53 protein-coding genes, 1 tRNA gene and 1 pseudogene (1 of these 55 cut by a window edge) are annotated in these 56,140 nt (G+C 61.9%); 36 read left to right on the top strand and 19 right to left on the bottom strand.

Annotated features, from left to right (window positions below):
• Together FME68_RS11980 and FME68_RS11975 are read left to right on the top strand one after the other, a co-directional pair.
• A protein-coding gene (locus FME68_RS11980; RefSeq protein WP_158397682.1) for a sirohydrochlorin chelatase crosses the window boundary here: on the top strand, positions 1 to 628 show its 3' portion. The gene continues 65 nt to the left of window position 1, outside the view; 628 of the gene's 693 nt are visible here — the last part of the coding sequence; its start codon lies beyond the left edge, outside the window; the stop codon is at positions 626 to 628.
• Positions 621 to 1,616, top strand: a complete 996-nt coding sequence (locus tag FME68_RS11975) for a sulfite exporter TauE/SafE family protein (RefSeq protein ID WP_158397681.1) — start codon at positions 621 to 623, stop codon at positions 1,614 to 1,616. The genes FME68_RS11980 and FME68_RS11975 overlap by 8 nt, the downstream gene beginning before the upstream one ends.
• A gap of 9 nt (positions 1,617 to 1,625) precedes the next feature.
• Here the strand turns inward: FME68_RS11975 and cobA are convergent, their stop codons facing one another.
• Positions 1,626 to 2,354, bottom strand: a complete 729-nt coding sequence (gene cobA, locus FME68_RS11970; protein ID WP_052750512.1) for a uroporphyrinogen-III C-methyltransferase — start codon at positions 2,352 to 2,354, stop codon at positions 1,626 to 1,628.
• A 29-nt stretch (positions 2,355 to 2,383) separates the two neighbouring features.
• Between cobA and FME68_RS11965 the strand changes: the two genes are divergently transcribed.
• Both FME68_RS11965 and manA read left to right on the top strand, forming a co-directional pair.
• Positions 2,384 to 3,337: an exopolyphosphatase gene (locus FME68_RS11965; protein ID WP_230308997.1), complete on the top strand. Its 954-nt coding sequence runs from the start codon at positions 2,384 to 2,386 to the stop codon at positions 3,335 to 3,337.
• Between the two features lie 15 nt (positions 3,338 to 3,352).
• Positions 3,353 to 4,600, top strand: a complete 1,248-nt coding sequence (manA, locus tag FME68_RS11960) for a mannose-6-phosphate isomerase, class I (protein WP_158397679.1) — start codon at positions 3,353 to 3,355, stop codon at positions 4,598 to 4,600.
• 18 nt (positions 4,601 to 4,618) lie between these two features.
• Here the strand turns inward: manA and FME68_RS11955 are convergent, their stop codons facing one another.
• Positions 4,619 to 5,587, bottom strand: a complete 969-nt coding sequence (locus tag FME68_RS11955; RefSeq protein ID WP_158397678.1) for a DNA-directed RNA polymerase II — start codon at positions 5,585 to 5,587, stop codon at positions 4,619 to 4,621.
• A gap of 330 nt (positions 5,588 to 5,917) precedes the next feature.
• On the opposite strand from FME68_RS11955, the pseudogene FME68_RS11950 reads away from it, so the two are divergent.
• From FME68_RS11950 to hpf, 7 genes and pseudogenes are all read left to right on the top strand, one after another.
• Positions 5,918 to 6,270: pseudogene (locus tag FME68_RS11950) on the top strand (DUF4259 domain-containing protein).
• A 9-nt stretch (positions 6,271 to 6,279) separates the two neighbouring features.
• Positions 6,280 to 6,900 (top strand): dTMP kinase, encoded by a 621-nt coding sequence (locus FME68_RS11945; RefSeq protein WP_070512220.1) that lies wholly within the window; start codon positions 6,280 to 6,282, stop codon positions 6,898 to 6,900.
• Position 6,901: 1 nt separating this feature from the next.
• Positions 6,902 to 7,588 carry an MtrAB system response regulator MtrA gene (gene mtrA / locus FME68_RS11940; protein WP_046647444.1) on the top strand — a complete coding sequence of 229 codons (687 nt, stop codon included), beginning with the start codon at positions 6,902 to 6,904 and terminating at the stop codon, positions 7,586 to 7,588.
• A 69-nt stretch (positions 7,589 to 7,657) separates the two neighbouring features.
• Positions 7,658 to 9,331 carry an MtrAB system histidine kinase MtrB gene (gene mtrB / locus FME68_RS11935; protein WP_268865445.1) on the top strand — a complete coding sequence of 558 codons (1,674 nt, stop codon included), beginning with the start codon at positions 7,658 to 7,660 and terminating at the stop codon, positions 9,329 to 9,331.
• On the top strand, positions 9,328 to 11,037 hold the full coding sequence (gene lpqB, locus FME68_RS11930; RefSeq protein WP_046647445.1) for an MtrAB system accessory lipoprotein LpqB: 1,710 nt from the start codon (positions 9,328 to 9,330) through the stop codon (positions 11,035 to 11,037). The genes mtrB and lpqB overlap by 4 nt, the downstream gene beginning before the upstream one ends.
• A gap of 34 nt (positions 11,038 to 11,071) precedes the next feature.
• Positions 11,072 to 11,752, top strand: coding sequence for a ComF family protein (locus FME68_RS11925; RefSeq protein ID WP_230308996.1), 681 nt, complete (start codon positions 11,072 to 11,074; stop codon positions 11,750 to 11,752).
• Between the two features lie 172 nt (positions 11,753 to 11,924).
• Positions 11,925 to 12,563: a ribosome hibernation-promoting factor, HPF/YfiA family gene (gene hpf, locus FME68_RS11920; protein ID WP_046647448.1), complete on the top strand. Its 639-nt coding sequence runs from the start codon at positions 11,925 to 11,927 to the stop codon at positions 12,561 to 12,563.
• Positions 12,564 to 12,688: 125 nt separating this feature from the next.
• On the opposite strand, the gene FME68_RS11915 is transcribed toward hpf, so the two are convergent.
• The gene (locus tag FME68_RS11915; RefSeq protein WP_158397677.1) at positions 12,689 to 12,994 is read right to left on the bottom strand and encodes a hypothetical protein; all 306 of its coding nucleotides are present in this window, start codon (positions 12,992 to 12,994) and stop codon (positions 12,689 to 12,691) included.
• Between the two features lie 314 nt (positions 12,995 to 13,308).
• Here FME68_RS11915 and secA point away from each other — a divergent pair, with 314 nt between their 5' ends.
• Positions 13,309 to 15,873 carry a preprotein translocase subunit SecA gene (secA, locus tag FME68_RS11910; RefSeq protein ID WP_070545199.1) on the top strand — a complete coding sequence of 855 codons (2,565 nt, stop codon included), beginning with the start codon at positions 13,309 to 13,311 and terminating at the stop codon, positions 15,871 to 15,873.
• A 161-nt stretch (positions 15,874 to 16,034) separates the two neighbouring features.
• On the top strand, positions 16,035 to 16,394 hold the full coding sequence (locus FME68_RS11905) for a hypothetical protein (RefSeq protein ID WP_070512202.1): 360 nt from the start codon (positions 16,035 to 16,037) through the stop codon (positions 16,392 to 16,394).
• A 42-nt stretch (positions 16,395 to 16,436) separates the two neighbouring features.
• Here the strand turns inward: FME68_RS11905 and FME68_RS11900 are convergent, their stop codons facing one another.
• Positions 16,437 to 16,874 carry a hypothetical protein gene (locus FME68_RS11900; RefSeq protein WP_046647452.1) on the bottom strand — a complete coding sequence of 146 codons (438 nt, stop codon included), beginning with the start codon at positions 16,872 to 16,874 and terminating at the stop codon, positions 16,437 to 16,439.
• Between the two features lie 217 nt (positions 16,875 to 17,091).
• Between FME68_RS11900 and FME68_RS11895 the strand changes: the two genes are divergently transcribed.
• From FME68_RS11895 to FME68_RS11880, 4 genes are all read left to right on the top strand, one after another.
• Positions 17,092 to 17,502: an HAD-IA family hydrolase gene (locus tag FME68_RS11895; protein ID WP_010189184.1), complete on the top strand. Its 411-nt coding sequence runs from the start codon at positions 17,092 to 17,094 to the stop codon at positions 17,500 to 17,502.
• A gap of 12 nt (positions 17,503 to 17,514) precedes the next feature.
• A complete protein-coding gene (locus tag FME68_RS11890) occupies positions 17,515 to 18,021 on the top strand; it encodes a DUF6912 family protein (RefSeq protein ID WP_175974375.1) in 507 nt (168 codons plus the stop codon).
• Positions 18,022 to 18,105: 84 nt separating this feature from the next.
• Positions 18,106 to 18,447: a hypothetical protein gene (locus FME68_RS11885; protein ID WP_046647455.1), complete on the top strand. Its 342-nt coding sequence runs from the start codon at positions 18,106 to 18,108 to the stop codon at positions 18,445 to 18,447.
• Between the two features lie 53 nt (positions 18,448 to 18,500).
• Positions 18,501 to 19,106, top strand: coding sequence for a hypothetical protein (locus tag FME68_RS11880; protein ID WP_046647456.1), 606 nt, complete (start codon positions 18,501 to 18,503; stop codon positions 19,104 to 19,106).
• A gap of 49 nt (positions 19,107 to 19,155) precedes the next feature.
• Here FME68_RS11880 and rsgA read toward each other — a convergent pair whose 3' ends face one another.
• Together rsgA and aroA are read right to left on the bottom strand one after the other, a co-directional pair.
• Positions 19,156 to 20,178, bottom strand: a complete 1,023-nt coding sequence (gene rsgA, locus FME68_RS11875; protein ID WP_046647457.1) for a ribosome small subunit-dependent GTPase A — start codon at positions 20,176 to 20,178, stop codon at positions 19,156 to 19,158.
• Complete coding sequence (aroA, locus tag FME68_RS11870; protein WP_158397676.1) at positions 20,171 to 21,475, bottom strand: 3-phosphoshikimate 1-carboxyvinyltransferase; 1,305 nt, start codon at positions 21,473 to 21,475, stop codon at positions 20,171 to 20,173. Before aroA ends, rsgA begins: the two co-directional genes overlap by 8 nt.
• Between aroA and FME68_RS11865 the strand changes: the two genes are divergently transcribed.
• Complete coding sequence (locus tag FME68_RS11865; protein WP_158397675.1) at positions 21,474 to 22,136, top strand: SOS response-associated peptidase; 663 nt, start codon at positions 21,474 to 21,476, stop codon at positions 22,134 to 22,136. The two genes, aroA and FME68_RS11865, sit on opposite strands and share 2 nt — an antisense overlap.
• A 23-nt stretch (positions 22,137 to 22,159) precedes the next feature.
• Here FME68_RS11865 and ybaK read toward each other — a convergent pair whose 3' ends face one another.
• Positions 22,160 to 22,663: a Cys-tRNA(Pro) deacylase gene (gene ybaK / locus FME68_RS11860; protein WP_158397674.1), complete on the bottom strand. Its 504-nt coding sequence runs from the start codon at positions 22,661 to 22,663 to the stop codon at positions 22,160 to 22,162.
• Between the two features lie 37 nt (positions 22,664 to 22,700).
• On the opposite strand from ybaK, the gene FME68_RS11855 reads away from it, so the two are divergent.
• Together FME68_RS11855 and rsrA are read left to right on the top strand one after the other, a co-directional pair.
• Entirely contained in the window at positions 22,701 to 23,306 is a 606-nt protein-coding gene (locus FME68_RS11855) for a sigma-70 family RNA polymerase sigma factor (RefSeq protein WP_049156090.1), read from the top strand.
• Positions 23,306 to 23,578, top strand: a complete 273-nt coding sequence (rsrA, locus tag FME68_RS11850) for a mycothiol system anti-sigma-R factor (RefSeq protein ID WP_080975102.1) — start codon at positions 23,306 to 23,308, stop codon at positions 23,576 to 23,578. The genes FME68_RS11855 and rsrA overlap by 1 nt, the downstream gene beginning before the upstream one ends.
• Positions 23,579 to 23,650: 72 nt before the next feature.
• Here the strand turns inward: rsrA and FME68_RS13525 are convergent, their stop codons facing one another.
• Together FME68_RS13525 and FME68_RS11845 are read right to left on the bottom strand one after the other, a co-directional pair.
• Positions 23,651 to 23,725, bottom strand: a complete 75-nt coding sequence (locus tag FME68_RS13525) for a 50S ribosomal protein bL37 (RefSeq protein WP_012714902.1) — start codon at positions 23,723 to 23,725, stop codon at positions 23,651 to 23,653.
• 95 nt (positions 23,726 to 23,820) lie between these two features.
• The gene (locus FME68_RS11845) at positions 23,821 to 24,078 is read right to left on the bottom strand and encodes a WhiB family transcriptional regulator (RefSeq protein ID WP_042529827.1); all 258 of its coding nucleotides are present in this window, start codon (positions 24,076 to 24,078) and stop codon (positions 23,821 to 23,823) included.
• A 563-nt stretch (positions 24,079 to 24,641) separates the two neighbouring features.
• Between FME68_RS11845 and FME68_RS11840 the strand changes: the two genes are divergently transcribed.
• Positions 24,642 to 25,100 carry a hypothetical protein gene (locus FME68_RS11840; protein WP_049156093.1) on the top strand — a complete coding sequence of 153 codons (459 nt, stop codon included), beginning with the start codon at positions 24,642 to 24,644 and terminating at the stop codon, positions 25,098 to 25,100.
• Here the strand turns inward: FME68_RS11840 and FME68_RS11835 are convergent.
• Together FME68_RS11835 and FME68_RS11830 are read right to left on the bottom strand one after the other, a co-directional pair.
• Positions 25,097 to 26,383, bottom strand: coding sequence for an Rv3212 family protein (locus FME68_RS11835; RefSeq protein ID WP_158397673.1), 1,287 nt, complete (start codon positions 26,381 to 26,383; stop codon positions 25,097 to 25,099). The genes FME68_RS11840 and FME68_RS11835 overlap by 4 nt on opposite strands.
• The gene (locus FME68_RS11830) at positions 26,380 to 27,759 is read right to left on the bottom strand and encodes a DEAD/DEAH box helicase (RefSeq protein ID WP_328287846.1); all 1,380 of its coding nucleotides are present in this window, start codon (positions 27,757 to 27,759) and stop codon (positions 26,380 to 26,382) included. The genes FME68_RS11835 and FME68_RS11830 overlap by 4 nt, the downstream gene beginning before the upstream one ends.
• 103 nt (positions 27,760 to 27,862) lie before the next feature.
• Here FME68_RS11830 and FME68_RS11825 point away from each other — a divergent pair, with 103 nt between their 5' ends.
• The 8 genes from FME68_RS11825 to FME68_RS11790 are packed head-to-tail and all read left to right on the top strand — an operon-like array spanning position 27,863 to position 40,158.
• On the top strand, positions 27,863 to 28,084 hold the full coding sequence (locus FME68_RS11825; RefSeq protein ID WP_046647465.1) for a DUF3107 domain-containing protein: 222 nt from the start codon (positions 27,863 to 27,865) through the stop codon (positions 28,082 to 28,084).
• A gap of 32 nt (positions 28,085 to 28,116) precedes the next feature.
• Positions 28,117 to 29,058, top strand: a complete 942-nt coding sequence (locus tag FME68_RS11820; protein ID WP_158397672.1) for a DUF3152 domain-containing protein — start codon at positions 28,117 to 28,119, stop codon at positions 29,056 to 29,058.
• Between the two features lie 29 nt (positions 29,059 to 29,087).
• Complete coding sequence (locus FME68_RS11815; RefSeq protein WP_158397671.1) at positions 29,088 to 29,861, top strand: hypothetical protein; 774 nt, start codon at positions 29,088 to 29,090, stop codon at positions 29,859 to 29,861.
• Between the two features lie 3 nt (positions 29,862 to 29,864).
• Complete coding sequence (locus tag FME68_RS11810) at positions 29,865 to 33,041, top strand: PD-(D/E)XK nuclease family protein (protein WP_328287845.1); 3,177 nt, start codon at positions 29,865 to 29,867, stop codon at positions 33,039 to 33,041.
• Positions 33,034 to 36,246 carry an ATP-dependent helicase gene (locus FME68_RS11805; protein WP_158397670.1) on the top strand — a complete coding sequence of 1,071 codons (3,213 nt, stop codon included), beginning with the start codon at positions 33,034 to 33,036 and terminating at the stop codon, positions 36,244 to 36,246. The genes FME68_RS11810 and FME68_RS11805 overlap by 8 nt, the downstream gene beginning before the upstream one ends.
• 42 nt (positions 36,247 to 36,288) lie before the next feature.
• A complete protein-coding gene (locus FME68_RS11800) occupies positions 36,289 to 37,401 on the top strand; it encodes a potassium channel family protein (RefSeq protein ID WP_049156104.1) in 1,113 nt (370 codons plus the stop codon).
• The gene (locus FME68_RS11795; protein ID WP_158397669.1) at positions 37,401 to 38,135 is read left to right on the top strand and encodes an NAD(+) diphosphatase; all 735 of its coding nucleotides are present in this window, start codon (positions 37,401 to 37,403) and stop codon (positions 38,133 to 38,135) included. Before FME68_RS11800 ends, FME68_RS11795 begins: the two co-directional genes overlap by 1 nt.
• Positions 38,107 to 40,158 (top strand): ATP-dependent DNA helicase UvrD2, encoded by a 2,052-nt coding sequence (locus FME68_RS11790; protein WP_158397690.1) that lies wholly within the window; start codon positions 38,107 to 38,109, stop codon positions 40,156 to 40,158. The genes FME68_RS11795 and FME68_RS11790 overlap by 29 nt, the downstream gene beginning before the upstream one ends.
• Here FME68_RS11790 and FME68_RS11785 read toward each other — a convergent pair.
• Complete coding sequence (locus FME68_RS11785; protein ID WP_070512163.1) at positions 40,155 to 40,985, bottom strand: hypothetical protein; 831 nt, start codon at positions 40,983 to 40,985, stop codon at positions 40,155 to 40,157. The genes FME68_RS11790 and FME68_RS11785 overlap by 4 nt on opposite strands.
• 72 nt (positions 40,986 to 41,057) lie before the next feature.
• Here FME68_RS11785 and FME68_RS11780 point away from each other — a divergent pair, with 72 nt between their 5' ends.
• A complete protein-coding gene (locus FME68_RS11780; protein WP_158397668.1) occupies positions 41,058 to 41,555 on the top strand; it encodes a M48 metallopeptidase family protein in 498 nt (165 codons plus the stop codon).
• On the opposite strand, the gene FME68_RS11775 is transcribed toward FME68_RS11780, so the two are convergent.
• Complete coding sequence (locus FME68_RS11775) at positions 41,552 to 42,979, bottom strand: zinc-dependent metalloprotease (protein WP_158397667.1); 1,428 nt, start codon at positions 42,977 to 42,979, stop codon at positions 41,552 to 41,554. The two genes, FME68_RS11780 and FME68_RS11775, sit on opposite strands and share 4 nt — an antisense overlap.
• Positions 42,980 to 43,072: 93 nt before the next feature.
• Between FME68_RS11775 and FME68_RS11770 the strand changes: the two genes are divergently transcribed.
• Positions 43,073 to 44,149 (top strand): YlbL family protein, encoded by a 1,077-nt coding sequence (locus FME68_RS11770; RefSeq protein ID WP_328287844.1) that lies wholly within the window; start codon positions 43,073 to 43,075, stop codon positions 44,147 to 44,149.
• A 20-nt stretch (positions 44,150 to 44,169) separates the two neighbouring features.
• Here FME68_RS11770 and FME68_RS11765 read toward each other — a convergent pair whose 3' ends face one another.
• Positions 44,170 to 44,850, bottom strand: coding sequence for a beta-N-acetylglucosaminidase (locus FME68_RS11765; protein WP_328287843.1), 681 nt, complete (start codon positions 44,848 to 44,850; stop codon positions 44,170 to 44,172).
• Between the two features lie 77 nt (positions 44,851 to 44,927).
• Positions 44,928 to 45,518: a PPA1309 family protein gene (locus tag FME68_RS11760; protein WP_158397666.1), complete on the bottom strand. Its 591-nt coding sequence runs from the start codon at positions 45,516 to 45,518 to the stop codon at positions 44,928 to 44,930.
• 123 nt (positions 45,519 to 45,641) lie between these two features.
• On the opposite strand from FME68_RS11760, the gene FME68_RS11755 reads away from it, so the two are divergent.
• The 3 genes from FME68_RS11755 (at position 45,642) to FME68_RS11745 (ending at position 49,810) form a co-directional block, all read left to right on the top strand.
• Positions 45,642 to 48,617: a UPF0182 family protein gene (locus tag FME68_RS11755; protein WP_158397665.1), complete on the top strand. Its 2,976-nt coding sequence runs from the start codon at positions 45,642 to 45,644 to the stop codon at positions 48,615 to 48,617.
• Positions 48,618 to 48,783: 166 nt separating this feature from the next.
• Positions 48,784 to 48,860, top strand: a tRNA-Met gene (locus FME68_RS11750).
• Between the two features lie 119 nt (positions 48,861 to 48,979).
• Complete coding sequence (locus tag FME68_RS11745) at positions 48,980 to 49,810, top strand: aspartate dehydrogenase domain-containing protein (protein WP_158397664.1); 831 nt, start codon at positions 48,980 to 48,982, stop codon at positions 49,808 to 49,810.
• 114 nt (positions 49,811 to 49,924) lie between these two features.
• Here FME68_RS11745 and FME68_RS11740 read toward each other — a convergent pair whose 3' ends face one another.
• Positions 49,925 to 51,751: a vWA domain-containing protein gene (locus FME68_RS11740; RefSeq protein ID WP_230308995.1), complete on the bottom strand. Its 1,827-nt coding sequence runs from the start codon at positions 51,749 to 51,751 to the stop codon at positions 49,925 to 49,927.
• Between the two features lie 253 nt (positions 51,752 to 52,004).
• Between FME68_RS11740 and FME68_RS11735 the strand changes: the two genes are divergently transcribed.
• On the top strand, positions 52,005 to 52,967 hold the full coding sequence (locus tag FME68_RS11735) for a YwqG family protein (RefSeq protein WP_158397662.1): 963 nt from the start codon (positions 52,005 to 52,007) through the stop codon (positions 52,965 to 52,967).
• A 14-nt stretch (positions 52,968 to 52,981) separates the two neighbouring features.
• On the opposite strand, the gene FME68_RS11730 is transcribed toward FME68_RS11735, so the two are convergent.
• The gene (locus tag FME68_RS11730; protein WP_010189130.1) at positions 52,982 to 53,431 is read right to left on the bottom strand and encodes a DUF1990 family protein; all 450 of its coding nucleotides are present in this window, start codon (positions 53,429 to 53,431) and stop codon (positions 52,982 to 52,984) included.
• Between the two features lie 59 nt (positions 53,432 to 53,490).
• On the opposite strand from FME68_RS11730, the gene FME68_RS11725 reads away from it, so the two are divergent.
• Positions 53,491 to 54,696, top strand: coding sequence for a DUF418 domain-containing protein (locus tag FME68_RS11725; protein WP_230308994.1), 1,206 nt, complete (start codon positions 53,491 to 53,493; stop codon positions 54,694 to 54,696).
• 7 nt (positions 54,697 to 54,703) lie between these two features.
• Here the strand turns inward: FME68_RS11725 and FME68_RS11720 are convergent, their stop codons facing one another.
• Together FME68_RS11720 and FME68_RS11715 are read right to left on the bottom strand one after the other, a co-directional pair.
• On the bottom strand, positions 54,704 to 55,012 hold the full coding sequence (locus FME68_RS11720) for a hypothetical protein (protein ID WP_158397660.1): 309 nt from the start codon (positions 55,010 to 55,012) through the stop codon (positions 54,704 to 54,706).
• A gap of 95 nt (positions 55,013 to 55,107) precedes the next feature.
• Positions 55,108 to 55,662 carry a hypothetical protein gene (locus FME68_RS11715; RefSeq protein ID WP_158397659.1) on the bottom strand — a complete coding sequence of 185 codons (555 nt, stop codon included), beginning with the start codon at positions 55,660 to 55,662 and terminating at the stop codon, positions 55,108 to 55,110.
• Positions 55,663 to 56,140 lie beyond the last annotated feature (478 nt).

Raw genomic sequence — 56,140 nt, 5'->3', positions numbered from 1 at the left:
CGCAGCGAACGTTATGGCCCTGACCCACGCCGCTGGCGAGCTAGCCGGTGCGCCGGCTACCGCCGCACACTTGGAATTCAATGACCCGCCGCTCGATGAGGCGGCGCGCAGCCTAGCAGCGCAAGGGGTACGCGAGGCGGTCGTTGTGCCTTTGCTCTTTACCGAGGGCTACCACCAGCGCATCGATGTTCCTGCAGCTTTGGCCCAGGCCTCTGCGGCGTCCGGAGTGCGCCTTCACCAAGCCCGTGGCCTCGGTACCGGCGAGGACATGGCGCGTCTGCTGGCCGAGCGCGTTCCGGAGGGGACAGATACCGTTTTGCTTTATTCTGTCGGCTCCTCCGATGAGCGTGCCAACGCTGCCGTCGCGGATCTAGCACGGCGCGTGGGCGAACTCACCGGCTGCACAGCGAAGGTTGCCTACGCCACGCGTGGTGAGCGCGAGCCCGTTGGCTCAGATGGCAATCAGGAGGTCGTCGTGCCACTCTTTGTGAGCCCCGGCCTGCTCTTAGATCGCCTCGACGAGGATGCAGGGCACAGGGGCGGGGAGTCCCGGCAGGTTCTCCCTCCGCTGGGTGAGGCACTCGCCGGCATTGTTTCCCACCGTTATGCGGAGGTGGCCCATGCGTAGCCTCATCCTCATCGCGATTGCGGGTGCCGCCGCGCAGCTTGTCGACGGCGGCATCGGCATGGGCTTCGGCGTCACTTCCACCACCATCCTGCTGCTGGCGGGTTTGGGACCGGCGACGGCCTCCGCCGTGGTGCATACCTCGGAGCTAGGCACCACCTTGGTCTCCGGAATCAGCCACTGGCGTTTTGGCAACGTGCATTGGCCCACAGTGCTCAAGCTCGGCGTGCCGGGAGGTTTGTCGGCCTTCATTGGAGCGACGGTTCTGTCTAACCTCTCGCTCGAGGCTGCCGCGCCCGTCACCTCCGCTATTCTCGTGGTCCTCGGCATCAACCTAGTCTGGCGCTTCTCACGCCCACGGATCAGTACATCGCAGGAGACCCGACAGCACTCCACTCCTTTTCTCGCGGGGCTCGGCGTGGTGGGAGGCTTTGTCGATGCTTCGGGCGGTGGTGGCTGGGGCCCGATTTCCACCTCGACGCTCATGGCGGTCGGCCGCGAACAGCCGCGGCGCATCGTCGGCACCGTCAACACCGCAGAATTCCTCGTCACTTTTGGCGCCACGGCGGGCTTCATCGTTGGCCTCTGGGAGGAGATCGTGGCTAACGCTGCCGCGGTTGTAGCGTTGCTTATCGGCGGGATGATCACCGCACCGATTGCAGCCTGGCTCATCTCGCGCATCAGCCCCACGCTCCTTGGAGGCTTCGTGGGCACGGCTATCGTGACGCTCAACATTCCGAAGGCCCTAGGGTGGGCGCTGGCGCATCAGCAGATCCTTCTTCTGCAGGTCGCTGCGCTGGTCCTCGGTTTTGCTCTCACGGTCTGGGCGAACCAGCGCCGGGCCCAGTCTGCACAGAGCTCGGAGGGGGATGCTGGCGAGCAGCAACGCGGTGGCAGCCGTGTAGTTGAAACGACGGAGCCGACCGGCCGCGAGGGCTCCGAAGCTGGCAGCTCTTCGGAATCGGAGGAAGAGCGCGTCGGAGTTGAGTAGAACTCGGGACTAGAGCCCAGCAACCTCACCGATGACGATGACCGCCGGTGGAGCCACCGAGTGCTCCTCCATGGTGGCCCCCAGCTCCGCGAGCTCGCAGCTGAAGGCTCTCTCGCCATCGAGGGAGCCTTCCTGAATGATGCGCACGGGGGTGTGGGGGGAGAGGGAGGCGTCGATCAGCGCGGCGGCGATGGCGGCCGCGTTTTTGACGCCCATGATGACGGACAAGGTAGCCCCGGAACGAGCCAGTGCTGCCCAATCCACCAAGGACTTGGGGTGGCCTGGCGGCAGGTGCCCGGAGACCACGGTGAAGGCATGGACGACGCCGCGGTGCGTCACCGGCGTCCCCGCCAGTGCGGGCACCGCGACAGCCGAGGTCACCCCGGGGACGACCTCCACCGGGATGCCCGCCGCAGTGAGTGCAGTGAGCTCCTCGAAGCCACGCCCAAACACATACGGGTCCCCGCCTTTGAGGCGGACCACGCGGCGCCCTTGGCGGGCATTCTCCACGAGGATCTCGTTGATACGCTCCTGGGCTACTTGGGCGCGGTAGGGGATCTTGGAGACGTCGATAAGCTCCTTGGCGTCAATATCGCACAGCTTATCCAGCTGGGCAGTGGGACCGAGGTGATCGGCCACGATGACCTCGGCTTCCTGCAGCGCGCGCATGCCGCGCACGGTAATCAGATCCCACGCGCCTGGGCCGCCGCCGACAAGGACTACCGGATGAATGCTCATGGACACTCATCCTAGCTATGCTCGGGCCTATGACTTCCTATGACCCCGAAACCGTGGGCTTCTTTGACATCGCCCACGAAGGCGCCCAAGCGCGCGTGGTGGCTGCATCCGTGCCGGAGCTTGCTCGCGTGCTGGGCGGACTCCGTCCGCGAAGCCTCGTCGTCCTCGCTGCGGACCAAATTTCCCGCGCTGCCGCTCACGTTGCTGTGGGCCTAGCTGAGCCCGCTGAAGTCCCCATCATGGTCAGCGAATCACTGCCGCGCTTTACTGGTGCCCTCGACGTCGTGGTGGTGGCGGGGGATAGCCCGTGGGTGGAGCGCGCGCTGCATACTGCTGCGCGCCGGGGTGCCACGACCGTCCTCCTCAATGAGATTGAGGATGCTCCCGAGGACACCATCGTCTTCGACAACCTACCCACCGCCGAAGGGATTTCCCCGGTGCGCGTGATTACAGCTGTGCACGCGGTGTACGCGGTGCTGAGCGAAGACCCAGTTCTCGTCTCCCGCCGGCTGGAGGATGTCGCCGATGCCGTGGACCGTGAGCTGGAAGCACTATCCCCGCAACGTGACTCCACGACGAACCCTGGGCGCGCGTTGCGTGAGTTCGTGGACGGCGGCCGGGTCATCCACAGCAGCGGGCCTGATCCCTATGCGCTGTCAGAAGAGCGCACGCGCGTGCACCTCGACGCGCTTGTTGCCCGCATGGCCGGCGCGTTGTGGGCAGCCCACGGGCTGGGAGGGACCGTTGTTGATGCGGAAGGCTTAGGACCGATTCTGCACACAGACCAGACTGACATCTTCTATGACCCGTTTGAAGCGGAAGAGCCTTTGGTACCCTTGAGAGTTGTTTTATGGGGACAGGAAGAGGCGAACCTTCCCCACTCTTTCGCAGCAGCGAGCGCCGATACCTCCTGTGGGGAATTGGCCCGCGCGCTGCAGCTGATTACGCGCAGTTATGCCGCGACCGCCTACGACGTGAAATAGAAACAGAGGAAGTCAATGAAGTTGCTCACCAGCGCTGCCCGCAACTACTCGTGGGGTTCGCGCACGCTGATCCCCACGCTGCTCGGCGAACCGGAAGCTAATAGCCCGGTGGCTGAGCTGTGGTTCGGCGCGCACCCGGCTGATCCCTCGACGGTGGATGGCGAGAAGCTGGATGAGATCATCGCCGCGGATCCGCAAGGACAACTGGGCAAGCGGGTAGCGGAAACGTACGGAGCCGGACTGCCCTTCCTGTTGAAGATCCTGGCTGCCGCCGAGCCGCTGTCGCTGCAGGCGCACCCGTCCAAGCAACAGGCCGAGGAAGGTTTTGCTCGCGAGAACGCGGAGGGTATCGAACTCACGGCGGCCAACCGCAACTACAAGGATGACAACCACAAGCCGGAGCTCATCGTGGCACTCACAGAGTTTTACGCCATGGCGGGCTTCCGCCCCCTCTCGCAGACCCGCAGCCTCTTCGCGGCTTTGGACTGCGAAGAGCTCGCGCACTACGAGGGCATGCTCGATCCGGACCCCGCTGCTGAAGGCGACAGCCTCCGCGCGCTGTTTACCACGTGGATCACTATCCCCAGTGCTAAGCGCAAGGAGCTTATCAGCGCAGTGGTAGCCGCGGGCGAGCGCCTGCGCGAAAGCCAAGCCGGTGAGCCGTGGATGTCTACCGTGATGGGGACCGTGTCGAAGATCAACGAGCAGTACCCGGGGGACATCGGCGTGCTGGGCGCGCTGCTGCTGAACCACATCGTCCTGCAGCCGGGTGAGGCGATCTACCTCGACGCCGGACAGCTGCACGCCTATGTGTCTGGTCTGGGCGTGGAGATCATGGCCAACTCGGACAACGTGCTGCGCGGCGGCCTGACCCCGAAGTTCGTTGACGTCCCTGAACTGGTCAAGGTCCTGACGTATCAGGCGGCAGAGGATCCGCGAGTGGAGCAAGTAGCGCACGCAGATGCAGCTGAAAAGGAAGCAGCAGGCAGCATTACGGGCGCCACGGCGTGGGCCTACCCGGTGCCGATTGGGGAATTCTTGCTGGACCGCGTGGAGCTTTCGGGTGCGGACTCCGCCGAGGTAGACAGCGATGGCCCGATGATCCTGCTGTGCACCGCTGGCGCAACCACGGTGAGCAACGACGAGGGGGAGAGCGTCGACTTCAGCGCTGGCCACGCAGCATGGATTCCAGCCAGCGACCCAGCCGTCACGATCCGTGCCGCGAAGGCCGAAGGCGCGGAGGTATTTGTCGCTCGCGTCTAGAGCTTAAGGTGCACCGCTTTAAGGATGCACCGCTGCCGGTTCGGCGGCGGGTTCCATGGGTTTCTCGCCCGGCTTAACGGCGGTGGGGGTTTCTGCGGACGGTTCCTCCGCGGCGGGGACGTCATCCGTTGGGGCTGCCGGGGTGGGGGCCTCATTGGTCCGGTGCGCCTCGGATTCGCGCGCCAGCTCCTCTAGCGCCTCGTTGCCGTGCTGGGCAGACTCGTCCCACTGCTTTTGCTCGGCTTCGGTCGGCTCACGGTGTTCCGTAACGGAGTCAGGCTCGGCGTCAGGCTTCGGGGCTTCTTGGGCGAGCCCGGCCGGCTGCGGGATGAAGGAATCAGAAGCCTTAGGGGAGTCCTCGCCCTGCGGGGAGATAGGGGCCTCGGTGGGTTGCTGCTCGGTCAACTGGGGGTTGTGCTCGCGTTCCCCGCGGGATTCCTGTGGGCCCGAATCCTGCGGTGCGGCAGTCTGCGGCTCCAGGGTGGCCGGCGGCGGCGTTGGCTCGGTGTGCTGCGGGGTAGAGCCAGGTGCCACGGATTCGGAGGCCGTCGACGAGTCAGTCGAGGGAGCAGTCGCTGGGGTGGTAGCAACCGGTGCCGGCGGGTTCTGCGGGTTCTGTGCGTTCTGTGTCGCCTGCGGTTGCTGGTTCTGCAGCGAGGAGACGTTATCCGGGCGGTAGACGGCCGTGGGGCCAGCGGGCTCCGTGTTGTTGACAACGGCGTTCGGCGCTAAGTACGGATCCTCTGCCGGTGCAGCAACCGGCGTGTGCGAGTCCTTCGACTGGGTGGTCGTCGGAGAAGCCGTGGTGGTGTAGGAGTGCGTCGCTGATGAGGACGTGGTGGCTGTGCTCGACACCGCGGTGGCGGCCGAGGGCTTAGCCACGACGGATTCGGGTGCGCTCATGCGCCACACCGCGACGCCCACGGCGACGGCACACAGGAGGCCGGCCGCCACGAAGGCGAGGATGCGGCGTGAACTGCTCGTCATGCGGGGCGCTCTCCTAACTGCACAAAGGTCACAAGTCGGTAACAACGATAGCACGAATATAGGGATAGTAAATGGCCTGGGCAATAATCCCTGTTCATACCTCTTTCCACAATGCAGGCAGGTCGGCGTTACGGAGAACTGTGGCGCAGCTGTAATAAACGGGCTCATTGGCCGAAGCCTTGCATAAGGGCGCCTAAAGAATGGTAGAAATTGGATTAGATAGCGGCTTGGCGGTGGGCGTGCCCCACGACGCCACACTGACCCACCGTGGACACAAGAAAATAGACCCCAACATAAACCCCCTATTCGCGTAAAGATGAAGGAGAAACAATGAGCTCATGGGATGAGGACATCTTCGCCGACGAAGTCAACGTCGACTTCTTGGATGAACTGGCAGACCTTGAGGACGAAGAGATCGTTGCCGCGGTCGATGATGCCTGCGCCCTGGCGGTCTCCGGTGAGGATCAGACCGAGGACGAGCAACGCAACGCGCTGGCGGCGGCCACGATCGCCGCGATTTGGGCGGGCGCCCGTTCAGCGCCGGGGAGGTGGTTGAGGACTACCCATTCATTCGTGATCTGGCCGGTTCCGGGAGCGAGAACCTCAACGAGCACGCCCTCGAGCTGCTCGAAGGCGTCGAGGAGGACTACGACCTCGAGCCCTTCATCGAGGCGCTGTCCTAGTACGCCAGCATGCTGATCAGTATTGAAGGAATCGATGGTGCGGGAAAGAACACCATCACCCAGCGTCTGCGGGAAGAGCTCGACTGCGAGGTCTCGGTCTTAAGCTTCCCGCGCTACGAAGACTCCGTGCACGCGCAGCTCGCGCAGGAAGCGCTCTACGGGCGCATGGGAGATCTCACCGATTCGGCCTACGGGATGGCCACCCTCTTCGCCCTGGATCGGTGGGGCGCCAAGGAACAGCTGCTCGCCGCCGCCGAATCCGCAGACTCCTTGCTCATCCTGGATCGCTACGTGGCGTCGAACGCCGCCTACTCCGCCGCAAGGGTGGGCGGGGAGCTCATCGTTGACTGGGTCTACGAGCTCGAATTCGAGCGTTTTGGCCTTCCCGTTCCACAGTTGCAGATCTTCTTGGACACTGACGTCGAAGTCGCCGGCCAGCGCGCCGTAGCCCGGGCGGCGGAGGATGAGGGGCGCCATCGCGATCGCTATGAGCGGGATGCGGGGCTGCAGGCCCGCACGGCCGCTGCTTACCGTCGTCTAGCGCAGCAGCAGTGGGCTGGGCAGTGGATCGCCACCGCGGATGCCGATATGATTATCCAAGCTGTCAAGGAGCTTGTAGGAGAACAATAACGTGGCACCGAAAATCTTGGTCGTGGATGATGACCCGGCAATCGCCGAAATGCTCACCATCGTGCTTGAGGCAGAGGGGCTGGAACCTATTGCCGTCAACGATGGTAACGAGGCCATCCCGGCCTTCCGCGAGCACGACCCAGATCTGATCCTGTTGGATCTCATGCTGCCAGGCATGAACGGCGTCGATATTTGCCGTGCCATCCGCACCGAGTCCTCTGTGCCCATCGTCATGCTCACGGCGAAGACGGACACCGTCGATGTGGTCCTCGGCCTCGAATCCGGGGCGGATGACTACATCACCAAGCCCTTCAAGCCCAAGGAACTCATCGCCCGCATCCGTGCGCGCCTGCGCCGGATCGACGGGGGCTCGGGAGAGATCATCGAGGTAGGGGACCTGCTGATCGACGTTCCCGAGCACACCGTCACCCGCAAGGGCGGCGAGGAAATTTCGTTGACCCCGCTGGAGTTCGACCTCCTTTTGGAAATGGCCCGCAAGCCCGGGCAGGTCCATACCCGCGAGGCGTTGCTCGAATCCGTTTGGGGTTACCGCCATGCCTCGGATACTCGCCTCGTCAACGTGCACGTTCAGCGCTTGCGCGCCAAGATTGAGCACGATCCGGAGGATCCACACATCGTCCTTACCGTGCGCGGTGTGGGGTACAAGACTGGAAAAACCGCCGAGTAAAGGACTGCCGCTATTTTTGGTTGGTTAGCGCGAGCCCGGGATGGCATCGTCGAGCGCTGGCGTACGTCACTGCAGACACGCGTGCTGGGCATGATGCTGGTGGCCTCCACGGTGGTCATGATCATTCTGGCCTACGCCCTGGTGTCGGTGCTCACGCAGCAGCTGGTGAGCCAGAAAGAGGACACCGCGCTGCAAGAGCTCGACCGCGCCCGCGTAGCCGTGGAGCAACAGATTGATGCGACAGGAACGGCTAACTCAACGCAGGTGCGTATCAACTCCGCACGCGCCGCACTGGGGCAGATGTCGGCACAGCAACCTGATGCCCAGGCCGTGTACGAGCCGGTCATCCTTGTGGAGAACTCCGACGGCACAGCCACCACCTCACCGGAGGGTTACCGCATCCCCGATGGCATGCGGGAGCTCGTCGGTCAGGGCCAAGTCGTGCAGCAGTACGCCACGGTGGACCAGCAATCGGGGGCTACCTACAACGCACTGATGGTGGGCACCCCCATTGAAAGTGATATCCCGAATACCCAGGTCTACCTCGTGCTCTCCATGGAGTCTGAGGAATCGACGATGGCGCTCATGCGCGGATTGCTCTCCGCTGCTGGAGTGGTCGTCGTGGTTCTCCTCGTGGGCATCGCGTGGCTGGCTACCCAGCAGGTGATCGTGCCGATTCGCTCTGCATCGCGCATCGCGCAGCGCTTTGCCGCCGGTCACCTGCGTGAGCGCATGGTGGTCAACTCGGATGATGAGATGGGCCGCCTTGCCTCCTCCTTCAACGACATGGCGGATAAGCTCTCCAAACAAATCACCCAACTGGAGGAGTATGGCGATCTCCAACGGCAGTTCACCTCCGACGTGTCCCACGAGTTGCGCACGCCACTGACCACGGTGCGCATGGCGGCGGATGTCATTGCGGCGGACGCGGATGAGTTCAACCCTTATACCAAGCGCTCGGCGGAGCTGCTTATTAAGGAGCTGGATCGCTTCGAGGACTTGCTCGCGGATCTGCTGGAGATCTCTCGCCACGATGCGGGCGTGGCGGATCTGTCCACGGCCTCCATCGATATTCGTTCCTGCGTAGACTCCGCACTGAGCCAGGTTGAACACCTCGCCGCCGAGCTCGATGTGGAGGTCATCGTGCATGTTCCGGAGGAACCCGTGGCCGTCGAATGCGATTCACGGCGTGTCGAGCGCATCCTGCGCAACCTGCTCGCGAACGCCATTGATCACTCTGAAGGCAAACCCGTCACCGTGGATATCGGGGCGACGGAGGACGCCGTCGGCATCGCTGTCACCGACTCCGGTGTCGGCCTCAAGGAGGGCCAGGAGGAGTTGGTGTTCAACCGCTTCTGGCGCGCGGATTCTTCCCGTAAACGCCATTCTGGCGGAACCGGTCTGGGCCTTGCCATCGCCCGCGAGGATGCGGTGCTGCACGGCGGTACGTTGGACGCTATTGGCTACTTCGGCGTGGGCTCGCGCTTCCGGCTGATCCTGCCGCGCACACCAGGCCAGACGGTTGAGTCTGAGCCCATCGCTCTGGAGGTGCCGGGCGCCCCGGAGCAGGTCGAGGCAGAAGAACAATCCGCGCTCGAGGTGACCTCGGAGCCGGGCATGCCTGTGTTTAAAGGTGAGTCGGACACAGGAATCGTGTGGCCTTCAGAGCGCGAATCCCGTGGCGTGGACACGCCTTTCAATCACAACACCGTTCCTGATTTCGAGGAGGAGGCCCAGCGATGATGCCGGCCCGCCGCCCACTCGCAGTGTTCAGCTGCGTTGCGCTCATAGCCCTCGTCGGGTGCTCGACCTTGCCGAACAACACGGATCCGCAAGTGATCGGGACTTTCGAACCGCATGACCGGGCAGACGATGCTGTCGTCGAACCGCGTACAGATAGCGAGCCTGATCTCCTCGTGCGTGACTTCTATTCGGCGGTGGCGATTCCCACCGGTAACTACGCCGCCGCCCGCACCTTCCTTTCGACGAATATAGCTAATTCCTGGGACCCCACGGATACCGTTCTGGTGGTGGATTCCATCGATCTCGTGACGTCCAATATGGAAGACGGCGACCTGGAATACTCGGTCCGCGGCAATATTATTGGCCGTTTGGCCAATGGCGGGGCTTATGTCCCCGATAATTCGCGCATCGAAGCAACCGTCCGACTGCGCCAGTTCAATGGGCAATGGCGCATCACGGATTTGCCCACTGGTGCTGTGATTGAGCGCACCGAACTGCGCAACCGCTACCGGCCGCAGTCGCTGTACTTTTTCGATACAACCCAACGCCTGCTGGTGGCGGACCGTCGTTGGCTCTATTCGGGGAAGGAGTCAATCGCCTCGGAGCTAGTGACCCTGCTGCTGCAGGGGCCGTCCTCCGATATCGCGCCGGCGACGTCCACCTTAAGCCCCAAGGACGCTACCTTCTTGGGAATCAACGATGGCGTCTACGAGTTCAGCGGGATGGCAGGAATGACCCAGGAGGAGCGCCTCAAGTTCGCCGCCCAGTTGGTCTGGACCCTCAACAACGCAGAGATCACGAATTCAGTGCGCGCCACCATCGATGGCAGCCCGCTTGTCGACGGCATGGAGGAAATGACCATCGATGACTTTGCTGAGTTCAACCCAGAGGTGGCTGCCCAGTCCGTGCCTAAGCTCTACGCGGTCAATGACGGCTCACTCCTCGAGGTTAAAGGTGAAGGCAGCACCGAGGTGCAGGGAATGGCCGGGCAGATTCACGATATCCAGTCCGCGGACGTCTCCGATGAGGGCATGGTCGCCGCGGTACGCAAGCGCTCTGAGAAGGAGTCACAGCTGGCGATGGGCGAGCTCGGCCACGAGCTCAAGGATTCGGTCAAGGGTGAAACTTTAGCCCGCCCCACCTTCGAGGTGGGAGGACAGGTGGCGTGGACCGTCGTCGACGGCAAGCACGTGGTCCGCGTGACACGCTCGCCGGCCACCGGCGAGCTGAGCACCGCGGAGGTGGACACCTCCGCATTAGAGAACGTGGAAGGCGAAATCTCCGTCATCCGGCTGTCCCTGACGGGAGCGCGTATCGCCATGATTATCGATGGCAGCATTTATACCGGTGTGGTTGCCCGCGCGACGTCGGGTGAGCGGCGCATCGTCAACGTTCACCAGGTGGGCCCAGAGCTGGCCGGCTCTGCTTTGTCGGTGGAGTGGCAGACAGACGGCTCCCTGCTCGTGGGTACCTCGGCGTCGAGCTCTCCGGTGTGGCGCATCGAGCAAGACGGATCGTCGGCCACCACACTGCCCACCGGAAATATCACCGCACCCGTGGTCGCGGTGGCCTCTTCGCCGTCGACGCTTTATGTCACCGATGCGCATGCGCTGCTGCAACTTCCCGCGGGTGGATCCGAGCGTTCTTATTGGCGCGAGGTTGAGGGCCTGCAGGGAGTGCGTTCCTCTCCGATTATCGCTCGTTAGAGGACAGCTCAGGAGTCAGGCTAGAGTTGGGCGCATGCCGAAACATCGGGGGATAGGTGAGGCCACCGCCGCGCTCATGGAGCTGTTCCTGCCGCGCCCGTGCGCCGGGTGCGGGGGTGAGACCTCTGCGGGTGGCGTGCTGTGCGCTGCCTGCCAGCACCACCTGCGCCAGATTCCGCGCCGTGTGGAACGTCCCCAGCCATTAGGGTTTCCGGCGTGGGCGCTCGGACCGTATTCCGATACTCGCCGCGGGGTCATCATCGCGATGAAGGAACGCGGACACCAGGCGGTGCGCGCGCACTTAGGCGCGGTGCTTGCCGCTGGCATCGACTACCTGCGCGCCCGCGGCGAGATTCCGGAGACCGCGCTGTTGGTGCCCGCCCCGACACGGGCGTCGTCGGCCCGCAAGCGTGGTGGTGATCCGGTGACCGCGCTGTGCCAGGCGGCGTCTGCTCGGCTTCCTGGTTGGGACGTGGTTAATGCCTTGATGACGGCCGAAGGCAGTGCGGATCAGTCGCAGCTCAACGCAGCGGAGCGCACAGACAATATGCGCAGTGCCGTGCGGTTGCTGCCGGCCGCCCGTACGTTGGCGGGGCGCAGCGTGCTGCTTGTCGACGACATCATCACGACCGGCGCGACACTCCGCGCCAGCGCAGCTCGCGTGTGGGCCGTCGGGGGTGACGTGGCGGGGGCGATTGCCCTGGCAGATGCGTAGGGTGGAGCGACATCCAGCGTCTGTAGAGGGGGCCAGTGAACCCGTTGGTTATGACCAGTGGTAGCATGAGGGGTGTCACAGGGAAGCGGACACTAAGCCCCGAATCACAGGCTTGAATGAGGTCCGCAGAATGTGCAGTCATTCAGTCCCCACGAGTAAAGGGAGGCATTACATGTCCCAGCAGACCAACGCTCAGGTCACCATCACCGGTCGTAACGTGGAGGTTCCGGAGCACTTCCAGGAACGTGTCACTGAAAAGCTAGCCAAGATCGAGCGCCTCGATCCGACCCTGACCTTCTTCCACGTGGAGCTGCAGCACGAGCCGAACCCGCGCCGCGAGTCTGAGGCAGAGCGCCTGCAGATTACCGCTACCGGCAAGGGGCACATCGCCCGCGCTGAGGCTAAGGAAGATTCGTTCTACGCGGCACTCGAGACCGCGCTGGGCAAGATGGAGCGCTCCCTGCGTAAGGTAAAGGTGCGCCGCGAGAACGTGAAGTCCGGCCACCGCGCCCAGAAGGGTACCGGTCAGATTGCTGCCGAGCTGGTCGCCGAGGCTGAAGCGGCTAAGCCCGGTAAGGAAGAACGCTACATCGATCCGTACGCAGAGACCGTCGAGGACGTTCGCCCGGGCCAGGTTGTGCGCTTCAAGGAGCACCCGGCTACCCCGATGTCCGTGGATGATGCACTCAGCGAGATGGAGCTGGTCGGCCACGACTTCTACCTCTTCATCAACGAGGAGAACAACAAGCCGTCCGTGGTCTACCGCCGCCACGCCTTCGACTACGGCCTTATCTCCCTGACGGACGCTTAAGGGCTAAGCGTCCTAAGGGCTAAGTATTAAGCCCTTCGGGAAAATTATCCCGGCTACAACACGTTTCCCCGCGCTGAACATGCAGCGCGGGGAAACGTGTTTTCGTTTATCGCCTCGCGACGCAGCTATACTCCGAATTGGCTGGACAGGTGCACTTCGGCCTCAGCTAGCTTTTGCAGTGGCAGCATGAGCAAGGCCACTGGGGCGAACAGAATCAGATCCAGTCCGAAGTTTTCGGTGGGATGCGACCCTGGGCGGTGGGAAGTGGCGATGGCATCCATGGTTCCGGTCATGATCGCGTCATAGGTCCACATGGCGCTACCACCGCGCGGTGCTTCAGAATCATCAGCCACGGCGGCGGGGGCGGTTATGGTTCTCAAAGCTAAAGCTGCGGAGGTAGCGGTAGCTACGGCAATCTTGGAGAACTGCATAGTCTTTCCTGTTCTGTCTCGTTCTGCGTCCGGGTGAGTAGGGGACTGCGGGTTGGGGACGTGGGCGCCCTTGTCGCGCCCTTATATAAACCTTCGTTGTGAGACGCGCAACTGTTAGCAGTTGGCTGCGGCGCACAGCTCTTTGGACGACTAGCTCTTCGGTTCTGAGAAAACACAGGATGGGCGCGCGTGCGGGCGCGGGTTAAGTATCGGATTTTGCGTTTTGGGTTGGGTGGCGAATCGATACGGAAAAGCTAGTGAGTACAATGGCGACGAGTTAACTTTATTGTCGCGACCAGAAGGACTATCTAGACGTGTTTGGACTTTCCAAGCTGCTCCGTGCCGGTGAGGGACGCACCGTCAAGCGCCTGGCTAAAATTGCTGATGATGTTATTGCCCTAGAAGATAAATTCGCGGCGCTGTCGGACGACGAGCTTAAGGCTAAGACAGACGAGTTTAAGAAGCGTCTGGCGGATGGCGAAAAGATGAATGACATGCTTCTCGAAGCATTCGCCACCGTGCGTGAAGCCGCCTGGCGCGTGCTCGACCAGAAGCACTACAAGGTGCAGATCATGGGCGGTGCCGCCCTGCACTTTGGCAACGTTGCCGAGATGCGCACTGGTGAGGGTAAGACCCTGACCTCACTGCTGCCGGCCTACCTTAACGCCCTCGAAGGCAAAGGCGTCCACATCGTGACCGTCAACGACTACCTGGCTAAGCGTGACGCCGAGATGATGGGCCGTGTTCACCGCTGGCTGGGGCTGTCCGTCGGCGTCATCCTCTCCGAGATGCGCCCTGCAGAGCGCAAGGAAGCCTATGCCTGCGACGTCACGTACGGCACGAACAATGAGCTGGGCTTTGACTACCTGCGCGACAACATGGTCCGCTCACTCGATGAAACCGTCCAGCGCGGCCACAACTACTGCATCGTGGATGAGGTTGACTCCATTCTGATCGATGAGGCGCGTACCCCGCTCATCATTTCCGGCCCGGTCGATGGGTCCTCTCAGTTCTACGGAGTCTTTTCCAAGCTGGCCCCGAAGATGCGCGAAGGCATCCACTACGAGGTGGACCACAAGAAGCGCACCATTGGTGTGCTTGAGGAAGGCGTGGAATTCGTCGAAGACCAGCTGGGCATTGAAAACCTCTACGCACCTGAGCACTCCCAGCTGGTGTCCTACCTCAATAACGCTTTGAAGGCGAAGGAGCTCTTCACCCGCGATAAGGACTACATCGTCCGCAATGGCGAGGTCCTCATCGTGGATGGATTCACCGGCCGCGTGCTGGCTGGTCGCCGTTACAACGAAGGTATGCACCAGGCCATTGAGGCGAAGGAAGAGGTGGAGATCAAGAACGAGAACCAGACGCTGGCGACCGTTACCCTCCAGAACTACTTCCGCCTTTACGACAAGATTTCCGGCATGACCGGTACCGCAGAAACTGAGGCGGCCGAGCTGCACTCCATTTACGGTCTCGACGTGGTGCCGATTCCGACCAACAAGCCGAACCAGCGTACCGACCACTCCGACCGCATCTACAAGACCCAGGAAGCGAAGTTCGCTGCGGTGGTCGATGACATCGAGGAGCACGTGGCTGCCGGTCAGCCGGTGCTCGTTGGTACCACCTCCGTGGAACGCTCCGAGTACCTCTCCCAGCTGCTGAGCAAGCGCGGCGTCAAGCACTCGGTGCTCAACGCCAAGCACCACGAGGAAGAGGGCCAGATCGTCGCCCGTGCTGGCCGCCCTGGCACCGTCACCGTGGCAACCAACATGGCCGGCCGTGGTACCGATATCGTGCTCGGTGGCAACCCCGAGGTCATCCTGGATGAGAAGCTGCGGGACCGCGGCCTCGATCCCTTCGAGGACGAGGAGAAGTACCAGGAAGCCTGGGACGCTGAGATCGAGCAGGAGAGGGAACGCTCCAAGAAGATGGGCGATGAGGTCCGTGAGGCCGGCGGCCTCTACGTGCTGGGCACCGAGCGCCACGAGTCGCGCCGTATTGATAACCAGCTGCGTGGCCGTTCCGGACGTCAGGGTGACCCGGGAGAGACCCGCTTCTACCTGTCCATGCGCGATGAGCTCATGGTGCGCTTCGTGGGCCAGTCCATGGAGAACATGATGAACCGCCTCAACGTGCCGGATGACGTGCCGATTGAGGCCAAGATGGTGTCGAACTCTATCAAGGGTGCGCAGGCACAGGTGGAGAACCAGAACTTCGAGATGCGTAAGAACGTGCTCAAGTACGACGAGGTTCTTAACGAGCAGCGCAAGGTGGTGTACGCCACCCGCCACGACATCCTTGAGGCTAACGACATCAAGGACAACATTCGGACGATGATCAATGACACCGTGTCCGCCTACGTGGCAGGGGCTACTGCTACCGGTTACGTGGAGGACTGGAATCTCGATGAGCTGTGGAATGCGCTGGAGTCCCTGTACGGGCCGACCATGACGCATGAGGAGCTCGTTGACGGCACCGAATACGGCGCCGCCGGTGAACTATCTGCGGAGCAGCTGCGCGATGCCCTCTTGGCTGATGCCAACTCTGAGTACGACAAGCTCGAAGACGCTGTGACTGCCATCGGCGGTGAGAACCAGATGCGCAATACCGAGCGCATGATCATTCTGCCGATCATCGATCAGAAGTGGCGCGAGCACCTTTATGAGATGGATTACCTCAAGGAAGGCATTGGCCTGCGCGCTATGGCGCAGCGCGATCCCCTGGTGGAATACCAGAAGGAGGGCGGCGACATGTTTAACGCCATGAACGACGCAGTGAAGGAAGAAACCGTCCGCCAGCTGTTCATGTTGCGCAAGCAGTTCAAGGCCCAGGAAGAGGCGAGCGCAGCGGGTGAAGCAAACGCGGAAGCGGAAGCTTAATCTGCCGCGGCTTGAAACTGCGTTGGCGCGCGGGCGCTAGAAAGCGCGGAAAGTGATGAGGCGCCGTGTGGGAAGAACTCCCCACGGCGCCTTTTTATTGGAAGCAGTTAGGTATATACTGTCAAATTATTAATTGTTCTGCTTCGGAAGGTTGAGTTAATATGCGCCGCTTGTCTCTGCGAGTAGGTCTCTCCGTGTTCGCATCTGCCACCCTGTTGGGCGGCGGCGCAGCTGCGTCGGCTATCGAGCTTGCTCCCGAGGAGCAGTGCCAGCTCTCTTCCGTCTTGAGCTCGCAGGACGATGAGTCCTCCAAGGACGCCGTGCTCAGCTCCCAGGACACCGTGGCCACTCAGTGCGGCGCTGCGTCTGCTCCGGAAACCTCCGAGGAAGCTGCAAAGAACCTGCCTGTGGTCGGAGCCACCATGTTTGGCGGTATCAGCTTGGCCCTGGTGAGTGCGTCCGCGGCGTTCGCCGGCATCGATTGGACGCCCATCTTGATCAAGCTCGGTTCGCTTTTTTAATCTCCCGCAGTTTCCAGCCAAGGTTATCCCTTGGCTTTTTGTTTAGCCTCCCGTAGCCTGCCGGTCGCTTCCAGCGATACTGGGGCTGGGGCCGACTGAGAGTAACCGGAAGGAACGTATGTGCCGCCCGGCTGCGGAGCCGGTGAAAGCACGCTGGTGCGAACCTATCAGCACTGAACCGAAGAACTCGCCGTTTGCGCGCGCATGCAAGCTGGTGAGTGCCATGCCCCCGCGGAGCTCTGCCGCTGCATGGGCCTTCCGCCACGCGCGTACATGGGTGATGATTTCTGGAGCAAAGCGCGGGTTGTTGAGATGGCTCATCGGCCGCAAAGCGGCGGCTACTTCTAAAACAATGACGACGAGCCCGTGGATCTCGTCACGCGTGGCGAGATCACCAGCAGTGGGCTCGCGCTCATAGCGGATACGCTGTGGAGCAACATAGAGCTGCAGATGGCTCATGCCGGGGATGGGGGTGTACATGCGGAATCCGGTCCTTATCCGCGATGAGCAGCGCGGAGAAAGGCGTTCGGGCAGGAGAAGGCGAGCGGAGGAAAGGAAGCTGGACGCACGTTCATTGTGCCACGCTGGCGGGATCCTCGGCTAGAAGGCGCTGCGCCTTGGCCTGTGGGAGCAGGCGGGCGGTATGTTCGCTATACTTTCGGACGATAAACACAGCTCAATGCGAAGGGTAGATAATATGCGTGGACTCATCGTCGATTTTGTAGGCGTGCTTGACGGCACCGAAGAAGACGTCAAGCGCTGGCGGGAGCTGTTCGCCGCCGCGAAATCCAACGGAGTCGCCACCGCTATTCTCTCTAACGATCCGGGCGGCCCAGGCGCTGAGCACATTCGCGAGTGGGAATACCGCGGCATCGTTGATGCCGTCGTGCTTTCCGGCGAGGTCGGTGCGGAGAAGCCGGATCGTGCCGCCTTCCAGGCTGCAGCGGACGCTATCGACCTGCCGATTAATGACTGCGTCATGGTAGATGATTCCATCGTCAACGTCCGCGCCGCGGTGGAAAATGGCATGGTGGGCATGCTCTACACGGTCTTTGACCGCACCAGCGTGGAAGTCCAGGCAGTCTTCGACATTGAAGGTGAGTTCTAAGTGTCGAAGGATGTGCGCGTCTTCCTGCCAGCCACTTTTGCCATGCTGACAGAGCTGGAAGAAACCGGCCAGCTTGCCGCCCGCAGCGGCTGGGGATTTACAGTAACCCCGGCGCTGCGCGAGTTTTACACGGAGGGCGACGAAGAAGAGATCGAATACTCTGCCTTCCTCGAGGCTTCCATGGCCTCCCTGCGGCTCTTGGCCATCGGCGATGAGGACAAGTTCCCGCACCGCCGAGTCGTCATTTCCGTCGACGTGGACGAGTCCGTAGTGACCCCGAAGCCGGACATGGGTGAACCAGTCGTGGCGCTCAACCCGGCCACTATCACGAAGGACAATCTGCAAGCTATCCACGTGGACATCGAGGAATCCGAGGCTGCCACCGCCAAGGCTATCGCCGCTATCGACAATGCTGACCTCGGCGACGAAGACGCCGAACTCGCCGTCGGTGATGCCCTAGATAACTTCATGGCTTTCTATGATCCCACCGAGCTGCCCATCCTCGTAGAACTGCTCTAGGATCACCAGCGTTAACAGCCCTAACGCGAGTGGTGGTGCTACTCTAAGCCCTTATTGCCATTGCTTGAGAAAAGGAGCACCATCATGAAGGCAACTCGCCTTGCTAGCCTTATCACCGCTGCAGCCCTGAGCGTCACAACCCTCGTTTCAGCACCAATTGCCGGGGCAGAGGAAGCAGTAGCGCCGGCAGCGCAGACAAATCAGACCGTGCAGGGGAGCTCTGCTCAGGAAGCGGCTCCCAGCGAACCTGACCCCAACAATCCGGACCCCAACATGGCCGTGATGCCTAAGACTCCGTGGCTGCGCATCGTTGAGGGCTCCTCGCAAGGACCGATGGGGGTTATCGTCGCCATTCTCTTCGGAATTATCAGCATCGGCTTCGCTGTATACAAGGAGTTCGGTGATTACCTGCCCAAGTTGGGCTAAATGCTGATAGTCTGCTGGAGTAAAACTCAGCTCGATCGAAAGGTCCCCTCAGCATGACTTCCTCTCGTCTTCGCCGCGTAGTTGCTACCTCCACCTTGTCCGTCGCACTTGTTGCTGGCGGAATCGCTGCCCCCACTGCGGGTGCGGTGACCACCTCCATCAAGAATGACAAGTGCACCATCACGTTGAGCGAGGACGAAGCCAGCGACCTCAAGAACGCGGAGTCCAAGGACAACGACGTCGACAGCAGCCTGCTGAAGGATGGCCTTAAGATTTCGCCCAAGGACGCGGAGAAGCGTGCTCGCGACGTAGAGAACCAATCGGACGAGCTCTACCGTGCTCTGGCTGGCTATGAGGCAGAGGTCGAGCTCGGTGACGAGGACGCCGTCAAGCGCGCTAAGAACAACATCAAGGTAGCCGAGACTTTCCGCGACATCGCGCCGGAGTACGTCAAGGCTCTCGATGCGTGTGCCAAGAAGGAAGAGTTCAACAAGAAGGCACCGAGCGGTGATAACACCTCCTCCAACATCGACAAGGGTGGCGCCATCATCCTCGGAGTATCCGGCGCCCTGACGGTGCTCTTTATGGCTCTTCGCGCAGCCAGCCCCTTCCTGAAGACCGTCCTGCCGCCGCAGCTGGCGGCCATGCTTCCGGCCTAAGCCTTAGGGCTTAAGGCCTAAAGAGCCGACGCTTAGGCCCCAATGGGGCCTAAGCCCAATCGACGTTGGTGCGCAGGGAGGCCAAAAGGCCCCGCACTGCATCGCGACGGCGCGCAGAAGCAGTGCCTTCCTCGATGCTCAAGTCCAACCCGCACTCCGGATCCGCGGGCGGCCCAGCATGCGTGCAGCCGCGCGGGCAGTCCTCGATGGCTTCGGCCAGATCATCGAAGACCTCGATGACGTTCTCGGCATCAATGTGGGCCAATCCAAAGGAGCGGATGCCGGGCGTATCAATGATCCACCCGCCATTCGGCGTGCTTCCTTCCGCCGGCAGGCGCAATGCCACCGACTGCGTCGAGGTGTGGCGGCCCTTGCCCACCGCAGAAACCTCACCGGTTTCGCGGTTGGCGTCTGGGACAAGCCGGTTGACCAAGGTTGATTTACCCACACCGGAGTGGCCGATGAGCGCCGTGACATGTCCATCAATTGCGGCGCAGACCTGCTCCAGTCCATCGTCGACGCCGGCCTCCACCACCGTGACATCCAAGTCGGCAAACTCTTGGGCAAATGGAGTGGGGTCGGTGAGGTCGGTCTTCGTCAGGCACAGGACCGGCTGGATATTGCCGGCAAAGGCCGCGATGAGGGCACGCTCCACGAATCCAGAGCGCGGCGGTGGATCCGCCACGGCGCTGACGATGAGCAGGCGGTCCGCATTCGCCACCACGATGCGCTCATAAGGGTCAGTGTCATCCGCGGTGCGCCGGAGGACGGAACGGCGTTCCTCCAGCTTGACGATGCGTGCCAAGGTGTCCTTGCGCCCGGAGGTATCGCCCACGACGCCGACGCGGTCGCCGACCTCGACGGGCGTGCGGCCCATCTCGCGGGCGCGCATCGCGGTGACGACTGGGCCATCGTTATCAAGGGCAACCCCCCAGCGCCCGCGGTCCTTGGTGATCACCATGCCGAACTTGGCATCCTTGTGCTTTGGGCGGTCCTTCGTGCGCGGGCGCGAGCCTTTGCCGGGCCGGATGCGGACATCGGATTCGTCATAGCTGCTCGCGCGCCTAGCCACGGATCATGGCCTCCCACATCCCGGCGAAGCCGGGCAGAGTCTTGGACGTGGTATCGATGTCCTCGACCTCGACCCCTTCGACTGCCAGGCCGATGATGGCGCCGGCGGTGGCCATGCGGTGGTCGGCGTAGGAGTGCCACTGGCCGCCGTGGAGTGGGGCAGGGGTGATGCGGAGGCCGTCGTCAAGCTCGGTGACGTTGCCGCCCAAGCCGTTGATCTCGGTAGCGAGGGCCGCCAGACGGTCCGTCTCGTGGCCGCGCAGGTGCGCGATGCCGGTCAGAGTCGATGGCGTTGAGGCCAGCGCGCACAGCGCAGTCACGGTCGGGGTGAGTTCACCGATATCTCCCATGTCGAGATCGATACCGCGCAGGCCTGCTAGGCCCTCCTCCGGGCCGGTGACCTTCAGGTAGGGATCCTGGCGGGGTGCCTGTGGGACGTACTCAACCTGTGCCCCCATCTGTTCCAGGATGCCGCGGAAAGCATCACCCGGCTGGTCCGTTTCCTCCGGCCAGTTCGGAATACTCACGCTGCCGCCGGCGACGGCCGCTGCAGCCAGGAAGGGCGTGGCGTTGGACAGGTCCGGTTCGATGTACCACTCGCGGCCGTCAATCTTTCCAGGACGCACGACCCAATTATCCTCGCCCGCGACCACATGCACGCCGGCGTCACGCAGCATGCCGATGGTCATCAGGATGTGGGGCTGGGAAGGGACCGTGCCGCCTTCGTGGCGCACGCTGATGCCGTTGCGGTACCGCGCCCCGGCCAGGAGCAAGCCGGAGACGAACTGGGAAGAAGCGGAGGCATCAATGATGACTTCGGAGCCCTCCGGAATTCCATGGGGCGTGATGCTAAGTGGCAGGCTATCGCCTTCGATGTCGACGCCCAACTCACGTAAGGCCTTCGTCATGGTGGACATGGGGCGCTTGCGGGCATAAGGGTCACCGTCGATGACAACGGGCCCATCCGCCAGCGCTGCCACCGGAGGCAAGAAGCGCATGATCGTGCCAGCCAGGCCACAATCGACGGTCGCCCCATGCAGCTGGCCCGGCGTCACGCGCAGGTGCGGGCCCCAGTCAGAGATACCTACGCCCATGGCCTTCAAGGCTTCCTTCATAAGGTCGGTATCGCGGGAGACCAGCGGGTTGTAGATGATAGAGGGGGAGTCAGCCAACGCGGCGAGGATGAGGGCGCGGTTGGTCATCGACTTCGATCCGGGGACTTCTTGAGTCCAGGACAGCGGGCCGGTGGGTTGGGGAGCACTCCAGTAAGCAGACATGTAGTCCATAATAAAGGGCATGTGCGGAAGATTTGTTCTGTTCACCGAGTCCCTACTGGAGGAAGTCGGAGCGTGGGAATCCATTACGGAAGTTCATGCGCCGGAAGGCCTGCCGCCGGCACGCTATAACATTGCTCCGACCCAGCCCATCGCCATCGTGCGGGTTGCGGAGGAGACCGCCCGCGTGGAGCCAGCGCGCTGGGGGCTTATCCCGCACTGGAAGAAGGACCTCGACGGCCCACCGCTGTTTAATGCCCGCGCGGAGACTGTGGCGCAGAAACCTTCCTTCCGGGATGCCTTCAAAGCTCAGCGCTGCGTTATCCCGCTGGATGGTTACTACGAGTGGAAAGCCGGTGAAGATAAGAAGGCCAAGAAGCAGCCCTATTATGTGACCGGGTCCGACGGCCTACTGTGGGCGGCTGGTTTGTGGGCCACGGGGATGGAGAGGCTCTCAGCCACGATGGTGACCACGGATGCCACTGAGGAGATGGCGTGGCTGCATCACCGGCTACCCAAGTTTCTGACTACAGATGAGATCGCACCTTGGCTGGCGGGGGAGGCGCTGTTGGAGCCGAGCTCTGTGCGCGGCTTTCAGGCACACCCGGCGGACCCCGCAGTGGGCAACGTGCGCAACGACTACGCAGAGCTTATCGACGAACCACCGGCCGCCACCCTGTTCTAGTACGCGAGCTCTAGTCGGCAGAACTAGTCGGCGAGCACGTCGGCGAAGGAGAGCTCCAGGACGCGGGGGAGATCCTCCGGGTTCATCTCGATGTCGAGGCCACGCTTGCCGCCGGAGAAAAAGATGGTGTCGAAGAGTAGCGCCGTCTCGTCAACAACGGTGGGTAAGACATGCTTGTGTCCTAACGGGGAGATACCGCCGGGGATGTAGCCGGAGGACTTGGAGGCGTCGGCAGGCGCGGCCATTGTGGCCTTGGACGCACCGAAAGCGGCGGCGGCCTTCTTGAGGCTGAGCTGGTTGGTAACCGGAAGGACGCACACGGCGAGCTGGCGCTTGGGGCCTTTGCCGGCGCTCAGATCGATGACGAGGGTTTTGAAGATGCGTTCAGGAGCAACATCGAGGGCCGCAGCGGCTGCCTCGCCGAAATTTTCGCGACCGCCGTCGAAGGTAGAGACGCGGTGGTCAATACCTGCCTCTTCGAGGAGTTTGAGAGCGGGGGTAGCGGCACGCGGGGTCTTCTTGGACATATAAACCACCCTAGTCCGGAGCGCTAGGATGGTCGGTATGGCCACAGAAACGACGAGCGAGACGCTTCAGAAACAGCGGTTGTTTGAGGAGCAAGCCTTGCCCTTGCTGGACCAGCTCTACGGCGGAGCGATGCGTCTGACGCGGAACCCGCAAGATGCAGAGGATTTGATCCAGGAGACCTACCTCAAGGCCTTTAGCAACTTCGATTCCTTTAAACAGGGCACGAACTTGAAGGCGTGGCTGTACCGCATTATGACGAATACCTACATCAACTCCTACCGGAAGGCCAAGCGCCGCCCGGTGGAATCCTCCGCGGATGAGCTTAGTGACTTTCAGCTGTATACCACGTCCGGGCATGACTCCACGGGCCTGGAATCAGCGGAGGTTGAAGCGCTCAAGCAGATGCCGGACTCGGAGATTTCCGAGGCCATGAATGACCTACCGGAGGATTACCGAATGGTGGTGTACTACTCGGATGTGGTGGGTTTGGCTTATAAGGAAATCGCAGAAGTGATGGGCACCCCGTTGGGGACGGTCATGAGCCGCCTCCACCGCGGAAGAAAACTACTCCGCGCGGCGTTGAAGGACGTAGCACGAGAAAAAGGCATTGGTCGCAACCACCCAGAGATGGAGGAGAAGTAATGGAACGCGCAACAGGACGCAATTGCGGTGCGTGTAACTCTCCCGAGGTTGAAGCGCTCTTTCGGGAGCTGTTCGATGAATCAACGAGCTATGCGCGAGCACTGGAAATCCGCGAGCACCTCGCGCAGTGTGATGCCTGTCAGCAACGCGTCGAGAGTGAAGAAGTAGTCCGAGCGCTTGTGCGCAAATGTTGCGGGGGACAGGCTGCACCGCAGTCACTGCGCCAGCGCATTTGCGTGGAGATTACGCGGACTGAAATCACCTGGGGCTAGGCCTCGGCGCATAAGCAAAGGGCTCGTTCCCGTCCTCGGAATGAGGAAGGAAACGAGCCCTGAATGCTGACGTTATGCGTTAGGACGCTTGCCGTGGTTAGCGGACTTCTTACGGCGATCCTTGCGCTTACGGCCACGCTTGCTCATCGCGTACTCCTTCTGTTAAGGGTAAATGAACTTATTTAACTGTAGCGGCAGGGTATGCCGGAGTGTTAATCGGGGGTGTGCCTTCTGAGGGTTCTTTAGGCGGAAACGCGAGCGCGGGCGCGGCTGCGGTTGCGGCGCTTGATGGCGCGGCGCTCCTCCTCAGAGAGACCGCCCCAGACACCGGCGTCCTGGCCGGATTCCAGGGCCCACTTGAGGCAGGAAGAGGCAACTGGGCAGCGGTTGCAGACCAGCTTGGCCTTAGCGATCTGGGTGAGAGCAGGGCCGGAGTTACCGACGGGGAAGAAGAGCTCCGGGTCTTCGTCGCGGCAAACAGCTTCGTGGCGCCAATCCATGATTGAAATCTCCTAACAAATTTTTGACAGCAGTGGGTGAAAAGTAGGCGCACCTAGGGCAGTTCACAGCTGTGAACTGTTCCGAGTGCTACGGGGTGAAGTGGACTGGTCTGCGGTCAGTGGGGCCCTGTCTCGAGTTGGGGCCAGCGTCGACGCCGCCGTGGTTCACTTTCTGTTAACTCGAAGTTTGCTCCGAGTTATGAACTGATTTAACAGCTCGTTGTTTTTGCTACCTGAGAATAATGACACGTTTACTCAAAGTCCGCTAGGGGTAAAGGGCAAAAAGTGTCCAAAGTCACTAAATAAATGTGGTCGGTTTAGGATTTACTAATGGATTGGAGGCTGTAAGAAGGCTGTCAATAATCCGTCTACCAGCGTTGATGGGGGTAGAACTGTGAGTGTGGTGACCTGGATCGCGTCAAATCCATACTCAGTCCTCTGCCCCCGAAGCCTGGGCGTGTGGGAAGGTTCAGCTGAACGCCGCGGACTGTGTCTGCGGGGCGGGGGAGTCTGCGGTGTGGAGATGGGCTAAACCGTCGGGGTAAGAAGTAGACTAAGCGGCCGTGAACAAGAAGAAGAAACAGTCATCGGCTACGTCTCCCCGGACCGTAGGGAATGGCGCGCCGCCTGCGGTCATCGCGGCGGCGGGCATCGCGGTGGTTCAGTCCATCGCCGTTATCATCTTTGGCATTTTCCTCATCGTCCGTGAGGTATCTGGCGCTGAAAACGACTCGATGGTTTCCGACTCAGGCGCGACGGGCTTCGTCGGCCTGGGCACGGCCATCTTCATTTTTATCGTCTTCGGCTTTGTCATCGTCGGCTCCTGGGCCTTCGTGAAAGGCAAACGCTGGGGGCGCGGCGCCATCGTGCTCGTGGAATTCATCCTGGGCGCCATCGCCTTCCAGATGTTCAGTGGGGGCTCAGCCCTACTCGGTGCACTAACCCTAGCGAGCGCCGGGTTGGTGCTGTACCTGCTCATGGTGCGGCCCGAGGCGGCGCAATGGGCTGAAAGCCACTTCTAGGATGCCTTGAGCGCCACGGCAGTATCCCCGCGCTGTTCAACGATGACCGTGCCGGACAAGGTCAGCGAAATCGGGCCTGAATAGCCATCGCGGTCGACGGGGATGGTGCGCTCCGTCTTACCGGAGGACCAATCCACCACGTCGATTCCTTCTTCAGTGGGCACGAGAACGCGTTCGTCAACGGCAATGCCGGTGCCCAGCGCTTGCTCTAAAACGTGGTCAACCTTGAGCTGAGTTGGCGTAAAGAGGTAGAGGCGCTCGCCATCAAACCACGTCATGTGGTGGGGCAGATCGGCTACGGCAGGAGCAAAGGGGGAGGCGGAGTTGATGATGGACGTCGAAGGTTCCACGTCCGTGGACGACAGCGCTTCACCCTCAAAGTTATAGGACACAATGCGAGGCGTATCGCCCGGCAAGAAGACTGCGGCCGCCTCCTGACCGTAGGCGACGAGGCGCGCGCCCGGATCCTCGATCTTGATGTCTTTGGAAATCTCCGGGGAGCGGGAATCCTCCGGTGTGGCGGTCTGGATACGCAACCACGTGGCATCCGGGGAATCCGGGCAGGATTCGGTCACTGCCATCGTCTCGGTACGGGTCAGCGCTGATGTGATGGCGCAGTCCTCGTGAGGCTGCATGTTGGGTTCCTGCTTGGCATCGACATCGCCGTACTCCACCGTGCGCACGAGGTCGGAGCGCCACAGCTCTACCCGCTCGGCGGAGACAGTTCCCACGCGGTCGTTCGAGACGATGGGGACCACCTCGTCGGAATTGCGGGCGCTGCGGGTATCGGAATACTGGCCGGAGGCAGCATCGATCGCCACCACATCACCGCAGCCGTTGCCCGCATCATAGGAAGCGACAATCTTGTTCCATGCCGTGCCGAGCGAACACAGGTCGGCGTCGCGGCGCTCATAGGTCCACACCTCATCGCCGGCAGCATTCGTGGCGCTCAGGGTGTCGCCGTCATGGGTCACCAGGAGGCCCTTCGACGACACAGCCCGGGCTTGGCCCGGGACTAAGGCGTTGGGCAGGCTGAAGGATTCGGTGAGGGAGTTCGGGACGGCGGTGAGAAGCGCTGGCTCGGCGTTGGCAGCGGCGTCGACTGCCGGGGTGAGCTCAGCCTTGTGGATCGGTGCGGTGATGACCGCACCGCCGATGGCGATGGCGCATACCGCGCTGATCGCGCCCACGGCAATCCAGTCCGCCTTCGTGGAACGCAAAATGGGTGCCTTCTTCGCAGCGGCGTTGTCGACCGGGGATTCTTGGGCGTGCTCGGTGCTCATCGGCGTCCTCCTTGGCGGGGATTGCGTTTACGGGAACGAGTGCGGCGCGCAGCGCGGGCTGAGCGCGTGGATTCGCCACGCGGGGAGTCTCCGCGCGGGGAACCCGAGCGCCGCGGGGCACCCAGCACCTTGGTGGGTGGGCCGACCGTTTCGGCAACACCTTCCGGAATGTCCAGTGCTTCCATAAGCTCCGGAGAAGTGCTGAACCACTGCGGTGGCTCCGCCTGGCCCAAGTCGAGCTCATCGTTGATGACCAGCCACTTGCCCAGCTCGTCGTAACCGACGAGGGTCACCGCCGTGCCCGTATGGCCGGCGCGGCCGGTACGGCCGATGCGGTGAACAAACGTCATTGGATCGTCCGGAACCTGATAGTTGATGACGTGGGTGACATCATCAATGTCGATGCCGCGGGCAGCGACATCCGTGGCCACGAGAATCTCCACGGTGCCGTCGCGGAAGGCATCGAGCGAGCGCTCGCGTGCTTTTTGATCCATGTCGCCATGAACCGCGCCCACCGCGAACCCGCGCTGCGCCAGCTCCTCCGCGACGGCGGCCGCCGAGCGCTTCGTGCGCGTGAAAATGATGGTGCGCCCGCGGCCGTGAGCCTGCAGGATCTTTCCCAGTACCGCAATCTTGTCCATGCGGTGCGCTTGGAAGGTGACCTTGCGGGTGGAGGCATGGGTCTGCTGGGCGTCGGCAGATTCGGCACGGATATGCACCGGCTGGTCCAGGAAGGTGCGAGCCAGCGTCACGATGGGGCCAGGCATAGTGGCGGAAAAGAGCATGGTCTGGTGCGGGTTGCCGTGCAGCAGGGAGAGAATCTTCTCGATATCCGGAAGGAAGCCTAAGTCCAGCATCTCGTCGGCTTCATCCAATACAAGAACGCTGACCTGATCGAAGGATAAGTGCTTCTTCTGGCAGAGATCGAGGAGGCGGCCCGGGGTGCCCACGACGACGTCCGCGCCTGCGTTGATCTGTTTGATCTGCTCCTCATAGGGGCGACCGCCGCACAAGGTGATGACGCTGAGCGGCAGATTCGCGGCAGCGACCTGCAAGTCCCCGCTGACCTGGATGGCTAGCTCGCGCGTTGGCGCAATGACCAGCGCGCGGGGGGTTCCGTCAAGCTCCGGGATGTCGGCATCATCGAAGACGCGATCGAGAAGCGGTACACCGAAGCCGTAGGTCTTTCCCATGCCGGTGCGAGCTTGACCAATGAGGTCCTGGCCATTGAGCGCGATGGGGAGCGTGAGCTCCTGGATGGCGAAGGTGTGCGTAATCCCGTTGTCAGCGAGGGCATCGCAGATCTCTACGGCGACGCCGAGCTCGGCAAAGGTAGGGGATTCGCGGGAATCGCGGGAAGATTTCGGGGCAAGCACACCTTGATAGTAGAGGACGTGGCTATAGTGGGGCCATTAGAGCGCCGGGGGCGCAGGCCTCACGGCACCGATTAATGACAACGATCTAAGGGAGACACACCACATGGACATCAAGTTTGGTTTCGCCGATACCGCCCGCGAACTGGTTATTCACGCCGAAGGCGAGCGCGAAGAACTGACCCAGACCATTAACAATGCCTTGGCGGAGAACTCCACCCTCGAATTGAAGGACACCAAGGGCCGCTCCTACATTGTGCGCACCGAGCGAGTCGTCTACGTAGAAATCGGCACTGCACGCGCCCACACCGTCGGTTTCGCGGGCTAAGTACGCGCGCGCCGTCTCAGCGGGTAGCCTAAATGGCCATGGAGAATCCCGCGGATCTTGGACAGCACCCACAGCGCTTTTCAGCGGTGGAGCGTTTCGCTCGCGAGTATGGCTGGTGGCGCGTGGTGGCGATCCCCGTCATGGTCGTCATCACCGTGTGGGTGCTCGTTGACGTTTTCCGCTCCCCAGCTCAGGAGGCGGACGTGACGGCGGCAGGGGAGACGTCGACAAGCAGCGCTACCGCAACCCCGTCCCTGCCCAAGGGGCCCGATCCTGCCAACGCCAGTGCGGTCGCTGCCGCCAAGGATGGCTTGCCAGCCGGCGGTGCCTTCACGGAGCAGGGTGATGAAACCTACCGCGATGCCGGCCCTTCCACCATGCACGCGGGCAAGGGTGGAAAACAGACCATCCGTTTTTCCGTGGAAATTGAAAATGGCGTGGACACCTCCGCCTACGGTGGGGATGCTGCGGTGGTCGCTCTGGTCGACGCCACCTTGTCCGATCCCCGCGGGTGGACCGCCAACGGAGACTTCGAATTCATCCACGTCAAGGCCGATGACAATCCGGATACGCACATCCGGCTGACTTCACTGGGGACCACCGCAAAGCTGTGCGGTGCGCAGCTGGAATCGGAAACCTCGTGTCACACGACGATTACCGGTGAATCCGCGGTCAACCTCAACGAGTCTCGCTGGGTGCGGGGCGCTGCACCGTTTGAGGGGGATTTGGGCAACTACCGCCAGTACCTGATCAACCATGAGTTCGGCCACGCCATTGGTTACGCGGCCCACCAGCCCTGTGGTGGCGAGGGTAAGCTCGCGCCCGTCATGATGCAGCAGACGCTGAGCCTCAACAACGGGAAGCTCTTTGAGAAGGAACCAAACGAGGTGTATCCGGACGAGGACGTCACCTGCGAGCCGAACCCGTGGCCCTACCCGAATCCGGCTAATTCTGATCACGCCAAGCCCGAGTAAGCCGCTCGAAATTTAAGGACTATTTCCCCATGCCACTGCCACCTGAGCCCGTTCTTGCCGCCTTCAACGCCGAGTTCCACCCGCGCCGAACGCAGGGAGAGCTCGTGGGGCCTGCCTGGGATAACGGGATTCGCGTCGGGGATATCGTCTTTGCCGAGGCGCGGCCGTGGACTGGTTGGTCCGCCAAGGTACGCGAGAAACTCAGTGTGCCGGGAGCGCGTATCGCCCGCCCGGTTCTGACCGCCGATGGGCGCTACACAGCCGCTGGGTGGAAGGCCACGCAATTCGTGGAGGGCCAGCTGCGAGGTCGCATCGATGAAACCGTGCAGTTGGCGCTGCGCCTTGATGACGCCCTCGATGTGGCCCCGCTGCCCACCATGGACCGACTCGAGGACGTATTTGCGCGGGCGGAGCGGGCCGCGTGGGAGGAGAGCGGCGAAGCTTATTCTGATGCTGAGCTTGCGCACCTCCCGTTGGTCACCGCTCACATGGATCTTCTGGGAACCACCATTTTTTCCGGCGCCAATCCGCCGGCGCTGATTGATGTCGTGCCTTCTGCCGCTCCGCGTCCGGCGGGCTGGACTGCAGCGATAGTCATGGTGGATGGTCTGATTGCGGGGGCGGTGGATGGTGATATTTGCACCCGCTTTGCAGCGGTGCCCGGAATGCAGCAGCTCTTGCTGCGTGCGGTGGCGTATCGCCGTTACATCAATATCCTGCACCCGCGCTCCAAGGCGACCGTGCGTTCGAACATTGAAAGGGTGGAAGAGGCTCTCGTGTCCGCGGCATCTGACAGACTGTAGGACGTGAAGTACAGCAGCGAATCCCCCACACGTTCCGGCGTCACGCTTCCTCCCTCGCCGGATGTCCGCCTTGTTCCCCGGAACCGCCGGGCCACGTCTCGCACATGGGATGTACCGGTGCCCTCGGAGGGCACGTGGCGGGTGCTCGGTGCGGCGGGTTCCGGAGTATCGAGCCTGCTGATCGACGTGGTCTTGGGCCAGCTCAACGCCGGGGCCGATGCCTCCGGCATCCTCGTCGTCGCCCCGTCCAAGGAATCCGGTTCGCTGCTGCGCCGGGAATTAGCAGAAAACCTCGATGATTATGCGGCGCAAACATCGATGGTGCGCTCGGTGCACTCGTTGGCCTTTGCATTGCTGCGCCAGAGCAGCGAGGAAGAGCTGCGCCTGATTACCGGCGCAGAGCAGGATGCGGTCATCCGCGAGCTGCTCCAAGGCCATGCTGCGGATGGCAGGGGCGCGTGGCCGGAGGAGATGCGGCCGGCCCTGGGGTACGTGGGTTTTGCGCGCCAATTGCGTGACTTGTTGTTGCGTGCCATCGAACGGGGGCTGGGCCCGTTAGACCTGGAAGAGCTGGGGGAGCGCTACGGCCGGCCCATGTGGGCGGCGGCCGGCGAGTTCCTGCGCGAATATGAGCGCACTCAGGCGCTGGCGGGCTCGCATTCCTATTCCGCTGCGGAGCTGGTCAGCCAGGTGCTTTTGCGCCCAGAGCTGTTGCGCGAGCACCCATGGCACACCATCGTGGTTGATGACGCCCAGTTGCTCGATCCGACCTCCGGCCAGCTGATCGCGGAGTTGGCGAAGACCGCCCGTCTCACCGTGATTGGTGGTGACCCCGACCAAGCAGTCTTTGCCTTCCGCGGTGCTAATTCGGAATTCCTCACCACGTGGGAGGCGGAGAACGAGCTGCGCTTAGACTCGACGCACCGCACTCCCTCCCCGGCCTGCGTGAGCGTCGTGGAGTCGCGCGGCACCTTGCGTGATGTCCTGGCAAATACGGTTCGCCGCCGGCACTTAGAAGACGGCGTGGACTGGCGTGATATCGCAGTGATCGTGCGCTCTACCGGGGATATTGGACCTGCCCGGCGTACGCTGCTGTCTGCTGGCGTGCCGGTGCACATCAACCCCACGGACGTGGTGCTCGCTGAGCAGCGCTTGGTCAAAGCAGTACTTCTGGCTTTGCGTGCTCTGGAGAATGAGCTTGAGCCTGTGGAGCTCGAGGACTTGATTACTGGTCCCGTGGGCGGCGCTGATCCGGTGACGCTGCGGAGGCTCATCCGCGGCCTGCGCCGTTGGAAGCCGGAGCAGCGCGGTATGGACACGCTGCGAGAGCTGCTGGATGGTGAGTTGCCGGACTTCAACAACCTCCTGACTGAGCGCGAAGAAGCGATCCTGGCCCGCATTCGCGGGGTGCTGTCGGCCGGGCGTGCGGCCTTGCAGCAAGGCGCTGCTGTTGAGGAAGTCCTCTGGGAGGTGTGGCAGGCCACCGGTTTGGACACGCGCCTGCAGGCGGCAGCCTTGCGCGGCGGTGCCGCGGGTTCGCAGGCGGACCGAGACCTGGATGCCATGATGGCGCTGTTCGATGCCGCCGGTGACTATGCCGAGCGCCGCCCGGCGGCCTCCCTAGAGTCCTTCATCCTGCACATCACGGAGCAAGAATTGCCCACCGGCGTGCGGGATCGTCGCTCGGCGCTGCCTGATGCGGTAGAGATCCTCACCGCGCACGGCGCGGTGGGCCGCGAGTGGGACACCGTCATCGTGGCGGGCGTTCAGGAAGGAACGTGGCCGTCGGTAGGGGAGACCGGCTCTCTCTTCGGGCAAGAGGACCTCATCGATCTCCTAGATCGCGGCATCACACCCGGCACCCCAGTCAGCCACGTGTCGGGGCGCTTGGCGGAGGAGCGCCGGCTCTTCCACGTGGCCACCACGCGTCACCGATGCCGCCTGCTCGTCCTCGCGGTGGATTCGCCGGAGAGCGATGTGGCCGAGGAGCCGTCGCGCTTCATCGATGAGTTCCTGTCCGCCCGCGGTGTCGATGTCCCAGGAGCACAAGCGCGCCGGGAAGCGGGTAAGTGGCTGGCGCGCCAGGCCTGGCCACGCGAGCTGGGCCTCGAGGTTCCGGAACCGAATCCAGTGACGTTGCCCAGTGCGGCTAGTGGGGAGGAAGAGCTCGATCCCCTTGACGTCTCCGTGCTCTCGGTTCCCGCCTTCGTGGCGCAGCTGCGGCGTTGCGCTACCGATCCGGAGACGGGTGAGGCCGAGCGCTCCCAAGCGGTGCGGCAGTTGGCCCGTCTGGCCGAGGCTGGGGTTCCGGGGGCGCACCCGGATCAGTGGTGGGCCGCCCGCGGCATCGCCTCGGAGCTGCCTCTGCATGGTTCCAGTACCGTGTCGCCGTCCCGGGTCGATGCCCTGCTCACGTGTCCGCTCAATGCGGTGCTCGGGCAGCTCGTCGAGGATGACTCAGCGGATATCAACCTTCTGCGGGGAAATTTGGCGCATGCTTTCCTGGAGGCGCTGGGCCGGGGAGCTGCCGCTGAGCCTGCGAAGCAGCTCGTGGTTGATGCCTTCGCCGCGCTGCTTGATGGCCCCGCGTGGCGCCGCGAGGCTGAGCGCGCGGACTTTGAGCGCCTTATCGACCGCACCCACAGCTGGGTGCTCTCGAGCTCGACGTCACTCGAACCCGTCGGCGTTGAGGTTCCCGTCACCGTGGACATCGGCCTCGATGTCACCATTCGTGGGTTCATCGACCGGCTGGCGAAGGCCGGTGAGGACTATGTGGTAGTGGATCTCAAGACCGGAACAACGGTTCCCTCGAAGGCCAGCGCCCAGGACAATACCCAGCTCATGACGTATCAGCTGGCCCTGGCACACGGTGAACTCGTCACGGCACCAGCAGACTCTGACGGCGAGCCTCAGTCTGTATCCATCAGGACCGGTGCCGGCCTGCCGCGTGGCGGCGGCGTGCTGGTGTACCCGCGATCCAGCGCTGCTTCCGTGTCCACCCGGGAACAAGCCACCAAGCCCCCAGAGGAACTCGAGGAATTTGCGCAGGCGCTACCTGCACTCGTGGCCGAGCTGCGCGGACCGGGGCTGACCGCGCGTGAAAACGCCGATTGTGATCGGTGCCCGATCCGCCCTATTTGCCCTGTGATGAATGAAGGAGCTCTGGTGACCGATGCCTAAGAACACCACCCAACACTTCAGTCCTGAAGAGCTGGCCAGTGCGCTGGGGAAGCCTTTTCCTCCCACCGCAGAGCAAGCCGCAGTCATCGACGGTCCACTCGGGCCGAAACTTGTCGTGGCCGGCGCGGGCGCTGGTAAGACGGAGACGATGGCCTCGCGCGTGGTGTCGCTGGTCGCAAACGGGTTGGTGCGGCCCGAGCAAGTCCTGGGCCTGACCTTTACCCGCAAGGCAGCCCAGCAGCTGGAGCAGCGCATCCGCCGCCAGTTGCTGACCCTGCGCTCCTCAGGAATCCTTGCTCCGGGCAGCCCAGCGGCAGAGGCAGTGGAGAATATCGCGCCTAACGTCTCCACCTATGACTCCTACGCGGGTGATCTGGTCCGCGAGTATGGCTTGCTCATGCCGGTGGAGCCGAATGCCCGCATCATCACTGAGGCGGAGCGCTATGCCATCGCCCACGAGGTCGTCAGCAACTACACGGGCTCGCTGAGCACCGATAATGCAGTGGCCACGGTCACCGCCACCTTGCTCAAACTGGCAGAGACCATGGACGGGGAGCTCAAGGATCCCCACGATCTGTATGAGCACGAGGACATCTTCCGCAAGACCGCAGAGGACCTAGAGAAGAGCAAGAGGACCAGCGGTGAGTACAGCCAAAAGCTGCAGGGATACCTGGATACCCAACGCCTGCGCCTGGAATACCTTCCCTTGGTGGAAGCAGTGAAGAAGGAACAGGCGGAGCGCGGCGTCATCACCTTCGGCGAGCAGATGTCCATCGCTGCCACCCTGGCCAAAAACTTCCCCCTCCTAGGCGAGCAACAAAGCGCGCGGTATCGCGTGGTCATGCTGGATGAGTACCAGGACACTTCCCACGCACAGCGCATCCTGCTGCGTTCCCTCTTCGGTGGTAAGCGCGAGGGGCTCTCGGTTACCGCGGTCGGTGACCCCATGCAGTCCATCTATGGCTGGCGCGGGGCGACGGCGGAAAACCTCGAGGCCTTCGTCACGGACTTCCCGCAGGCTGACGGCACCCCGGCGCCCAAAGACCAGCTGACCACCTCCTGGCGCAACCCCTCGACGGTGCTAGGGATGGCCAATGACGTGGCCTCGAAGCTCTTCTCCGAAAGCCCGGGCGAGCGGCCGGTGGATGAGCTATCGCCAAAGCCCACCGCGCCGGCAGGCACGGTAGAGCTGGGCTATTTCGCCTCCGAAGATGAGGAACGAGACTTCATCGCAGAGCACCTGCGTCAGCTCTATGAGTCCACGCCGGAGGGTGAGGACTTCAGCGCCGCAGTACTCGTGCGCACCAATAAACAGTCCCCGTTGATCGCCGCGGCCCTAGACAAAGTCGGGGTCCCCAACGAAATCTTTGGTCTCGGCGGGCTGCTCTGGCAGCCGGAAATCCAAGACCTCGTAGCGGTGGCCACTCTGTTGGTACGTCCGCAAGACACCGCGGCGGCGCTGCGCGTGCTGACCGGGCCGATGTGCGGCCTAGGTATCGCCGACATCCAGGCGTTGCATTCGCGCCAGCGCAACCTTGCCGGTGCTGCGGAGGGGCGCACGCGCTGGGAGGGCGGTGATCCCCTGGAGCACCTGGCTACCCAGATCGAGGACATCACCGCAGAGGGGCCTGACCAGGTGCTGGGGCTTGCCGACGCCCTCGCAGACCTCGGAGAACGCGAGCGCTACAGTGCCGAAGGCCTAGAGCGAATGGAAGAGGTTTCCTCCAAGCTGCGCTACCTCCGCACCTATTCCCTGGGAAAGTCGCTCAACGACATTGTTGCCGATATTGAGCTGCTCTTTGGTCTGCGCACCGAGGTCTTGGCCTCCGGGAAGCCAGGCGGGGCAACACACCTCGACGCCTTCGCCGACGTCGTCGCTGGTTTCCACGGGGAGGGCCTAGCCGGGCTCCTGGACTATCTTGAGCTGGCTAAGGAGAAGGAAGACGGCCTTGAGTTGGGAGAGGTCCCGCTCGTGCGCAACCGCGTCCACATCATGACGGTGCACAAGGCTAAGGGCTTGGAGTGGGAACACGTCTGCGTGGCACACGCGGATTCCGCAAGCTATAAGGCGCAGGCGGAGACTTTCCTGACCAAGATCGAAAAAGCACCGGGTGATGAGGATGTCATCGATGTCCCCGAGGACGCGGTGACACGCTCCGACTTCGACAAGGCGTGTGAGGCTTTCAAGGAACAAAACCGCGAGTTCCAAGCAGAGGAAGCAGCCCGCCTGTTCTACGTGGCAATGACCCGCACCGAGTCCACCCTGACGGTGACTGGCTCCGGAACCAATAAGGCGAAGGGCAAGAGCAAGAAGGGCCCGTATTCCTACCTGCAACTGCTGGCGGATAAGCACCCAGAGCTCGTCGTCCACTGGGAGGTCCCCGAGAACCCCGTGGAAGACGAAGAGCGCTCTGTTACGGAGGCCTCTTTCCCTGCACTAACCCCGCAACCGGAAGCGCTCAAGGCCGCAGACGCGGTACGCGCGGCAATGGAGAACCTGCCACCGCTGCGCGATGGCGAGGTCTTTGGACTCTGGGAGCAGGAGGCGAGCGCGCTCATCGAGGAACACAAAGCCCTCCAGGCCCCGGTGGTCGATGTGGAGCTGCCTGGCGAGTTGACAGCCTCCGACATGGTGGCGATGTCAGCGGATCCCACTCAGTTTGCCCGCCGCCAGCGCCGCCCCATTCCCTTCAAACCCAACTCCTATGCCAAGCGCGGCACCGCCTTCCACGCCTGGCTGGAGGATCGGTTTGGGGCGCCTGCCTTGCTGGGGGAGGACGAGCTGCCCGGCTCCCACGATGAGCCGGACCACGACCTGGAATCACTCAAAGAGTCTTTCCTAGCTTCGGAGTGGGCGCAGCGCACACCTGCCTATGTGGAAGCGCCTTTTGAGATCACCATTGGGGACTCGGTAGTTCGCGGCCGCATGGACGCGGTTTTTCAGCAGCCGGATGGTTCCTGGCTCATCGTGGACTGGAAGACTGGCCGCCGTCCGCAGGGTGCTGCACTGAACTCGGCGCAGATTCAGCTCGCCGTGTACGCGGAGGCATGGCGGCGTATTCACGGCGTGGAGACCGTCCGCGCGGCGTTCTTCTATGTGCATGAGAACTACCTTTTGGAGCCGGATGACTTGCCCACTGGAGCACGGCTGGCTGAGCTTTTAAGCTCTGCAGTTTCCACGCCACCAGGGTTGAGTCTAAGGTAGTCTCACGAGGAAATCCGCATCATCTAGGGAGGTTGGCGCTTCGTGCCCAAGCACTTAAGAAAACGCATTACGTCGCGTTTTTTATCGCAGGTTGAGCTGACCTCGCAGCCTGACCACGCGTTGCTCGATGTCATCACGATTCCGCGCACGCAAAGCACCAGCCCGTGGAAGCAACTGGCGCGCCGCGTGATATGGGCCATGGGGCTGATGGTCTTTGTCACCATCATCGTCTTTTTCGACGGTGATGGGTATAGCGAGGATTTGTCTTTCTTGGATGCGGCTTATTACTCGGCGGTGTCGCTGACCACTGTGGGCTACGGCGATATCGTCCCCGTGACCCCCACCGCGCGCTTCATTAACCTCATTATCGTTACCCCGGCCCGCCTGCTCTTCCTTGTTTTGTTGGTCGGTGCTACCTTGTCGGTTCTGACGGATCGAGCCCGTCGCACGTTTGAAATCCAGAATTGGAGAAAGCAATTGCGTAACCACACCGTCGTCATCGGCTATGGCACCAAGGGCGCCGGTGCGGTCGCCGCGCTGATCGCGGATGACGTCCCCGCCTCCCAGATCGTTGTTGTTGATAACAACCGTGCAGCCTTGGCCAGTGCCGAGCACCATGGCCTCGTCACCATCTATGGCTCCGGAACCAAGCAGGACGTCCTGCGCATCGCCGGCGCGCAGCATGCCTCCTCCGTAGTGGTGACGCCGTCCACGGACGATACCGCGGTGCTGTGTACGTTGTCCGTGCGTGAGCTTAACCCTAAGGCCAAGGTGGTCGCGTCTGTGCGTGAATCTGAAAACCGCCACCTTCTCCTTCAATCCGGCGCTGATTCGGTGGTGACCTCGGCGGAGACGGCCGGCCGCCTGCTGGGCCTCGCTACCGTAACGCCAACCGTGGTGGAGATGATGGAGGATCTCCTCTCACCGAACGAGGGTTTCTCCGTGGCGGAGCGCGCGGTGCGCGAATTCGAGGTGGGCTCCAACCCGCGCCACCTCGCTGACATTGTCCTGGCCGTCTTGCGCAACAACGAGCTGCACCGCGTCGACACGGCAGATGCGTACGCGCTCAAGCCCGGTGACCGCCTGCTCTACATCAAGCACGAGATGCAGCAGGCCGCGGAAGATTCCGATGAAGACGAGGACGAAGGCAATTAATGTTCCTTCCTGTCACCGAGACCGGCCGCGTCCCGGTTACGCCACAGGGCCAGCCGGTCTTTCTGGCTGAGCCGGCGGGGGACATCGTGGTCACGGCCGGGGCCATCCATGCTTTCCTGCTGGGCACCGAGGCCGCCGAGCGGCTCGGCGCGCTGCGTGATGCCACCTTCTTTAACGGTCAGCGCGACATCCTCAAAGCCCTGCATCTGATCCGTAACCGTCGGGAAGCGCGCTTTGATCCGCGCAGCGGCCGCGAGCTGTCTTATCCTGCGCCCGGGGCGGTGGGGCGCGATGGCGAGCGCCTCGTCTTCCCACGCCTTGATCCCGCCGTCATCGGTATTATCCGTCACGCAGACTCGGACCAGATCCTGTTGGCGCGTAACCGCCACCGTCCGGACTTCTTCTCCTTGATTGCCGGCTATGTGGATCCCGGTGAGACCCTCGAAGAAGCGATGATCCGGGAGGCGTTGGAGGAAACCGGTCGCCGTGTTGAGTCAGTCAAGTACTGGGGTTCACAGCCGTGGCCGCCGAGCGGTTCGTTGATGGTGGGCTTTTCCGCGGTCACGGAGGATGTCCAGCCCGTGTGCGATACTGACGACGAGCTCGCTGAGGTGCGGTGGGTGTCCCGCGCCGAGCTTCCAACATTGACCATTGCCCGCCAGGGCTCAATTGCACACACGATGATTATGGAGTGGTTCCACGGTGATGAGACCGGATCTGTCCCTGCTCGATGAAGACCAGCGGGCCGCCGCCACGGCGCCGCGCGGCCCGGTCTGCATCCTGGCCGGTGCCGGAACGGGCAAAACTCGCACGATCACCTATCGCATCGCTCACATGGTGGATCAGGGCTTCGTCAACCCGCAGCGTGTTCTGGCCGTCACTTTTACCTCTCGTGCCGCGAGTGAAATGCGCGAGCGTCTCAACCAGATGGGTGTCGGGGGAGTGCAGGCTCAAACCTTCCACGCCGCGGCGCGCCGCCAGCTGAAGTACTTCTGGCCGCAGGTCGCCGGGGATCTGCCGTGGCAGCTCATCGATAATAAGTTCAGCCTGGTTGCACGTGCGGTGCGTTCGCTCGGTCTGGACAATAACAAGGACACCATCCGTGACTTCCTGGGGGAAATCGAATGGGCGAAGTCTTCGTTGATCAGCCCCGAGGGCTATCCCGGCGTCATCGAGTCCACGGACCGCGAAGCACCGGGGGATCCGGCCAAGGTGGCAGAGGTCTTCCGCCGCTACGAGGACATGAAGGCCACCCCGGATCTCATGTACCTTGATTTCGATGATTTGCTCATGCACATCGCGGGCGCCATCGAGAACGTACCGGCGGTGGCGGAGGTCTTCCGTGAGCAGTACCGCACCTTCGTGGTGGATGAGTACCAAGACGTGACGCCGCTGCAACAGCGCGTGCTGGAGGCCTGGCTGGGGGAGCGCGATGACCTGACGGTCGTGGGCGATGCTAACCAGACCATTTATTCCTTCAACGGAGCTTCCCCGGAGTACCTGCTGAATTTTTCCCGTACGTATCCGCAGGCCACGGTGGTAAAGCTGCAGCGAGATTACCGCTCCACTCCGCAGGTGACGGATTTGGCCAACGAGGTCATCTCGAAGGCCACGGGCCGCGCGGCGGGGACCCGCCTGGAGCTGCAAGGTATGCGCGAGCCTGGCCCCGAGCCCACTTTTAAGGCCTATGAGTCTGAGGAGATCGAAGCCAAGGAGGTCGCGGGCCAGGTTCTGACTTTGCTCAACCAGGGCGTGAAGGCTTCCGAAATCGCAATTCTCTACCGCATCAACGCGCAATCAGAGCAGTTTGAGCAGGCGCTTGCCGACGCCGGAGTGGTCTACCAAGTCCGCGGCGGCGAGGGATTCTTCCGCCGCCCAGAGATCTTGGAGGCCATCCGCGTGCTCATCGCTGCCACGCGCCGTGATGATCTGCCGAATGATCCTGTGGCCGTGGCACGTGCGGCCTTCGTGGAGCTGGGGCTGTCCGCCACGGAGCCGCAGGGCGCGCAGGCGCGTGAGCGCTGGCAGTCGCTCACGGCGTTGGTGGATCTCATCGCGCAGATCGTGGAGGACCACGAAGGGATCGACCTGCCTGGCGTGCTGGGGGAGCTGCACCGCCGATCCGAAAACAAGCACAACCCCACGATGGAGGGCGTGACCCTAGCGACCATCCACGCTGCCAAGGGCTTGGAGTGGGATGCGGTCTTCCTCGTTGGCCTCACCGAAAAACTCTTGCCCATTAACCACGCCATCAAGGCCGGCGATGAGCACGTGGAGGAGGAGCGCCGGCTGTTCTATGTCGGCATTACCCGTGCGCGCGAGCACCTGGCTTTGTCGTGGGCGTTAGCCAAGACGACCGGTTCGCGGGCTTCGCGTGAGCGAACTCGCTTCCTTGACGGCGTGGTGCCGGGAATCGAGGAGAGCCAGTCATCGAACCGTCGCTATCGCCCGCGCCGCTGCCGCGTGTGCTCGGGCCAGCTCAGCAGTCCCGCCGAAAAGGTTCTGGGCCGCCACGAGTGGTGCGAATATGAGGGCGATGAGGATGTCTTCAACGCGCTGCGCGCCTGGCGCGCGTCCGTTGCTAAGGACTCCCAGGTTCCTGCCTACGTCGTGTTTTCCGATGCCACCCTGCAAGCCATCTCGGAGGCGCTTCCCGCCAGCGAGGCCGAGTTGCTCGACATCTCCGGGGTAGGCCCCTCCAAGCTGGAGCGCTACGGCGCGGAGGTGTTGCAGATCATCGCCTCTACCCGGGGTTAGGCACCGGCGCAGAACGTACAGCGCGGGTGCTCCATCAACAGCCGGTGTTGCTCGATCCCGTAAGGGTCTATCTCCTTAAGCTCCCCGGCTAACGGCTTGCCGCCGGGAGCCCCGGGCGGGGCGGGCCTTCCCAAAAGGCGGCGGATGGTGACCACAGCATGCATCACTATTGCGGTGCGCACGATCGGATCCCCCGGCGGTTCTACCGCGGCGGCGCGGCGCGCCACCTCGTGCCACTGCTCGTCCGCATCGATGCGGTGCAGATGCGCGCACAGTGGACAAGGCCCCGCGCCGGCCACGCGGACCGGACCGATGATGCCGCGGGCATCCAGCATCGATACCGGTAGCCACGTCGCCGAGGATTTGTGCAGGGCTTGTGCCCATTCCGTCGCGCCGTCCAGCATGTCGACGGCGACAATCGGCAGGTGCCCGGCCACGTTCGCGATGTACTCGGAGGGCGTTTCGCTGTGGAGAGGGGAGCGGGGCTGGAAGGAATCGTTCAGGAGGACGTCGCGTAGCTCGTTAGCGAGGGCCGACGTACCCAGCACGGCCACGCGCTGCGGCTGGGGCGCTGGCCACAGAACGCGGTAACTGATCAGATCATCAACCAGGCTGCGGGCAGCAGACGGGCTGGTGCCGGTATTTTCGATGGATTTTTCAATGGTTTGCCGGGTCAGCGGGGTGCGCAACCGATTGAGCAGGCGTGCCAGTTGTGGGTGGGCCTCGAACACGCCGACGCGCGTGGCATCCATCCCACACTGGAGCATCCCGGGCTCGCGCTCCAGGATTGTGGTTTCCGGTGCCAGCATATACGTCTGTGCAGACATGGTTTCCTCCCCGTTGATGACCCACCCCAGCTGTGCTTAGCCATCATTGCACCACAGGTAGAATGCCCTGTCATGTCGAACAACCCCGAGGTCCGTGTCATTCGCTCCGCCCGGCGCCGTCGCACCGTCCAAGCCCGCGTTGTTGATGGCGTTCTCGAGGTGCGCATTCCTGCCTGGATGTCGGCAGCAGAAGAACAGAAAGCAGTGGATGAGATCGTGGCGAAGGTGCGCAAGAAGCACACCTCGTCGCAGCGCTCCGATGCCTCTCTCGCCGCCCGCGCACGCACGTTGAACACTCGCTATTTGGACGACCGCGCCACGGTGGGATCCATTCGGTGGGTCAGCAACCAAAAATCCCGCTGGGGTAGTTGCACTACCTCAACGGGAGATATTCGGATTTCTGACCGGCTGCAGGACGTCCCAGACTATGTGCTCGATGCGGTCATCATCCACGAGCTGACACACACCTTCATTCCGGGCCATGGCCCGGAATTTTGGGAGTGGGCCGACCGCGCCCCCAAAGCAGAACGCGCGAAGGGGTACCTCGAGGCCTACCAGCGTTTCCGCTAGTTCTCTTCCTCCGGCCCGTCCTTTTTGTTTTCATCGCCGTCGGCGTCTGCGTCCCCACCAGCGCTGTCGCTGGTGTTATCGCCAGCATTCTCACCGGAATCCTGCTGGCGGAGCATCTCCTCCAGCTTGGAGAATTCTGCCTCAAAGCCCTCATCGGGATTGTCATCGAGCAAACCGTCGATGAAGGAAGCCGGGTTCTCCAAGTGCTCGGCCGTGGGCAGAAGATCCGGATGGTCCCAGGCGGAATCGCGCTTATCGGCGCCCACCGCGACGGTGGCGCGGCGCCACAGCTCAGCGGCGGCCTCCACCTTCGGGGCGTTGAGTTCGATGCCGACGACCTGGGAGAAGGCCTTCTCCGCGGAGCCGCCAGTGGAGCGGCGGTGCGCCCATGCCTCAGTCATTGCCTTTGTGGACGGGATGCGCTCTCCCAGGGCCTCGGTCACCACGTGCTCAACCCAGCCCTCGACGAGCGCTAGGAGGGTCTCCAGGCGGGAAGCGGCTCCCGCGTTGCGCGAGGTGATCCGCGGGGACAGGTCCATGCCTTGTAGCTTATTCATCGCGTCCTGGATGGCCTGCGGGTCACCGGATTCCAGGTTGAGCTCGCGTGTGGCTTCCTCGATATGGGAGGTATCGATGACCAAGCCCATGGCGTATTCCTCGACGGAGGAGACGAGGCGCTCGACCAACCACGGCACATGCTTGAACAGGCGCTGGCGGGCGGCTTCACGGGCGCCGATGTAGACGAGTACTTCCTGGCCCGGAACGTTGAGATCGCGCGCGATGGCCTGAATATTGTGCGGCAAGAGTGCGGTGGTGCCCGCGGGGGAGACCGGCAAACCGAAGTCAGAACCGGTCAGCGCCTGGGCAGCCAGATCACCGAGGGCGTGGCCCAGCTTCATGCCGAAGTTCATGCCGGACATCGAGTTCATCATCGATGTCATCGGGCCCATCATCTCGCGGGCTTCCTCCGGCAGGGATTCCAGCTGCGCGGAATTCATGTGTTCGGCTACCGGAGTGACCATGCGTTGCCACATCGGCAGCGTCTCATCCAGCCACTGCGCGGAATTCCAGGCAGTGACGGTGCCGGACGCGGTGGGCAGGATCGTGGCATCATCCAGCCACAGTTCCGCCAGGCGCACGGCTTCTTGCACGGCGGTGCGGTCCTGCTCGCTGACCTCTTTATCGCGGGAGATCTGCTGGTGTGCGATGCGCTTGGCCAAGTCATAGTTGACCGGGCCAGCACCCTCCGGGGAATTCATGGAGGAACCCATGCCGGACAGCATCTGGCCGAACTGATTCAACAGGTCTCCTAGGCCACCGTTGCCCGCGCTGAAGCCGAAGGCACCGAACGGGTTCTGGTCGCGACGATTGTTGTCATCGTCATCGTCGTTATTGGGGAAGGAAAAACCGAATCCGTTGCTCATGGGCCCTAATCTACTAGGTTTCCTAGCGCGGATTCTAGGACCACGGCAACGCTGAGAGCGAACAGGCACCCCAAGGCTGTAGGCTGATCCTCCGTGAAAACTCCGCAGAACCCCCGAGCCCGCCGCCTGTCCACCCTCACGTGGGGAGCCATTCCGGTGGTGCTGACGGGAGCCCTGCTCAGCATCGACCACATTCCCGGCACCGATATCACCTTGTCCGTTCCCTACGCCGCCGAAGGCCCAGGGCCTACCCTGGATACCTTGGGCGAGGTGGAAGGTGAGCCGGTGGTCAACGTCGAAGCCCCAGAGACGTTCCAACCGAAGGGGCATCTCAACATGACGACAGTCTCTGTGCGCACCAACATGACGCTGGCCCAGGCCCTGGGGCTGTGGCTGTTTACGGATGACACCATCGTCCCCATCGAAAACATCATCCCGCAGGGCAAGACGGATAAGGAAGTCCAGGAAGCCAATCAGCAGGCCTTTACCCAGTCCGAGTCAGCGGCCACGGTCGCCGCCATGGACTATCTGGACAAGCCCGTGCGGATTGAGGTCGCACAAGTCCTCGACGACGGCCCCGCAGCAGGCGCGCTTGACGACGCCGACATCATCACCACCGTCAACGGTGACAAGGTCACGGAGCCTGGCCAAGTGCAAGAGAAGATTCGTGCTCTTCAGCCTGGTGATGAGGTGGAACTAGGTATCGTTCGCAAGGGCGAGAAAAAGACAGTCCGCGTGACTCTTGGCTCCCACCCAGAGCAAGGGGATGTGGCCTTGCTGGGCATCCTCATGACCTCTGTTCCCACCGAGGACATCACCGTGGATTACAACCTGCAGGACATCGGCGGTCCCTCGGCCGGCATGATGTTTACCTTGGCGGTGATTGACAAGCTCTCTAGCGAGGACCTCACCGGCGGGCGCTTCGTTGCCGGCACCGGCACTATTGGTGAGGACGGTGAGGTCGGCCCCATCGGTGGCATTGTGCATAAGGTAAGCGCAGCGAAGGAGGCGGGCGCCGAGCTTTTCCTAGCACCAGCCGACAACTGCGCAGAGGCGGTTAGCCGCGAAACGGGCGACATGGTGGTGGCCAAAGTTCACACGCTGGACGATGCCATCGAGGCCATGCACAACTTCGCCGAGGGAAGTCCCGTCGAGACCTGCGAAGGCTAGACCTTAAGGCAGTTGCGGCCCTAGACCAGGCCCAGCTCCTTGAGGCGCTCTTCCGGATCGTCCTGGTCCGTGGAGATCATCTGCTGCATGATAAGGCCCTCATCGTTATCAACCACGGTGAGGATGGCCGTGTTGCCCAGCATGGACCAGCCCACGACGCGGCTACCGCTGTCCTCGAGGACGCGGGAGCTGCGCAGCTCGGTGAGCACCTGGGTGGTTTGGGAAGCCTTGGTCTTCGACTTGAAGAACTGGAACTGGCCTACCTCCGAGCCGGAGCAGTTGAAGGAATCGGTCACGCCATTGGGATCGCAGCGGTCGAATTGTGCGAAGATCTCTTCCGGCACGAGGCCACCGAAGATCTCATAAGCCTGCTCCACAGAGTCGGTGAACTTGCCGCTGGGCTCAGCGGACTCGCTGGCGTCTTTGTCTTTGTCCTTCCGAGCAGCGGAGCTTCCTACTGTCGCGGATTCATCCTCCGCCTCCGAGCTGTCAGCAGACTCGGACGCGGCGGGAGTAGTCGTCTCGGATTCCTCGGCGGAGGTGGCCGGGGCCGGCGCGCTGGTCTTCTCCGCGGCGGTGGTTGCTTCGCTCGCAGGTGCCGGCTCAGGGGAGGGCACATCGTCCTTCCCACATGCGGTGAGCAGGCAGCCGGTGGCAAGCACGGCCGAAGCTGCGGCGGTGAAGCGGGATGTCAAGCGCACGAGAGACTCCTCTATCAATTGCGTGCCCAGCCCCGAGAGCTGAGCGCTAATGGCCACTGCATTCTGAGTTTAGTCGATTAGAGTATTTCCTCCGGATCCTGCTCCAACCCGTAGCGCAAGGCAGCGATGACCCCCGGTGCCACATTCGGACCACCGCGCAGCTGAATATCATCTTCCGCGAAGGGGCCGGCCTCCGCGAGCTCCTCCTCGGTCGGGCGCAGCTGCAGCAGGGTGAGCTCGGCGCCGTTCTCGTCGAACTCCGCGGTTCCGTCCGCGGAGCTACCGTCCATGGCGGTAGCGCGCAAGACCCCGGAGAAGAGGCGGGCGGGGCGGGCGTCGGCAAGCGCGGCGTCCGAGGTGTCCTTGAACGTGATCTCCTGTGCCAGGATGACCCCGGCGATCTCCTGTGGCCAGGCCAGGCGGGAGACGTAGTCCGCGAGGTGCTCGGAACCCGGCTCGATGCCTTCCGGCAACTCTTGCACCACGAGCGTGAGGGGAGAGGAGTCGTCGACGTCACCGAGCTGTGCGGCCACCAGCTCAGTGGGGACGAGAGCAAAAAGTGTAGGAGGCGCATCCCAGCCCTCGGCGTGGATGAAGTCCACGGCTTCGCGCATGGCCTTGTTGAGCGCGCGGTGTACAGCGGGCTGGGAGGAAGGTTGGGAACTCATAAGCGTCCTTGTTCGTTGACGGTCATAGTGCTTCTCTAGACTAGAAGCTTGATACCTCTATATTCGCACGACACTTGATTGGAGCTGGAGTTGGCTTCCGGACTCAACCGACCCACCGCCCCGATGAAACGTCCACCCAAATTTCTCTCGTGGGTTGTCGCCATCATCGCGGTCCTCTTGTTCATCGGCCCCATGCTCGTGGGCTTTTATACAGATTGGAAGTGGTTCGGCGCGATTGAGTACCGCGGGGTCTTCACCAAGACCCTAGTGACGCGCATCGTGCTTTTCTTCCTCTTCGGCCTCGTAGCGGCAGCCATCACCTACGTGGCAGGCCTCGTGGTCTGGCGGGGACGCGGTGACTCGATGGATATGGCGGATTTCAATTCCCCGGTCTACCAGTACCGCAAATCCATTGAGAGCACGATGAACGTGTTCTTGAAGGTCATCCCGGTGCTCGTCGGTGTCGTCTCGGGCCTGCTGGGACAAGCTAACTGGCGGACCGTCATGCTCTTCCTCAACTCCCACGATTTTGGGGTAAAGGATCCGCAGTTCAACCACGACCTCGGCTTCTACGCCTTCAGCCTGCCAGTGTGGACGATGCTGGTCAGTGCCTTCTCCATGCTGCTGGCAGTGTGCTTCCTCATTGCTTTGGTGGGGCATTACATTCTCGGCGGTATCCGCCTGGGCAACCGCGCCGCTGGCGTGCGTGGTTCGCTATCGAAAGCCGCACGCACCCAGCTGGCCGTGACCGCCGGCCTGTGGATGTTGCTGCAGGTGGCTGGTTACTGGTTGGGCCGCTACCAGCTGCTCTACACCGAGCACTCTCTGTTTACGGGTGGTTCCTACACCGACATCAACGCCTACCTGCCGGCCAAGATCATCCTCATGATCATTGGCGTCTTCGTGGCCGTGGCAATCTTTTCTGCGGTGGTCATTAAGGACCTGCGTATCCCTGGCCTGGCCGTGGTGCTCATGGTTTTGTCCTCGTTGGTCATCGGCCAGGGTTGGCCGCTCATCATGGAGCGTTTCTCCGTTAACCCGAACCGTCAGGCCAAAGAGGCGGAGTCCATCTCCCGCAACATCGAGTCCACTCGCTTTGCCTACGGCCTCACCGATGACAAGGTGACCTATGAGGAGAACTGGGGCGCGGAGGACGTCGCCGATGACAAGGTTGCTTCCGATGACTCCACCATTTCCAACCTGCGCCTGCTGGACCCGGACATCTTGGCGCCGACGTTTACTCAGATGCAGCAGCTGAAGAACTTCTACGGCTTCCCAGAGACGCTGGCGATGGACCGCTATGAAATCGACGGCGAGCTGCGTGACTTCGTGGTTGCTGCCCGCGAGCTGGATCCGAATGAGTTGCAGGAAAACCAGCAGAACTGGATTAACCGCCACACCGTGTACACCCACGGCAACGGCTTCATCGCCGCGCAGGCCAACACGGTCGATGAGGTGGCGCGTGACGCCGGTTCCGCCCGTGGTGGCTTCCCCATCTTCACGGTGGCGGACCTGCAGACCCAGGCAGGCGAGGACGCTGAAGGTGAGGGCGAGACCCAGAGTGCTGAGGAGTCTCTCGGCATCAAGGTGGACCAGCCGCGCATTTACTACGGCCCGGTGATCGCCAGCGCACAAGACGGCATGGATTACGCCATCGTGGGCCAGACCGGCGATGCCGCCGTGGAGTACGACACCGATACCTCCACCTACACCTACGACGGTAAGGGCGGCGTCGATATCGGCAACATTGTCGACCGCACCGCGTTTGCCCTGAAGTACCAGGAACTGAACTTCCTGCTTTCGGACCGCGTGGGCTCGGAATCCAAGCTGCTCTATGACCGCGATCCGCGCGAGCGCGTAGAGAAGGTCGCCCCGTGGCTCACCACGGATTCCTCCACCTACCCGGCCGTCATCGATGGTCGCATCAAGTGGATCGTGGATGGCTACACCACCCTGGATTCCCTGCCGTACTCGCAGCGCACCTCCCTCACAGAGACCACCCAGGACACGCAGAACCCGACGGGTACGACGCAGCGTTTGGTCAACGATCGGGTGGGCTACATCCGTAACTCGGTCAAGGCGACTGTCGACGCCTACGATGGCACCGTCGATCTCTACGAGTTCGACACCGAAGACCCCGTGCTCAAGGCATGGGAGGGTGTCTTCCCGGGCGTCGTCAAGCCCGAGTCGGAGATTTCCGACGAGCTGCGTCAGCACATGCGTTACCCGGAGGACATGTTTAAGGTACAGCGCAACCTGCTGGCCAAGTACCACGTGGACGACCCGGGCGTCTTCTTCAACAACGACGCCTTCTGGTCAGTGCCGGAAGACCCGACCGCGGGCGAGGCTCAGGGCCTGAACCAGCCGCCGTACTATGTGCTGGCTTCCGACCCGGAGACTAACAAGCCGAGCTTCCAGCTCATCACCTCCTACCGCGGTCTGAACCGCCAGTTCCTCTCCGCACACATGGCGGTGTCCTCGGACCCGGACACCTACGGTGACATCACCGTGCGCGTGCTGCCGACGAACACCCAGACCCAGGGCCCGAAGCAGGCCCAGGATGCCATGATGTCTTCCGACCAGGTGGCGCGTGACCGTACCCTGTGGGAAGGCTCGAATGATCTGAAGAACGGTAACCTGTTGGCCCTGCCGGTGGGTGGGGGAGAGATCCTCTACTTGGAGCCGATTTACTCGCAGCGTAAGGGCCAGGAATCCGCGTTCCCGAAGTTGCTTCGCGTGCTCGTTTCCTACAAGGGCCGAGTGGGCTATGCGCCGACGATTGGTGAGGCCCTAGAGCAGGTGGGCATCGACCCGAAGGCCGCCCAGGACATCACCGAGATTGAGGGTGACTCCGGCACGAAGGCGGAGAAGGGCGAGCAACCTGCCGATGACGATAAGAAGGACGAAGAAAAGGACGCCGAGTCTTCCGCGCCGGCATCCGCGCCGAAGGCCTCCGACGAGGGCGAGGCTATCGACGCCATCAACAAGGCTCTCGATGGCGTGGACAAGGCCAAGAACGGCTCCTTCGAGGAGTACGGCAAGGCTCTGGACGAGCTGGATAAGGCAGTGGAGGACTACCGCTCCCTGCAGTCTCAGTAATTCCGGACTGGCGCCGGTGCAAAAGCCCGGCGCCCGACCGTGAAATGGCGCCTGCCCAGGGGATTTGGGTAGGCGCCAAGGTGTCTGTATAGTTACATCCGTCGCCGGCACACAGGGGATTAACCGCAGTGTGCTGAAGCGCTTGATGTATGGAAGTGCATCTCGACGCGGGGTGGAGCAGCTCGGTAGCTCGCTGGGCTCATAACCCAGAGGTCGTAGGTTCGAATCCTGCCCCCGCTACCAACTTCCGGAACCCCATCAGTCAACATGGCTGGTGGGGTTCTTTTTCATTTTCCGCGGTACGCGGAGCTTAATGGATAGAGTGGGTTCACATCTAAAACGCACGGTAATGGAGGATTGTCATGTCTGCTTCGGCTCCACGAGTCTTACTCCTTGGTTTTGGTGCAATCGGACGTCAATTGGTGACACTTTTTGATCCATCGGAATTCGAAGTCAGTGCATTTGTTCGTGATGCTGCCCCGCACCGAGAACGCGGCGCCTTGGGAGTATCGCTTCACAATGACAACCTTCTAGAGCTCATCGATGCCCACGATATCGTGGTTGAATGCGCGGGCGTTGCGGCGGCGAAAGAACATGGACCGGCAGTGATTACACGCGGCAAGGATTTGGTGCTGACCTCGGTAGGCGCTTTGGCCGATCCTGACGCGCGCCAGGCGCTGCTGTCTGGACCCGGGAAAGTGCATGTTACCTCCGGTGCGATCGGCGGCTTCGATTTGTGGGCAGCATTGGCAGAGTCGAATGCCGTGGACACCGTAAAGATTCGAACGACCAAGAATGCGGAGTCTCTCATTCAAGGCTGGATGAATGATGATGAGCGCGCTCAATTAGAAAACGCAACAGAACCGTTTGTACTTTTCAGCGGCAAGCCTAGTGACGCGATTGCAAAATTCCCCGGCAACGTCAATGTTTCCGTCGCTCTTGCTTGGGCAACTCGCGGCAGAGGCTCCAGCGATGACGAGTTGCTTGCGCGATCGCTTGAGCGCGTATCGGTGGAACTAGTTGCTTCTCCGAATCTGATTAAAACACGCCATGACATCGAGGTATCCGGCTCTGCTGGCACTTTCTCTCTGGTTAGCGAATCCTCTCCGCATCCCGTGAACCCCAAAACCTCCGCGATCACGGCGTTGTCGGTTGCACACACTTTGAGACAGGCGGTGGGGTCGCTTCAGTAGCGGAGGGCTCTGCCCTACAGGGTGGAGTACTACGTCACGACAGTCACCGTAAATAAGCCCGCCTTGAAGATTCGGGGCTCTATTTACCGTGAATGACGTTCGTGGTCAGCGGGGCTAGCGGTTGAGGCTCCTGATAACAACAACCAGAGCAACGACGAGGCCGAGGAGGACGAGGAGCCCGAGCCCTACCAAGAGGAAGGGGAAGCCGGAGAAGAGCGATGAATCATCGTTGTTTTGCGCGCGGTTCTCCGTGTCTTCTTTAGCGTCTTTTTCCGCTGGTGCAGAGGGCTTCTCAGTCTCAAGTTTGACTGGTGCGAAGGTCGGCTCCGGAACGGGATCCCCCACGGCGTCCGCAACGAGGTCATAGGTCAGCACGGGAAGCTGCGTGTTTTCGTCGATTTCTTGGTCGGTGAGGAGCTTCTCGTAGTTGACGGCGATGTATTGCTCGCCGCCCTGCCATACTTTCTTGATGTCCGGCGTTCCTGAACCATCGTCGTGCGAACCGCCGTAGCGGTTGGCAAAGAGGATAGGAGCTGGGTAGCTGAAATCGATTGTGCCGTCTTTAATTACGACGGCGCGGGAACCCTCCAGATTAATCTTTGCGCGTGCTTCGTTGTAGCCAGAAAGAACGAGGGAGTCACCCGGCCCATTGTTGTCAAAGTCATCGGCCTCTTCGACCATGGACACCTTGCCTGCGAGCTGCTGGCCGTGCTCGACAGGTATGCGGTAAAAGTGCGTCTCGCCGGGGACAATTTGTGCGCGCACCGGCTGCTGCGGGGTGAGCTCAGCTGCGTCGGTGAACCACGTTCCGGGAGTAATCTCGGTGGGGTCACCGGAAGCCGTGACGGTGTCTGGTTCAGTCTTTTCTTCGGCCGGATCTGGTTGTCCGTTCATATCCGGCTCGCCAAAGCGGGTGATGGTCACTTCCGCGCCCAACTCTTCGTCCTGCTTCCAGTCACCATTTCTTTCGATGGTGAAGACAAGTTCTTCGGAGTCGCACCCGTCTTCACCGCCTTGGGTGCTATACAAGGTCGCTGTTTGGTATTGGTTCGGGCCGAGGTCATTAGCGGTAGCGGTGTCGAGCTCGCAGGATAGTTCAGCTGCATCAATACCTAAGTGGAATGATCCGCCTTTTCGAAAGTTGTTGATGCTGGGAGTTTGCGTGGTGGTAGCGCTGACCACCACGCGCTCGCCTTCAGCAATCGGAGTGCTAAAGAATGTCTCGGATTCAGCCGAGTGGCCTTTACCTTCCGTCGGAAGAAGAGTGGTGGAGAAAGCCTCTACCTCACGGTCTACCTTGGCGGGAGAGCCTTCGGTTTTGCCGCCTTCGATCTCCTCTAGGTTGGACTCGTAGGCGTTGAAGGTGCGCGGGGCCGCACGGTTCAGCTCCTTGGCCAAGCTATCGGCGTCGGAGGCGTCGGCGTAGGTGCCGCCGGTGGCGTCGGCAATGCACTGCAGTTCCTGCTGTGCTTCAGGTTCCACGTTGAAGCCGACGGTGTTGATGACTAGGTCGATGCCCTGCTCTTTCAGTTCCTTCGCCACATCGCAGACTGGTGGCGGGGTACAGGTGGCAACGCCATCCGAGACCAAGATGATGCTGCGCTGGCCTTCCTTTGGTAACTCAGCGGCGGCCTTGCGCAGAGATTCACCGATGGGCGTAAAGCCGCGCGGTTGCAGGCCGTCCATGTGGGCGATCATCTTCTCAGAGTTGCCGGCCTCGGGTGGTGTGACCACGGTGATGTCCTGGCAGCCGGCCGCCTCATCTTCGGGGGCCTCGCCGGTGTTGCCGCCGTAGGTGACAAGCCCCAGAGGGGCGTCGTCACCAGCCTCCGTGATGAAGGTGCGGGCGGCATCTTTGGCGGCATCAATGCGCGTCTGCCCGCCGGCATCGTTGGTGATCATCGAGCCGGAGGAATCGAAGACCACCATGGTTGGGGTCATGGTGCTGGAAGAAGAACTGGGGGCATTCGTCTCATCTTCAGCAGAGGCTACTGGAAGGAGACCTGATACAACGGCAAGAGCGGTTGTTCCAAGAACAGCGATCAACGCCGTTAACAGGGGCGTTAGAGAGAAGCGTGACGTGTTTTCCATGTGAGCCAAGCTACATTGAACGCCTGCGTGCCGCTTGCCTTCGAAAAGGCGGTGGGGAATATCCCCCGAGCTACCTGCATGATTCTTCTTTAAAGTCGCCCCCATGACAGCAGAAGATGACTTTTATGCCCTGAAGTATTCCTTCGACGGTGTCCCCACGCGCCCGATCATCGACTTTGCGGAAAGCTCCCGCCCAGATTCGCCTACCACCTCCAAGCTGTGCGGAACCCCGTACCTGCCAGAGCACGAACCGTACCCCGAGTACGACGACGAGCCCATGTTCTTTATTGCCCAGTTCAACTTCGCTGAGTTTGAACCGCTTCCCGGTTTCCCTACCTCCGGCCTCCTTCAGCTTTTCGTACCCGGTGAGTACGGATGGGGAATGGAACTATGTAGCAAGTATGTGGCGACAGGTGAACGCACTTCCACGCCCTTCGCCCGATACCTTGAAGACATCTCCGCCCCACACGTAGGCGAGGTGCCGGAGGAAGTAGAGGATTCAGGAGAGCACCCAGCCGAGGAACCGCTGGAGGCTACGACTATCGACGGGAAGCTGAGCGAGCTGAGCGTTACCGAAAACGCGCACGAGTTCGGCCGCACCGCCTTTTGGAACAACGACCTTAGGGCTCTCCTGCGGCGCGGCGAGGACCTGGTGGATGTTCACACATACGGCTGGGACATTATCACGCGGCGCGTTATCGACGGGGAAACCACAATCGAGGCGACCAAGCTCCCCGGCGACACTAAGGCCGGCCAGAAGGAAATGTTCGATGAGATTGTGGCCCGCGTTGAAGCCGAGGGGTTCAGCGTTGATCCCACCGCTGAGGAATCAGAGGAGCGCGTAAACCTCGAGGACGGGCAGTGCGAGGTTCGCCTCGGCGGCTACGCTACCTACTGGAACCCCAGCAAACTTCCTATTAGCGATGAACACATCGCACTCGCGACGGTGGATAATGGTGGCACATTCGAATGGGGTGATGGAGGAATCGGAAACTTCTACATCCACCCCGAGGATCTCGCCGCACGTAACTTCGACAAGGTTCTCTTCGACTGGGACTGCGGCTAAAGCGGCTGCCATCCCTATCGCTCATCCAGCGCCCGCAGATAAAACCACCGGATCAGTGCGCGCCGGGGAATATCGAGCAGCGGGCGCAGGAAGGTTAGGTGGGCGGGCTGGGAGGAGGCGTCGACAAGCAGCAGCGTGCGCCCATCCCGCAGGCGCTCCAGCGTAAAGGTTTCCTCGCCGCGCTCGATATGGCCGGGTAGGGTGCCGTAGGTAAAACCGCAGCGTCCCTCCTCGTGGAACACATCCACCACTCGGCAGCGAAACTCCCACGGCCCCAACCCGAGGCCGACCTCCGCGCCTTCTTCCACCGTGGCGTGGCTCGGGCGAACCCGAAAAAGACCGCTGCGCTGCAGGCCCCAGCGGAACAGTTTGTCTGCGGCAATATCGAAATCGGCGTCTATGACACGGGACATGTGTAGCTGCGGGAAGCCCTCAGCGGAGGAATAGGACAGTGGCTCAGGCATGGGGCTTAGCCTAGTCAAACGGCCTTTAGATGATGCTTGAGAAGAGTAAAATAGGGTGTATGCAGGAGAAACAGCAACGCCTTATCGTTCCCGATTTAGCGCGCGGCACGGCGCTGTTGGGGATTGCCATGGCGAACGCCGTGCAGAGCTGGGTTGTGAACGAGTGGTCCTTGGGGCCCAGCTCCACCGTGGGTGGTGTGCGCCCCAGCAGCACTTTAGACATTTTCTCCGCGGTGTTCACCGGCATGTTTGTACGTGTGCGAGGCCTGCCCATGTTCTGCATGCTGCTGGGATTCGGCATTGGTCTCATTGCTGCGAGCCTGCAGCGCAAGGGCTACACCACTACAGAATCACGGCGCGTACTCATCCGCCGCTACGGCCTGCTGGCGGTCTTTGGTCTGGCGCATGGCTTCGTGCTTTTCGACGGCGACATCATGCTGGTCTATGGCCTCATGGGCATCGCTCTGGCGTGGTGTTTTACGCTCTCGACGCGCACTCTGCGGCGCATTGCCTACTGGTTCTTTGGCGGCTATGCGGCTTTCGCCGGTTCGGGTGCATTGGGAGCCTATTTTGGTTACTTCAATCCTCTGCCCAGTTCGCGGCCGATGACCGGTGAACTTGTCACATTCGGCGACTATTTCGCCCGCAACCTGCGCGGTGAGGTTGCTGCCTTGGGGCAGGTCCCCATCGTCTTCGTGGGGCTAGTAGGCGCTTTGCTCATCGGGTACATCTGGGCGCGGGAGGGCGTGCTGGCCAACGTTTCTGCACACCGCCGCACTCTCATCACCTGGGTTGTCATTGCAGGCGCGGTCATCGTCTTTGTGGGGCTTCCGTGGGGTCTTACTGCCGCTGGTGTTTTACCAATCGAACTGGAACCAGTGTTCTTCATGCTGAACCAGGCTTGTGGCTTTCTTACTGGTCCTGGCATTCTGGCGGTATTGGCACTGCTCACGGAGAGACTCGACAACCGGGTCCCCGGGTGGGCCTATGCTTTCGTGGCGCTGGGCAAGCGCTCGATGTCGGGCTACATTGCGCAGTCGGTCTTCTTCATCATTCTGGTTACCCCAGCTGGCTTCGGGCTCGGTGCGGATGCTTCGGTGAGCGGCAAGCTTGGTATCGGTCTGCTGGTCTTTGTCCTGACGCTGCTTCTCGCTGCTCTGCTTGAGGCTTGGGGCAAACCTGGCCCGTTCGAGTGGGCGCATCGCCGGCTGGCGTACGGTCCAACGGGCCGCATCGAGCCTAAATCAGCACGTACACCGGCCTGATGTTGGTTTAAGCGGCTGATTCCTCACACAGGAGCCAACCGCAGAGCTCCTTTTGGGCGCGGTCGACGCCTCCGGGGTAGCTCTCCTCGAGCTCCAGCTTGACGTTATCAAAAATGCGCTCTGAGATAAGCTCCGCGCGTTCTCTGCTCAGCTTCCCCTGCAGTTCGTCGAGCGGCACCTTGAGTTCCGTATAGGGACTGGGACGGAAGTACCACGACCGCATGTCGTCCGAATAAACGACGATAATCGTCTTCGTCAACTGCGATTCCAGCACAACATTCCCAAACACCAGCGATGTCAGCGTCTTTGATTCCATGGCCGCGAGTGTAGACCGCTGATACCGGTTACGTTGTGCTGGAAAGAGAGAAGACCCAGAACCAACTAGTTCTGGGTCACCGGGGAATTGAGCGGCTAGCGGTGGAGGCGTGCGTTGTAGATCGAAACACCCTTGGAACCCGGGGAAACGATTCGGATACTGACGTACTCGAGACCGCTGATATTAATCGGGCCGGCACTGATGCTTTCGCCAGGCCTAACAACGTAGGTCTTTGCATACTCGTTCTCGGCTCTGCCAAGGTAGACCTTGATCACAGCCTGTTGTGCTGATGGGTCGCGCTTGACGTTTTCGTCCCAGGCGGCGTTGAAGGTCAGTGTCTTGTAGTTGTGCCTATCTAGAAAATCGCGGGCGACAGATGCATCGCCGTTTGCATTTGCGGTTGCACGAGCCGCGTTGCCTTGGATTGGTTTTCCAGCGACAGTGATTGATTTGACAAAATCAACCTTATAGCCACCGAGGAAGAAATCTGGGTCGATGAACTCGTCCCCGATTCGCTGCTCCGTTGCGGGTGGGGTGCTTGGCTTCGAGCTTCCTAGTGTGGAAGCGGCACCAGTGATGAGAGTAATGATTGCGATGATTGCAGCAACAAGTTGCGGCAAGGCCTGGATCATCCGATTGAGGTTGGGCATGACAGCTCCTTGAGAGAGAAGAGAATTTGCCAGTATGTGGCAGATTTATAATGCCCCCTGTGTGATTGCTGTGCAATAGCTTGGGGGATCAACTTTAAGGCTTGTTACCTGAGGGGCGTGAGTTTCATGATTTGCGGCCAGTTACGTTGAAAGGTCTATTTTCGAATCCCCCCGGGGGTGGGCTTTAGGCGGCGGCGACGGGCTGGATGGAAAGGTAATTCGCATCGCCCGCGCAGCCTTCGAGGCCTTCGGCGCGGATGAAAGCGCTGGCGGTTTCGCCGGGTGGGTACACACGCAAGCCGTCGGCTGTCTGGGGCTGGCAGGAAGCGGGGTCGAGGACGCAACGTTGGTCATCTTGAGGCCGCGCGGCCGACTGGCCGGGCGTGAAGCGTGACGGTTGTTGCTTCCTTGCCGGTTTCGCGCACGGCGGCAGCGCCAAGCTGGGTGCCGTCGTCGTTGGCGACGGCGGAACACCGGG

It is taken from the genome of Corynebacterium hiratae (assembly GCF_009708045.1).
In the GTDB taxonomy this organism is placed as follows: Bacteria; Actinomycetota; Actinomycetes; order Mycobacteriales; family Mycobacteriaceae; genus Corynebacterium; species Corynebacterium hiratae.
The sequence above is the reverse complement of the archived record's forward strand: the minus strand, read 5'-3'. Positions and strand labels throughout refer to the sequence as shown.

Bases quoted from the DNA above. Each gene is read 5' to 3' on its own strand.
- FME68_RS11745 (WP_158397664.1), top strand. From the start codon at position 48,980: ATGTCTGCTTCGGCTCCACGAGTCTTACTCCTTGGTTTTGGTGCAATC.
- FME68_RS11790 (WP_158397690.1), top strand. From the start codon at position 38,107: ATGAGACCGGATCTGTCCCTGCTCGATGAAGACCAGCGGGCCGCCGCC.
- FME68_RS11975 (WP_158397681.1), top strand. From the start codon at position 621: ATGCGTAGCCTCATCCTCATCGCGATTGCGGGTGCCGCCGCGCAGCTT.
- cobA (WP_052750512.1), bottom strand. From the start codon at position 2,354: ATGAGCATTCATCCGGTAGTCCTTGTCGGCGGCGGCCCAGGCGCGTGG.
- FME68_RS11965 (WP_230308997.1), top strand. From the start codon at position 2,384: ATGACTTCCTATGACCCCGAAACCGTGGGCTTCTTTGACATCGCCCAC.
- FME68_RS11880 (WP_046647456.1), top strand. From the start codon at position 18,501: ATGACTTCCTCTCGTCTTCGCCGCGTAGTTGCTACCTCCACCTTGTCC.
- FME68_RS11845 (WP_042529827.1), bottom strand. From the start codon at position 24,078: ATGGATTGGCGCCACGAAGCTGTTTGCCGCGACGAAGACCCGGAGCTC.
- FME68_RS11725 (WP_230308994.1), top strand. From the start codon at position 53,491: ATGCAGGAGAAACAGCAACGCCTTATCGTTCCCGATTTAGCGCGCGGC.
- FME68_RS11780 (WP_158397668.1), top strand. From the start codon at position 41,058: ATGTCGAACAACCCCGAGGTCCGTGTCATTCGCTCCGCCCGGCGCCGT.
- FME68_RS11720 (WP_158397660.1), bottom strand. From the start codon at position 55,012: ATGGAATCAAAGACGCTGACATCGCTGGTGTTTGGGAATGTTGTGCTG.
- FME68_RS11895 (WP_010189184.1), top strand. From the start codon at position 17,092: ATGCGTGGACTCATCGTCGATTTTGTAGGCGTGCTTGACGGCACCGAA.
- FME68_RS11955 (WP_158397678.1), bottom strand. From the start codon at position 5,587: ATGACGAGCAGTTCACGCCGCATCCTCGCCTTCGTGGCGGCCGGCCTC.
- FME68_RS11805 (WP_158397670.1), top strand. From the start codon at position 33,034: ATGCCTAAGAACACCACCCAACACTTCAGTCCTGAAGAGCTGGCCAGT.
- FME68_RS11945 (WP_070512220.1), top strand. From the start codon at position 6,280: ATGCTGATCAGTATTGAAGGAATCGATGGTGCGGGAAAGAACACCATC.
- FME68_RS11855 (WP_049156090.1), top strand. From the start codon at position 22,701: ATGGCCACAGAAACGACGAGCGAGACGCTTCAGAAACAGCGGTTGTTT.
- FME68_RS11820 (WP_158397672.1), top strand. From the start codon at position 28,117: ATGGCCATGGAGAATCCCGCGGATCTTGGACAGCACCCACAGCGCTTT.
- FME68_RS11915 (WP_158397677.1), bottom strand. From the start codon at position 12,994: ATGCAGTTCTCCAAGATTGCCGTAGCTACCGCTACCTCCGCAGCTTTA.
- FME68_RS11815 (WP_158397671.1), top strand. From the start codon at position 29,088: ATGCCACTGCCACCTGAGCCCGTTCTTGCCGCCTTCAACGCCGAGTTC.
- aroA (WP_158397676.1), bottom strand. From the start codon at position 21,475: ATGCCCTTTATTATGGACTACATGTCTGCTTACTGGAGTGCTCCCCAA.
- hpf (WP_046647448.1), top strand. From the start codon at position 11,925: ATGTCCCAGCAGACCAACGCTCAGGTCACCATCACCGGTCGTAACGTG.
- manA (WP_158397679.1), top strand. From the start codon at position 3,353: ATGAAGTTGCTCACCAGCGCTGCCCGCAACTACTCGTGGGGTTCGCGC.
- FME68_RS11905 (WP_070512202.1), top strand. From the start codon at position 16,035: ATGCGCCGCTTGTCTCTGCGAGTAGGTCTCTCCGTGTTCGCATCTGCC.
- FME68_RS11740 (WP_230308995.1), bottom strand. From the start codon at position 51,751: ATGACCCCAACCATGGTGGTCTTCGATTCCTCCGGCTCGATGATCACC.
- FME68_RS11785 (WP_070512163.1), bottom strand. From the start codon at position 40,985: ATGTCTGCACAGACGTATATGCTGGCACCGGAAACCACAATCCTGGAG.
- FME68_RS11900 (WP_046647452.1), bottom strand. From the start codon at position 16,874: ATGTACACCCCCATCCCCGGCATGAGCCATCTGCAGCTCTATGTTGCT.
- FME68_RS11730 (WP_010189130.1), bottom strand. From the start codon at position 53,431: ATGCCTGAGCCACTGTCCTATTCCTCCGCTGAGGGCTTCCCGCAGCTA.
- FME68_RS11865 (WP_158397675.1), top strand. From the start codon at position 21,474: ATGTGCGGAAGATTTGTTCTGTTCACCGAGTCCCTACTGGAGGAAGTC.
- FME68_RS11735 (WP_158397662.1), top strand. From the start codon at position 52,005: ATGACAGCAGAAGATGACTTTTATGCCCTGAAGTATTCCTTCGACGGT.
- lpqB (WP_046647445.1), top strand. From the start codon at position 9,328: ATGATGCCGGCCCGCCGCCCACTCGCAGTGTTCAGCTGCGTTGCGCTC.
- FME68_RS11715 (WP_158397659.1), bottom strand. From the start codon at position 55,662: ATGCCCAACCTCAATCGGATGATCCAGGCCTTGCCGCAACTTGTTGCT.
- FME68_RS11835 (WP_158397673.1), bottom strand. From the start codon at position 26,383: ATGAGCACCGAGCACGCCCAAGAATCCCCGGTCGACAACGCCGCTGCG.
- ybaK (WP_158397674.1), bottom strand. From the start codon at position 22,663: ATGTCCAAGAAGACCCCGCGTGCCGCTACCCCCGCTCTCAAACTCCTC.
- FME68_RS11795 (WP_158397669.1), top strand. From the start codon at position 37,401: ATGTTCCTTCCTGTCACCGAGACCGGCCGCGTCCCGGTTACGCCACAG.
- FME68_RS11925 (WP_230308996.1), top strand. From the start codon at position 11,072: ATGCCGAAACATCGGGGGATAGGTGAGGCCACCGCCGCGCTCATGGAG.
- FME68_RS11825 (WP_046647465.1), top strand. From the start codon at position 27,863: ATGGACATCAAGTTTGGTTTCGCCGATACCGCCCGCGAACTGGTTATT.
- FME68_RS11885 (WP_046647455.1), top strand. From the start codon at position 18,106: ATGAAGGCAACTCGCCTTGCTAGCCTTATCACCGCTGCAGCCCTGAGC.
- FME68_RS11760 (WP_158397666.1), bottom strand. From the start codon at position 45,518: ATGAGTTCCCAACCTTCCTCCCAGCCCGCTGTACACCGCGCGCTCAAC.
- rsrA (WP_080975102.1), top strand. From the start codon at position 23,306: ATGGAACGCGCAACAGGACGCAATTGCGGTGCGTGTAACTCTCCCGAG.
- FME68_RS11755 (WP_158397665.1), top strand. From the start codon at position 45,642: ATGAAACGTCCACCCAAATTTCTCTCGTGGGTTGTCGCCATCATCGCG.
- FME68_RS11775 (WP_158397667.1), bottom strand. From the start codon at position 42,979: ATGAGCAACGGATTCGGTTTTTCCTTCCCCAATAACGACGATGACGAT.